This is a genomic window from Photobacterium rosenbergii (genome assembly GCF_033022775.1).
In the GTDB taxonomy this organism is placed as follows: domain Bacteria; phylum Pseudomonadota; class Gammaproteobacteria; order Enterobacterales; family Vibrionaceae; genus Photobacterium; species Photobacterium rosenbergii_A.
The window spans coordinates 285,508-343,178 of record NZ_JAWJZI010000003.1; the positions used below are offsets into that span (position 1 = coordinate 285,508).

A 57,671-nucleotide genomic window follows, 5' to 3' on the forward strand; every position below is an offset into this window, starting at 1 on the left:
AGAATGGAGGCGCGTCCCGGAGTCGAACCGAGGTCCACGGATTTGCAATCCGCTGCATAGCCACTCTGCCAACGCGCCAAATTGTCCAAACGTACCTATTTAGCTATTACTATTAGGTCGCTTGTTTGGTTGCTGCCGCCCAAAGACACCAGAACCGAAATAATGGAGGCGCGTCCCGGAGTCGAACCGAGGTCCACGGATTTGCAATCCGCTGCATAGCCACTCTGCCAACGCGCCATCAATTTTGTTGTTACCGCTGAATTTCGGCTAGTGCCGCTGCGGTACGGGGGTGTAATTTACTGATTTTCTGGGATGAGTCAAACAAAAATACAAGAACTTGCTTCAACTGGACAAATTACAACAAATCAAGCCAAAAAAGCGACCTTAATCGTATGGAATCCAATCAAATGCTGTTCTAGGCAAAATTCAACGCCTTTGTTGCTAAGCCCATTAAAAAGAAAAAGCCCACCAGTGGCAGGCTTCATCTATCGCATTTTGTACGTAGTAAATTGAGTTATTGATCGTTAACTAACTCAACCGCTTCACGTACCAAACGACCAATTTCTTCCCAGTCACCGTTTTCAATCAGTTTTGGTGCTACCATCCAAGTACCACCACAACAAATCACACGGTCAATCGCGAGGTAGTCACGTACATTTGCCTTACCGATACCACCGGTTGGCATAAAGGAAACATCAACGTAAGGTGCCAGCAGTGACTTGACCATATTGATACCGCCTGATGCTTCAGCCGGGAAGAACTTCAAGAAGGTCAACCCCATCTCCAGAGCCTGCTCAACCTGACTTGGGTTATTCACACCCGGTACCATAGGGATCCCCTGCTGCTGGCAGTAACGAACTGTATTGGGGTTCAGCCCCGGCGCGACCACAAACTCAGAGCCCGCTTCTTTGGCGCGATCGACTTGCTCAGCATTCAATACCGTACCCGCGCCGATACACATCTGTGGGTAAGCTTCACGCATCAAGCGGATGGCTTCTGCAGCAGCCTCAGTTCGGAAGGTGACCTCGGCAACCGGTAGGCCATTTTCTACAAGGGTTTTAGCCAGAGGCACAGCCTGTGACACATCGTTAATTTGAATAACAGGGATAACTTTGAAGGCTTTTAGTTTCTCGATGATCTGCTGAGACATGTTCCAATGTTCCTATTTACAATAAATCTATTTACATTAATTCTTTCATGGCATCGGCCGGGATAATCGCCCCGGGATGCTGGATAACAATAGAGGCTAACTGGTGACCCAATTCGGCAGCTGTGGCTTCAGTACCTCCACTTAAGCGCCCTGCTAAATAGCCTGCGGCAAACGAATCGCCCGCAGCACAGGTATCAATCACCTTATCTACTTTGTTTGCGGCAATGTAAGACTCATGTGGCTGGTCTGATTGCAGTTCGCTAACCACAAGACATGGCTCGCTGCCCCGTTTAATCACCACCTCTTGGCAGCCGAATGACTGACAGCGGTCCACAATGTTTGTCTCTCCCCAAACGAGGTGATCATCGTCTTCGGTGATCAAGGCAATATCGACAAAAGGCATCACTTGTGAATACCAATATTGGGCTTGCTTTGACGTCCAAAGCTGCGGTCGGAAATTATTATCAAATAACACTTTGCCACCCTTGGCCTTGTGTTTCTCCAGCAAGGTAATCAGGGTCGCTTTGGCATCTTCTGCCAAAATCGCCAAGCTGATCCCGCTGATATAGAGGGCATCAAAATCATGGCTTTCAATCGCTTGCTCAAGCGGAGTAAGCCCGCTGGCAAAATAAAATTTCGCCGCACTATCGTTGCGCCAATAATGGAAATGACGCTCGCCGTTCGGCTCTGTCTCCACCAGGTAAAGGCCCGGCAGTTTGTTTTCAAGCTTGCGTACCATGGAAGTATCGATATTTTCCTGCTGCCAGGCATTGAGCATGTCCTGGCTGATATTGTCGACACCCAATGCCGTAGCGTAACTGACATCAATATCACGGCTAGTGCCCAAACGAGACAGGTACAGCGCCGTATTTAACGTATCCCCACCAAATGTCCGTTGTAGCGGTTGGCCGCTAAGCTCGACCATGCACTCACCAAAAAAAGCAATTTTCACACTGCTACCTTTCTAATTATTCGAACTGTATTTAAAGCGTAACTGAAGATGCAGGCCTTACATCACAACAAAGGCCTGCATTTTGACGAGTTTTAGAAGATTATTTTGCGGTAACCGGTTGAGCGTCGATACCTTGCTCTTCAGGCTTTTCCATCGCGGCACGCTCGGCATCAAGGATGGCTTGCGCTTCTTCTTTGGTTACTGTGTTTGCAGGTGTTACCAAGCTAACTACCACACCGGCAACCAAGGCTGTTATGACAGATGGGATAACCGGATTGCCCCAGAATGCCGTCCAATCAGCATTGAACATGATAGAGAACGACGCTGCTGATGCACCAGCCAAGGTAGCCAATGCACCCTGCCAGTTGTAGCGGCCCCAGAAGCGACCCAGCATACCGCACACGAACATGCCTGACATTACTGTCGAAATCATCTTGGTGATGTAGCTGATAATGTCATTTGAAGTCAGGGCGAACAGCAGTGCCAAACCGATACAGATAACCAGAGCAATACGTGAATAGGTAACCATGTTGTCTTTCGATGGGACTTTACCCGTGAACATGATGTAGATATCACGTAGTAGGATAGAGACACCGGCAATCGCATCGGAACTTGCACTCGACATGGTTGCTGACAGGCCCGCAATCAGAACAATCATGCCGATACCCACTGGAAGCACGGTTGCTGCAACATATGGGAACGCAAAGTTGGCGTTGTTCAGTTCTGGGTTGATCGCATGGGCTGACATACCGATAACCGCTGGGATGATAGAGAAGAACAAGTACAGTACACCTGACATCACAAACGAGCGGCGGATAGTCGGTACGTCTTTACCCGAGTAGATACGCTGTCGGAAAGAAGGCGTTGCCAAGATACCCACACCAACCACCAGTGCCAGTGAGATACCCGGGATCATGCCAAGCTTTTCTAAGCCAAGGAAGCTGACAGACGCAGGCTCCATCGCAGCATACAGGTTATCAAGACCACCGATATGGTTGACCGACAGTACCGCCATCAAAATGAAACCGGCAAACAGGATCACGGCCTGAATCGTATCGGTCCAAACTACCGCGGTATAACCACCGATCACGACATAGATAGTAAAGGCTGCAGCGATGATCATCTTAGCCGTATTGAGCTCGATGTCTGCAATCCAAGCCAGGTACATACCACCACCAAGGATGTGCGCGCCCAACCAACCGATAGAGGCGGTAAAGATCAGGATACCCACGACATTTTTAACAATCTTGTTGGCACCGACATAATAAGCCAGCTCTTCACTCATGGTCATGAAGTTCAGCTTACGCACCGGGGCAAACCAGTAAGCGAGCAGCAAGATACCCAGAGCACCACCAATACCGTAAAGTGCACCAGCCCAACCGTTGGCATAACCAAAGCCAACCGCGCCCATGCTCGAACCCGTACCCACCATGGTGGCTACCGTGGTACCCAGTACCAAGAACAACGGAAGACCACGACCTCCAAGTAGAAAGTCTTCGCCAGATTTCTGGTTACGCGATACAAACCAACCTAACCAGATTAAAAAAACCACATACGCACCGAAACCGGTGAGAAAGAGTGTACTGTTCATCCCATACCTCTTATAATTTTGAATCCAGCCTATCCGGCTGGTATATGCTTTTATTTGCTTGGGGATAGTCTCATCACTTACTACCCCATGAGTTACTGAACCATTCAGTATTTTGCTTTTTTCAGGTTGGTACTTTGCCAACCTTTTTTCTTTGGCCTTTCGGCTCTAATTCTTTATATCTAGATGTAATAGCTCTAGATGTAATAGCCTGCCAACTTCTGTTGTGGCATCGCTTGTCAATTGGGCTTCAGCTGGCCCCGCGGCTTTATTGTTTTATGCGGGGCCCGAAGAGAATGCCTAAATTAACGGCGATCTTCGCGGTAGCACGTCACATCCACCTCAACTTTTACGTCGACAACCAGGTCACACACCATGCAGATACGCGCTGGTGGGTGCTCGCCGAAGAACTCTTTGAACACTTTGTTGAATGACTGGAAGTAACGAGAGTCAGTCAGTACCACTTTTACGTGTACTACGTCTTCTAGGCCGTAGCCCGCTTCTTCCATAATGTCGACACAGTTCTGAATCGCCAGGCGAGACTGATCAACAATGCCACCTTCAACCACTTCGCCGTCTGTCATGGGTGTTTGACCAGAGACATACAGGAAACCACCCGCCTGAGTTGCACGAGCAAAAGGTAGGTGCTGACCGCCAGTGCCTGTACCGCCTTCGATGCCATAGCGTGTGATAGTCATAATTTCTTTCTCCAACGTTGTGTTACTTAGTTCAATTTGCTGTCCCAGGGATTTAGTCCTGATGACGGTATAAGAAACGGCCATGGCGGTTAGTACTCACCTGCCCGTTTTGATAACTGATGCAGCCATTGACCATGACCACGTCAATCCCTTTCGCTGCTGCAATCGGATTTTCGAAACTTGCAACATCGATAATGGTGTTCGGGTCAAACATCACGATATCGGCATACGCCCCTTCGCGAATTTCTCCCCGGTCTTTAAGGCAGTAGCGCTTGGCAGACATGCCTGTCATTTTGTGAATCGCCTGTCCCAGTGAGAACAGCTGGCGTTCACGGCTGTAATAGCCCAGCACCCGTGGAAAGGAGCCCCATAAACGTGGGTGCGGATGTGGGTCATTCGGCAAGCCATCAGAGCCAACCATGGTTAATCGGTACTTCAGTACCCGCTCGACATCGGCTTCGTCCATGCAGTGGTACACCGCGCCTGCTGGCTGAAGTTGCTTGGCTGCGTCCATCAGAGACAGATTCATACCTTCAGCGATTTGCTTAAGCATTTTTCCTGCTTGTTGAGGGTGGGTATCTGACCAAGTAATGAAAATATCTATCTCGTCGGTAACCTGTTTAAGATCGAGCGTCGATGAACTCGCCGAGTACGGGTAGCAATCACAAGCTACATCTTGGTGCTTGGCGGTTTTCTCCATCAGGTTAAGGACCTCAACAGTACGTCCCCAGTTACCTGCACCTGCACATTTGAGGTGCGAAATTACCACTGGCACCTTGCCGTGCTTACCGGTAGCAAAGGCTTCTTCCATCGCCTCGAGGATCTGCTCGAATTCAGTGCGCATATGGGTGGTATAAATGCCGTCAAACTCTGCCAGTTCTTCGGCAAGGGCCATCACTTCTTCTGTCGGGGCATCTTTGGCTGATGCGTATGCCAAGCCAGAGCTAAGACCCAGAGCACCCTGCTCCATCGCATCGTGCAACCTGGCTCTCATCGCTGCGATTTCGTCACTGGACGCTGCACGGTACAAGTCATCCATCTCGTTATTGCGCAGTGTGGTATGGCCCACCAGCGCAGCAACATTGACAGCTGGCTCTGCTGCCGTGACGGCCTCGGCATAGGATGTGAATGTCGGGTATTTGAAATCTTGCTGTTTGCCGAGCAGGTTCATCGGGTCTGGTGGATCCCCGGCCAGTGTTGCTGGTGAGGCACTGATCCCGCAGTTACCAACGATGACGCTGGTGACACCTTGGCTGATCTTCGGCAAACAATCGGGATAACGGATCACATTGGTATCGTCATGGGTGTGCACATCGATAAAGCCTGGCGCTAACGCCTTACCGTGGCCGTCGATGATCTGCGTGGCTTCACACCCGGCTAAATCCCCTATGGCTGCAATACGATCCCCTGTAATAGCAACATCGGCGTTGTAAGGCTCACTACCCGAGCCATCAACAACTTGAACATTTCGGAAAACGGTATCGAACTGCATGAAACTTCCTTCTTTATGACGCTAATTCTGCACAACCGTTAATCCGAACTGTTCGGGCAGGTTGTGTTAATCGCCGAGAGGCTGTCTATCCTCTCCACCACGATGACTGTCTAGTGCCAACTTCAAGCGGCGCAGCTTATCGCGGGTCCGGCGTTTGTGGCTCAAGGCCAACTCCGTCGACAGCACATCTATCAACGCCATCATGGCGTAACGTGATGCCGACGGTTTGTAGATAAAATCGGTCTCTTTGGTGACAACCGGTAGAACCAAATCACTGACTTCTGCCAGCGGTGACTCTTTGGGTGTAATCGCTATCACCTTCAAGCCGTATTGCTTGGCAATCGATGCCGGCTCAACCACCTCTGGCGTATAACCGGTCGCGGAAATCACAACCATCACATCATTGGCATCGGCAGTTGAAGCCACCATTCTTGCCAACAGGCCATCGTTGTAGGCCGTTACCGGGTAGCCCAGTCGGAACAAGCGAAACTGCAGTTCCTGCGACAACATGGTTGAGCCACCGCCCATACCTATGGCCAAGATTTGTCGGGCGTTCTGCAGCATGTCTACCGCAGTAGCCACATCCTGCTCATTAACCACTTTGCGGTTTATGTTGATCACATTTTTGATCGACTCATAAACCCCTTGGATCCCCGACTGATCCGGCGACTCATGAATGAATCGCTGACCGATGGCAAGTGACTGGGCTAATTTCAGCTTCAGATCCCGCACATTCTTACAGCCAACCGCTTTGGCAAAACGGGTAATGGTTGCCTCACTCACTCCGGCTTCTTCTGCCATTTGAGTAATGCTGTAACCCGATGCTGCGGCCAAATCGTCAATCACCAGCATGGCGACTTTTTTCTCGGCATCCCGCAATTGCGAGAAGCGCTCGGTAATTCTTGAAACAATATCGACTTCGATTGTCACGGCTTTCACCTTTCTCTCGACAGGGCAAATAGTAATTTCAGGGCGTGTGCAAAACAGTGAGAAACAGCACAAATCGAATAGCAATGTTTGATACTTTCTAACACCGATAATATTATCAACCCGCCAAAAGACAGCAATAACAAGCCCTGAGAGCTATGTTAGGAGAATAATAAATGACCCAAGCAAATAAAAAGCATGTTAGTAAATACCAAGATATTCATCACAAAAAATTTCCCGTAGGTACCAAAGGGATATGGGTGGATGAAAAAACGGAGGGAAAATACAGCCTAATTAACGAAGAAATCAGCCTGCCTGCAGCCGTTATCAAGCAGCAGTCGATTAATAACAACCTAAACTGGATGCAACAGTTTGCCGAGCACCACAACGTCAAACTGTCACCGCACGGCAAGACAACCATGACACCGGCATTCTTTGAGCAGCAGCTTGAAGCTGGCGCTTGGGGTCTGACTGTCGCCACGGCCCCCCATGCCGAAGTGGCAGCGTCAGCCGGCGCCAAACAGATAATGATGGCCAACCAGTTGGTGGGTAAGGCCAACATGGCAATCATCAAACGCCTTCTGGCCCAGCATAACGTGACAGTCTATTGCTGTATCGATTCCAAAGAGAATGCCGACCAACTCTCTGCGTTTTTTGCTGGCACCGGCGTTACCGTACATGCGCTGATCGAATTTGGGGTCGAAGGTGGCCGTTGCGGTTGCCGTACTCCGCAGCAGGTTGTGTCACTGGCCCAACATATCGATAACCTAGACGGGATTTGCCTGGCCGGCATTGAAGTGTATGAAGGGGTGATCCACGGCGACAATGCTGAACAAGCCATCCGTGAATTCTTGGCAACCACTGTACAAACGGTAGAACAGCTGAAAGAAGAAGGTTTAATCAAGCTTGATAGCCCAATCGTAACGGGTGCAGGCTCGGCTTGGTATGACGTTGTGGCTGAGAGCCTCGCCCAGTGCCAACACCTATTGGCAATCATCCGCCCCGGCTGTTACCTCATCCACGATACCGGGATCTACCAGGATGCCCAAAATAATGTCATGGCAAGGGCGCAAGCTAACCAAGGCTATGCCTGTGATTTGGGTGGGGATCTCGAATCGGCGCTGGAAGTATGGGCGTATGTGATTTCCCGCCCGGAGCCCAACAAAGCGGTGATCGGTCTTGGCAAGCGTGATGTGGCGTTTGATGCCGGCCTGCCTATTCCTGAGCGGGGCTACCGCAATGGCGAGCAGATTGAAGTGAAAGGACTGGAAGCCACAGCGATCATGGATCAGCACACGTTTGTCACCGTTCCCGACGGCCACGACCTGCGTGTTGGCGATGTGATTGCATTTTCTACCTCTCACCCATGCCTAACGTTTGATAAGTGGAAGTACATCTGCATTGCCGATGAAGAGTTCCAAGTCTCGAAGCTCGTAGAGACATGCTTCTAACTGATGACAGATCTTACTAAATAACCATCAGGTTAATTAGTCGCCAGGCTGTTTTACCATCAGATCAGCGGTTATGAATCAGGCAGCAATATGTGCATTGCTGCCTATTCATTCACGCGCACAACATAACAAGCTAAAACCCTGTTTTTTATAAGGTTTACAAACAATAATTCTTTGCCATATGGCATGACATGTGTATTATCCCCATATCATTTCACGTGCCACAAAGGATTAGGCCTGTTTATGAATTTTACTTATCTCATTGAAGGTACGCTCTTTGGCTTGATCGTACTGCTTCTCGGATTGGCAGGCGGTTCCTTTTTTACCATGGCGACAGCCAAACCCACCAACGAAAATAGCCTGGTTGAATCCCGTATCGAGTTCGGGTTCTACGGTGTGGCCAGTTTGGTGTTTGCAGGTTTGCTAACCGGTATCCTCAGTTAGCATTCCCTCCCCCCCCTCAGTTTGGATGCGCTTCTTAAGCCAATCACTTTTAAGCTTGATACAGCTCCAACGGCAGCCCGTCCGGATCTTGGAAAAAGGTAAACGCTTTGCCTGTATATTCATCGATCCGGATCGGCTCCACTTCTACTCCCCTTGATTCAAGATAATCACTAACCTGTTCAACAGAGTCGACCACAAACGCCAAATGGCGTAACCCTCTCGCCTCAGGGAAACTTGGCCTTGCGGGTGGATTAGGAAAAGAGAACAATTCAACCTGGCTGCCATCGGGCAACTGCAAGTCCAACTTCCATGAATCCCGTGCTTCACGATAATTCTCAGCCAACACTTTCAAGCCCAAGACATCGACATAGAAGGCTCTCGACCTTGAGTAGTCTGAGCAGATAATCGCGGCATGGTGTATCGCCTTTAACATAAATAATCCTTAATAATCATCACGCTAATTCAATAGCGCTACTATCCCACCCTAACTTCCGAAACGCAACGGACAGAACACCCACATTCGAAACTCAAAACAGCCAGGAAATCTAACCACGCAGAAAAATGCATTATTTCTACCTGCAAAGTATTTACAACACAGTTTTTTATTTATATGTTGTAAATGACTTCGATACTTATGTTCAGGAAAACGCCGTGTTTCATTTCGCTAATCAGACAACTTGCCAACGCCCAGTTTGCAAACCTGTTATGACTACAGGCGGAACATTCGTATCGCGTAATATTATTGCTGCTATTCTAGTGATTATTAACTAGGCTGGCGGCTTTTCACCCGTCAGCCAGGCTGACGGGGGAGCAATGTCTTAACCCACCTGTTTTTCTTCAGCCTTTCTGACGGTCCATACCAAAAACTGATGAATATCAGAGGACTTGTCCGAATGACAAAACAAAACACCTTGGCGATTGGCCTAATGACTTTTGCGATGTTTCTTGGTGCCGGAAACATCATCTTCCCCCCTTTTCTTGGCCTTCAAGCCGGCACACACTATTTGCCCGCTATGCTTGGCTTTCTGGTTACCGCTGTCGGTCTACCTGCCCTGACGCTGATCGTCATGGGCCGCCTGAGCCACAGCCAACAGCTTACCGCCGCATTACCAAAGCCGATGGCTACCGGCTTTTGGGTCTTGCTATTTACTGCCATCGGGCCAGCATTTGGTATGCCTCGCGCTGTTACTGTTGCCTATGAGATGGGGATTGCGCCGTTTACCTCAAATGACCTGCTAATGCCTTTTTCACTGGCATTCGTGGTCGCTACCCTACTGCTGACTTTCCAACGTGGTAAGTTGGTGGATTACATCGGTAAAGTAATGACACCACTACTGGTTTTGTTGCTGGCAGTGCTCGCCGTCACGGCTTTTGTCTCACCAGTTAGTCCAATGACCCTACCGAATGCCGACTATCAGCAACAAGCCGTCACCCAGGGGCTAATCCAAGGTTACATGACTATGGATGCTATCGCTGCCGTTGGCTTTGGCTGGGTGATCATCAAGACCATCCAGGACAGAGGAGCCTCTTCAACTAACGGTTTATTTGCCAGTACGGTAAAAGTCACGCTGATCTATGCTGCACTGATGTCGGCTTGCTACTTGGCTATGGCTTATGTCGGGGCAACCTCATCCGCTGTCGCCAGCGAAGCGACTAACGGTGGTGAGATCCTAACCCGCTATGTGGCAGAACTGTTTGGCATCTACGGTCAGTACTTGCTTGCCGTTATCATTGTAATGGCTTGCCTGACCACTACAGTTGGTCTGACTAATGCCTGTGCCGAATACTACCAGCAAACATTCAATGCCCCTTTTTCTGTCACTGCAGTTATCGTTTGTGCCCTGACAGGCTTGCTTGCCAACTTCGGTCTTGATCACATCCTAAAGATCAGCCTGCCTGTCATCTTGGTTCTTTGCCCAGTTGCGATTGCGTTAGTTATCACCGCACTAATGGTGAAAAAATCGCCATACCAGCGTTATATCTTTGTCGCTACCGTCTCGGTCACACTGGTTTTCGGCACCGTAGATACCCTGCATATTCTCGGTTTGATCCCTGCACAATGGGAGGCAATGCTGGTTGATTACATGCCGCTTTACACTGCCCATGCAAGCTGGTTCCTACCCTGTTTGACGACGCTACTTTTCAGTATTTTGGCGAATGCATCGCTTTCACAGCGTAGAAAAGCGGCAGTCTCAATATCTGCAAAATAGTAGCTATAATCCTTAAATAAGGCGCCAAAATACGACAAAACCGTCTCTTCAGTTACAAGGGGCGGTTTCTACAAGCAGGCCATTTCATCTTTGAGCCAGCTGGGCTCATGCCGTCGAAGAACAATCTTTAAATTAGATAAAATTTCGATGATGGAGATGTATTCAGAGATAATAGGAAGTGATAGATGAAAAGGTTAGATGAATATACAGCCATCAATCAGCATGATGACTTTTTTTACTTTTACTGTTTACAGCTCAAAAAAATGCTTATATGTTGTATACCAAAGTGACATCACGTTGCTAAGACATTATTATTGTTTCGCACTAGGAAAGCTCGATGCTAACGCTTATCTCTCAAACCGCTGCTAAAAACGTTCTGGTTAATGCCAAGCGTGCGGTTGTGCGTGCAACACAATCTGTCGTCTCTATCGTCGTCCTAGTCATCGTTATCTAGGCTGACGGCTGTTTCCGTCAGCCAGGCTGACGGAGAATCAACATATCTTTATATCTATCTTCCCCCAGCCCCTGACGGTCCCAAGAAATAAAAGCAAACACGGGGTTCGTCCAATGAAAACTAACGATACACTTGCCATCGGGCTGATGACCTTCGCCATGTTTCTCGGCGCTGGTAACATCATTTTTCCACCTTTTCTCGGCCTGGAAGCCGGCACACACCTTCTACCAGCGATGGCTGGCTTTCTGATCACCGCTGTCGGTTTACCCGCTCTTACACTGATTGTTTTCGGCCACCTTAGCGACAGCAAGCAGCTAACTAACCCATTGCCAACCTGGCTGGCTACCTTGATTTGGGTCGCCTTGCTGACTGCAGTAGGTCCAGCCTTCAGTATGCCGCGTGCCGTAACCGTTGCTTATGAAATGGGGATTAATCCATTTGTCGATAGCGATCAGCTACCACTTTTTTCTCTTATCTTTTGTAGCTTGACCCTGCTTTTGGCTTTTCATCCAGGTAAACTGGTTGATTATATTGGCAAAGTCATGACGCCTCTGCTAATCATCATGCTTTGTACACTGGCCGTTAACGCTGTGATCAACCCATTGTCCGCACCACTTGCTCCACAGAGTGAATACATTGATTTCGCCTTCACCCAAGGCCTAGTTCAAGGCTACATGACCATGGATGCCATCGCTGCAGTGGGCTTTGGCTGGGTGATCATCAAAGCGATTAACAGCAAAGGCGTAACCGACAAAAAAGCGGTAGGCAAGTCGACCTTCAAAGTGGCTATGATTTATATCGTTTTGATGGGGGCGTGCTATTTAGCAATGGGTTATGTCGGCGCAACATCCAGCCCTATCGCCCATGAGGCAACCAACGGCGGTGAACTACTCAGCCTTTATGTCGCCCACCATTTTGGCGAGTATGGTCAACTACTACTGGCTTCAATTATTATCATGGCCTGCCTGACTACCACCGTCGGTTTGACCAACGCCTGCACCGAATATTACCAGCAAACCTTCGGTGTTCCCTTTCGCCGCACAGCCACAATTGTTGTACTGCTAACCGGGTTTATTGCCAATGTTGGCCTTGACCAAATTTTGGCCCTGAGCCTGCCGGCAATCTTGGTGCTATGCCCCGTTGCAATCGCCTTGATCCTTTGCGCCCTGTTCTACCCAGGCCAAGAGAAGTACCGCAACACCTACATTGCAGCCATTACTGTCGCTTTCATTTTCGGTAGCATAGATGCCGCAAGTATTCTTGATGCCGTACCTGCGGCACTCGATAACAGCTTCAAAGCATGGCTGCCGCTGTACTCGGCCAATGCTAGTTGGTTGCTGCCTTGTGCGCTGGTTCTGCTTGCCCGTAGTTTGAAATTACCGTGTAAAAGGCAACAAGTTGTAGAAAGCCAAAACACCTAAACACTGACAAAAAAGGGAAAATACAGAGGCTCGCTCCCGTATTTTCCCTTTCTTTACCAAGAGCCCAAAATTACCGCCCTATTCGCTCGCTTTCTGTTGACGGCGAATTGTTAGCCATATAATCGAGCCAAATATTGCCAACAGCAAGAAGGGTCCCCCCCACAGCAAATAGGTTTGCGTGTTCAAACGTGGTTTGTATAACACGAAGTCACCAAACCGCGAGGTCATATACTCAATGATGGCTTCATCACTCTGACCAGCATTGACCATCTGGTACACCTTGAGGCGAAGGTCTTTCGCGACGGGCGAGTTCGATTCAATCAAATTCTGGTTTTGGCACTGAGGACAACGTAACTTGCGTGACAGCTGTATAGCCCGGCGCTGCTCGGCAGAAGAACGAAACTGGAATGTCTCAACAGATTCGACTAATTCCGAGTCAGCCGCCACGAAGATCTGATCACTTTGAGCCATCACGGGCACGCTGGTAACGAGCAAGCTCATAACGAAAGCCAACATGAAATGTTTAAGCCGATTTAATACATTCCTATCCATTCGTTTGTTCTTCCTGTTGCAGCATTTCGATGACAGGGACAAATTCTTGCTGCCATATTTTTTCGTCCAACGCCCCTAAGTAGCGGTAACGGATAGTGCCTGTGCTGTCGACTAAGTAGCTTTCCGGCGTTCCATACACACCGAGATCCAATGCAAACGCACCTTTAGGATCATACAAAACAGCCTTGTAAGGATTGCCACTTTGGTTCAACTCACGTATAGCTGCCTGTCGGTTATCACGGTAATTGAGCCCAATAATCGACATGTCTTGTTGCTGGGCAAGCTGCAACAAGAATGCATGCTCGCTTTTACATACAGCGCACCATGAGGCCCACACGTTCAGTAGCTGCAGCTTACCGGTAAATAACGACTCATCTGCAGTGCCTACGTTATCTAATCGCTGCAAGCTAAAGGCCGGCAGTGGTTTACTCTCAAGTTTTGGGGCATGACCTTCTTGAGTGAACATCATCGACAAACTGATGATCACCAGAATCACGACCACCGCGCCTAACGGAAGATAACGGCTAGTTTTTCTCATCTCTTTACACCATCACTCTATTACTTCCAAAGCACGATAGTTTCTATCTTCTTGGGTTGCTGCAGCTTATGCGACACCCGTTTGCTCGCCAAGCTAACCACTGCCATGGCCCCACCAATCATCATCAAGATACTGCCCAGCCATAACCATCGAACATACGGCTTGTATTGGATCCGAACTGCATAATCCGTACGGTTAAGCTTCTCTCCCAAGGTGATATAGATATCACCATGCCAGAACCATTTAATACCCGGCTCACTCATATTCATGGTGCGCACTGTGTAATGACGTCGCTCGGGGCGGACGGTAGCTATCAAAGCATCATCTTTAGTGACGGTGATCTGGGCTTGTTCAGCGGTATAGTTTGGCCCAACTAACAGGTCCGTCTGCTGATAGGTAAAGTGATATTCACCCAGGGAAACCGCATCACCCGGCCCCATTTTGCTGCTGATCTCTTCGTCATAAAAGCTCACCAGCGTCGCACCAATGATGGTTGCCGAGACGCCAATGTGAGCAATAACCATCGCCGCTTGCTTCCATACAATGCCACTCATCCCTTTCGCCCTGCGGGCTCGGATACGCATGTACATCGCCTGCAAAGCACACAGCGCTACCCAGATAGCGGTGATAAAGGCCAAACATACGGTGATGTTTACCCCACGCTCAAACATCACCGACAATGCCACCCCCAACACAATGGAAATTGACATTGGAGCCAGTGAGCGGGTAATGACATCTTCCAATCCAACCTTGTGCCAGCGGATCACTACGCCCAGCCCCATAAACAGGAATAGCACAAAGCTCATCGGTACAAACATCGCATTGAAATAAGGCGCACCAACAGAGATATTACCCAAGCCCAGCGCTTGAAACACCAATGGGTAGAAAGTGCCTAGCAGTACCGTTAGCATGGAAACCACAAATAAGCTGTTCCCCACCATGAACATGGCTTCTTTTGATAAGAAACCAAACTTGGCTGCTACAAAGTAACGACCAGAACGAGCCGCAAACAACGACAAGGCAACAATGAGGAGCAAGGCTAACATTGCCAGCAGCGTCACCCCACGGGTCGGGTCAACCGCAAAAGCGTGAACCGATGTCAGCACTCCTGAGCGAACAATGAAGGTGCCCAGCAAGCTTAATGAGAAAGTGAAGATAGCCAGCAACAGGCTCCAGCCAGATAGCGCCTTGCGGTATTCGGTGATCATCAAAGAGTGGATCAACGCGGTTCCCGTCAGCCATGGCATCAGCGATGCATTTTCTACAGGATCCCAGAACCACCAGCCTCCCCAGCCAAGTTCGTAGTATGCCCACCACGACCCCAGTGCGATACCACCGGTGAGGAAGACCCAAGCAGCGAGCGTCCAAGGGCGGCTCCATTTCGCCCACTCAACTTTTCCATAAGCTTTGCCATGATCTTTGCCATGTTCACCCGTTAAGGCTGCGATAGCAAAAGCGAAACTGACAGCAAAACCAACATAGCCCAAATACAGCATCGGTGGGTGGAAGATCAGCCCGACATCCTGCAGCATCGGGTTCAAATCACGGCCTTCAAGCGGTGTCGGGAACAGTCGCTCGAACGGATTCGACGTCAGCAAAACAAATAAGCTGAACAACAAAACCAACCCAGATAGAGTAATAAGTACCCTTGCGATAAATACCTCATCGAGTTTGCGGCACACCCTGGCAACAAGCGCAGTCCAGAGAGTTAACGAGAACAGCCAAAATAGAAATGAACCTTCATGCCCACCCCACACTGCGGCGAGCTTGAAGAATATGGGTAATTGGGTATTGGAGTGGTGGGCAACATAGGCAACCGAAAAATCATCCAGCGCGAAACACACGCCAAGCAAGATAATCGAGAGGCCGATAAAACCAAAGGCGCCATAACTTAATGGCCAGGCATAGCGAGTAAGGTATGAATCCTTTTTGAATAATCCGACAACCGGGACAGTTGCACCGAGCAAGGCGAATACCATTCCGAGGATTAACGAGAAATGTCCAACTTCAGGGAGCATCTATATTCCTTGTTACTAAATCGCCACAGCGCTAACTGTGGCGATTCCATCTTTGTTACATCAACCTATAAGGTCGTCATTTGTCCAGCGTACAGCACAAACGTACGCAGCATCAGTACACCGATCAAACTTAGCGTCGTCACCAGCATAATGAAGGCTTTGTTGTGTTTAATTCCGGAAGGGCTCACAGCATTAAGGCCTAATGGCACCAACATCCCCATGCCAATCACGCCGTACCAAAACCAACTGGCCCAAAAACCGCCGCCAATAGCAGCCATGGCTGCTGCTTGGCTTTGGCCGCCACCGAAATACAAGCCGGTGAACAGCGCAAAAATGACAAACAGCTCGAACATCACCACCGGACGCTCGAACTTATGCACCCAGCTGACACTGGCACTTTTCGCCGATTCCTTGAAGAACACCACGCCAAACAACAAGCACGCTGCCGCGCCGGATGACAGGCTGGAGAACAGGAACAAGATTGGCAGAACCGGGTTGTTCAGCATTGGGTAGGTTTGCAAAGCCGAAAGCAGGAAGCCGGTGTAAGCCGCCAGTACCAAAGCCAAGAAGCCAAGGAACAGTTCGATGCTGTTTTCGAAGCGCTCTATTACCTTCATGACCTTGCCAACAATTGGCAACTTTTCACCCAGCAATTCCAGCAGCTCGTTCTTGTAGATAATAGCAAGCCAAGCAAACAGAACTACCAAGTAAACCTGGAACAACACCACACCCATCGACATCACCGAAGTCGGGTTGTAGAAAATCATGATTTTCCAGAATGACCATGGCTTGGTCAGGTGGAAGATCAGAATCAACAAGCCCACAATGATCCCAAACGGGGCCAGAATCGCTGTCGCTTTGATAATACCGTTACTGGCCGGGTAACCTTCGATCACCTTACGTTTAAGGTAGATAGCAATCATTACCGCACCGGCTGACATCCCTGCCAAGAACAGGTAGACCGCAATGATCCAGTCCCAGACCAACGAGTCAAAATAAAAGGCATCTGCAAATGTCGTACTCATCCTTTTATCTCCCCTTTTCCATGTGGCACCTTGTACATCTTAGGCGCGGTACCGAGCTCGACTTTTTGGCGATAAACCGGCTTCTGAGTGATCAATTGACTGATTTCGCTATTTGGATCATTCAAATCACCAAATGTCAGTGCCTTAGTCGGGCATGACTCAACACAAGCAGGTTGTTTGCCTTCCTTGAGATTGGTTTCACGGCAGAAGTCGCACTTATCCGCAGATTTAGTTTCAGGATGGAAGAAACGCACCTGATAAGGACAAGCCGCTAAGCAATAGCCACAACCGACACACTTAAAGTTGTCGACAGCTACAATGCCGGTTTCATCGTCCTTGAAGGCCGCGCCTGTCGGGCAGACATGGACACACGGTGCGTTATCGCAATGCTGACAAGAGATACGGGTAAATTGATAGTCAACATCTGGATACTCGCCCTGTGGTTCACTACGGATGATTTCCAGTCGTGATACCCCTTCAGGCACATTATTGACTTCACGGCAGGCATCGGTACAGGCGGTACAACCGATACAAAGCGTCTCGTCATGGACCATACCATAGCGCTTCACGCCATCTTCCATGGTTGCGGCCAATGTCTTGCGACCGCCAACGAGGTTTGAGGCTGCCACCCCTGTAGTGAAGATAACTGCGCCGGCACCGGCCAGGAAGTTACGTCTTGAACACGTCATAAACTCTCCCCTACTTTTTTGCTTTTGTCTGATCGGAATGGCAATCGACGCAAAGCTTGATTTTCGGCTTTCTCTCGATATCTTTCATCGGATCAGATGTTGGGTGGATATTATGGCAAGAAGCACATGAGAGATCCAAAGCGTGGACATCGTGGGTCCAGTTCGCTTCACGTAAATTCTCAGGCTCATGACAGTTCACACACGTTTCGTTCTGCTTAGTGATCCAGGCTACATCGGCTGCAGGCTTTTCAGTGCCGGCAACTGACTGAGCAGGAGCAAACTTGGTCACCTCTTTTGCGCCGTTGCGGTGGTCTTTACCCACATTGCTATGGCAATCCACGCAGGTCACATCACGGTTGGTATGCGGGTTAATGGCGGCACTATGTGCGCCCTTGAGAACGTCTCCTTCATCCTTGTGACACTGGGTACAGGCGTAATCCCGGTCACGGATGAATTCAACGACATGTCTGCCGGACTCCGAAGTGGTTACAGAAGGATTGGCTGCTGTGGCTTCTGTGCTTTGGGAGTCTGCGGCAACATTGATTGAGAAACCCCAAATACACATAGCGACAAACAGTGTCAGCATGCTATTCAGGGCTACTTTATGATTGCCCATTTTTCACCTTTTCATCTTCCACAATTACTTTTTTATTTAAATCAAAAAGTAACCGGTGCTGATAATACAAATCAGGCACAAACGTGCCCCTTGACTTTTGCAATTAATAATCCATTGCACTTGAAATCAATTCTTATTTGCATCATTTTTAAGCCACAACGCTCGACAAGCTTATTAAACTATATTTCAAGATGTGAAAATATGCGACAAATAACAAATAGCGTAAAAGTGGTATTGAACATGAACTTTTACTGATTTAGATCAACCCCAAAAACCATGCTAACGTGTTGTTTTAAAATGATATTACACCGCAAAACCCACACCAACCCAAAGGGTTATGTAAATACCCAAAAAGAGGTATAGAGGTAAATTATTAATCTACCTCGCGTTATTCACTTTTCCCTTTTGATCCAAAGCAAAAAAGAAATCGCTTTTATCTCGGTTTTTCTCCTTTCTGATATTCTTATTTAGAACTCTAATTCTGTTTGCATCGAAAAGCCGCATTCACAACGCTTGGCTCTATTTACAACAAGAATTATGGAGTGCACATCGTGAGTAATAAATGGACGAGAAATACTGCCGCTGTTGCAGCATTACTGTCTGCAATATTTCTTTCTGGCAACGCGTTGGCAAACGAAGAACAACCTGCTGAAAAAGAAAGAATTGAGGCGCGCAACGAAACCTTTGCCACTGCCCATGCCGATCAGTACAAATCATGGGAAGCAACCAAAGAAAGCGATCATATCGAAGATGCCCTAGAAGGCGACCCGAACATGGTTATCCTTTGGGCTGGCTACGGCTTTGCCAAAGACTACAACAAAGCCCGTGGTCACTACTACGCCCTAACCGATGTACGTGAAACCCTACGTACTGGTGGCCCTCAAGATGCTAACTCGGGCCCAATGCCAATGGCATGTTGGAGCTGTAAGAGCCCCGATGTTGCCCGTGTGATTGACGAGCGCGGTGAAGATGGCTATTTCGAAGGCAAGTGGGCACGCCTGGGTTCTGAAATCAGCAACACCATCGGCTGTGCCGACTGCCACAACACCAACAGTGAAGACTTCAAGCAGGGCAAACCAGCCTTGGCTTTGTCACGTCCATACGCAGCTCGCGCAATGGAAGCCATTGGCAAGAAATTTGAAGACGGTTCACGCCTAGATCAGCAAGCTCAGGTTTGTGGTCAGTGCCATGTGGAATACTACTTCCAGAAGCAAAGCCACAACTCAGTCAAGTTCCCATGGGATATGGGTACAGGTGTTGATGAGATGGAAGTGTACTTCGACAACATCGGCTTCAGTGATTGGACCCACGGCCTGTCTAAAGCACCAATGATCAAAGCCCAGCACCCAGAGTACGAAACATGGCGCGATGGTATCCACGGTAAGAACAACGTGACCTGTATTGACTGTCACATGCCGAAAGTACAGAACGAAGACGGTGTAGTGTTCACTGATCACAAGATCGGTAACCCATTCGACCGTTTCGAAGATACCTGTGCCAACTGTCACACCCAAGACAAAGAAACCCTACAAGGCATCGTTTCTACCCGTAAGGCTCAGGTGCTAGAGATGAAACTTCGCGCTGAGAAGCAAATCGTTGCCGCTCACTTCGAAGCGAAAGCGGCTTGGGATGCAGGTGCAACTGAAGAAGAAATGAAACCAATCCTAACCGACATCCGCCACGCACAATGGCGCTGGGACTACGCGATTGCCTCTCACGGTGTTCACATGCACGCACCAGAAGTTGCCCTACGCGTTCTGGGTACGGCACTGGATAAAGCCGCTGATGCCCGTGCCAAAGTGGTTCGCCTACTGGCTACCAAAGGCATTACCGATCCGGTTGAAATCCCTGATATCTCTACCAAGCTGAAAGCCCAGCAAGCACTTGGCATGGATATGGATGCGATGAACCAGGAGAAAGAAGACTTCCTGAATACCGTTGTGCCTAAGTGGGAAGAAGAAGCGAAAGTTCGTGAAGCGAGCTACGACAAGAAATAACTGATCGGCTTTAGCTATTAACTCAAGAGCTATTAGCTTAAAAAATATAACGCCCCGATTGATATCGGGGCGTTTTTTACTTGTCAGCTAACAGCTCAAACCGCTCTATCAGGAAATCTAAGAACAAGCGGATCCGCTTTGGCTGATATTGCCTGCTCATATAAATGACATTCAAGTCTGCACCAGCAGAGGATGTGGATGCATTGAAATTCTTCATATAACCATTCAATAGCGTAACAAGACGGCGCTGGTTAATATCTTCCTGTACATCCAAGATAGATTTAAGCGCAATACCTGCCCCCTCCAGTGCCCACTGACGGATAACCTCACCATCATCTGAACAACGCTTGGGCAGCACAGTAATCACATTATGCTTCCCGCTATCCTGGAAATGCCACGTTTTCAGCTCTTCGTTGCTGCGCACCAAGGCTAGACAATCATGATTAGCCAAATCTTGCGGGCTGATGGGGGTTCCCCTTCTAGCCAAGTACTCAGGAGATGCGCACAACACCCGCCGACTGGCAGCCAATTTGCGCGAGATCAGGCTACTATCAGCAAGCTCGCCGTAGCGGATCACAATATCCAGCCCGGACTCAGCCAGATTCGACAAGTTATCGTTCAAATATAGATATGGCGTGACATCGGGGTATTGCTCAGCAAATGCTGACACAATTGGTGAAATATACTGTTTGCCAATGTCACGTGGTGCGGAAATTTTCAATGTACCACGCACTTCCTTCAAGCCAGTTTGTAGCAGGTTTTCCGTTTCTTTCACACTATCTAGGATCTCAAGACAGGCCTGATGGTACATCGCACCTGAGTCAGTCAGAGATAGGTGGCGAGTGCTTCGGTTCAATAGCTTGACGCCATAGCGCTCCTCTAGGGTTTGCAACCTTGCAGTCACTGTTGCCGGTGACAAACCCAACTCCCTGCCCGCAGCTGCCAGCCCTTGGTTTTTGACGATACTGACAAACAGCATCATGTCGGAAAATTTATCCACGCTTTCTTTCCTAACCCTTATCCAACCACATTATTCATCTAATCCGAATAATGAATTCGAATTATATCCAATTATCAATTGTTACCAAATCAATATACTTGCTCCATCAAAACAATATTGGGACAGCCACTATGAAAACAGACAAAACCGTTTACGTGATTATCGGCGGCACATCGGGCATCGGTGCGGAGCTCGCCAAACAGCTCAAACAAGAAAACGCTACCATCCATGTCGCTAGCCGAAACACAGGTCTTGATATCAGTGATGAACAATCCGTTTATCGTTATTTCGAATCTATCGGTGCTATTGACCACCTGATTGTCACCGCCGGCTCCTTTGCCCCTGCCGGTAAAGTTGTGGATGTCGAAACAGTCTTAGCCAAAGCGGCCTTCGATACTAAGTTTTGGGGAAGCATTTTCGCGGCTAAACACGCTGCACGCTACCTCAAACAAGGTGGCTCCATTACTCTGACTTCGGGGATGTTGTCGCGCAAAGTCGTTGCTAATACCTATGTCAAAACCGCTATTAATGCCGCATTGGAGGCCGTCACTAAGGTGCTAGCCAAAGAGCTCGCGCCGATCCGAGTCAATACCGTCAGTCCAGGCTTAACACAAACCCAAGCCTATAAAGGAATGCGCGATGAAGACCGAAGTGCCATGTATCAACACAGTCAAAATACCTTGCCTGTGGGAAAAGTTGGGCAAGCTTCTGATATTGCGATGGCTTACCTCCTAGTCATGCAAAACACCTACATGACAGGCACTGTGATCGATGTAGATGGTGGAGCCTTGCTTGGCTAAACGCTAAGGAAAACCTCATTTTTATAACGACTTAGTCATCACGACAGTTTTATCACAGCTTTTTCATAACAGTTATAAGTGCCAATTCCTTCAAAGCGATTGGCATCTTGGATTCATTTAGATTCACGAAATATAAGAGCACCCCCTCATGAACAAAGAAAGAATGCCGCTGCAGGTATGGATTTTGACGCTTGCAGCATTCGCTATCGGAACCGCTGAATTTGTTATCGCAGGCATACTTCCACAGGTCGCTAATTCACTGTCGATCAGTGAAGGTCAAGCCGGTTACCTGATCAGCGCCTATGCCCTGGCTATTGTCTTCGGGGGGCCGGTTCTGACTATTTACCTCGCTCGTTTTAACAAGAAGACCGTACTGGCTGGTTTAATGGTACTGTTCATAGCCGGTAACCTGCTATCTGCGTTCGCACCGAATTACCTAGTACTGATGGTCAGCCGAGTCATCACTGGTTTGGTTCAAGGCCCCTTCTACGGTATCGGCGCCGTTGTCGCGACTAACTTGGTCTCAGAGAAAATGGCTGGAAGAGCGGTCGGGCAAATGTTCGCAGGCCTGACACTTGCCAACGTGCTCGGTGTCCCCGGCGGCACTTGGATCGGACTTCAATTTGGCTGGCACACCACTTTCTTGACCGTTTCGGCCTTTGGTTTAGTGGCGCTGTTTTTCATCACAACCGTCATTAAATCTTCTGGCCATGGTGAAGCAAAAGACGTGAAAGCCCAATTAATGGCCTTCAAGAACCCGATGCTGCTCATCAGTCTAGCCATCACGGTCTTTGCTTGGTCTGGCTTTATGACGCTTTACGGCTATTTAGCCCCTATCGCCATGCACATTACAGGCTTTGCTGAGGATTCTGTCACATGGATTCTGGTCATCGTCGGTGTGGGCTTAATTATTGGCAATACCCTAGGCGGGCGTTCATCAGATAAAAACTTACAAAAAGCCTCCATGTTCTGGGCAATTGCGATGATTGCTTCCCTTATCCTGGTTGGTCTAGCTATTGAGAACAAGGTGATGTTCATTGCTGCTGCTTTTGTCTTTGGTATAGCGTCTTTTGCCAACGTACCAGCAATGCAGTTACGAGTGATGAACCATGGTGGTGAAGGCCAGGAACTTGCCGCAACTGCAAATATCTCAGCATTCAACTTGGCTAATGCCTTTGGTGGTTTCTTAGGCGGGATGGTAATCGATAGCCAAATGGGCGCTGGCATGATCCCCTACGCAGCTATCGTTATCCCGCTAATCGGCTTGCTATTAATTGCCAAAGCCAACCGCCGGGAAAGCCGACTGGCCGCTTTGAAACCGAACTTGGGACGCTAACAAAGCCCATTCATCAATTTTTTAAAAAACAACACTCCTGAATACATCCAATGATACGCAGCCAGGCTCTAGCTCGAAGCTATCTGGCTGCAATTATGAGGACACCACAATGAAACTATATATCTATGAACATTGTCCTTTTAACGCCCGAGTTCGCTACGTTGCGGGCATGCTACTGAAATAAGGGGACTGTAATGAGCAAGCTATTCGAACAAGCACAACTGAAACAACTGGCCCTTCAAAACCTTGTTTTCATGGCACCAATAACATTTGTTATATGAAAAAGAAAAGGAGGTTTGATGCCTCCCTTAACTTATTCAGAATAAAACACCATTTAAATCTACAGAAAATTCTTGGCCCGATTGATAGCATTGATCACTTCGACCCGGTCCAAATCAGTGCGTTCGGTATCAAGTACTCGCTGCCAGGTATCAATGGCTTTTTGATAACGGGCACTCAAGAAATAGTCCGACGCAAGCAGCATCAGCGCTGAGACATTGTTTTCGTCCAACTCCAACGCCCGGTCAAGCCAAGCCTTGCTTTGCGCGGTGAAATGCTGCTTTTCCTGGTAGTAGCTGGCTGTCGCCATTGCCGAGTAAATATTAGATTGCGGCTCTGGAGCCAGTCTCTGTGCGTAAAGGAATGCGGTACCTGCATTTTCAAACTCGCTGCTGTACATGTATGCATTACCCAGCGCGTACCACAGTTCGCCGTTTTGGGTGTCTTCACGCAGTTTGCCTTGGATCTCCTCGATACGCTTTTGGTTCAGCTCCGAAGCGCTCATCAACATATCTTCAGGCAGTGGTTGCGGGGCTTCTGGACGCTTAACGGTATTCTTCGGCTCATGCCCCAAGAAGGCGTAGCTGGTGACTGAAACTACGGCGAGTACGCCAATAATTATCAGCGAGAAAGGCGTTACCTTGCGATTGTAGCGGTAAGAATGGGCAATAATCAGTACGGATGCCATGACTAACAACAGCAGGAAGAACAATCCTTGGTAATTCAGCATTCCAGAAATCCATATAACGTAGTTGAAATACCAGTTTACCAGAGCCTGTTATTGGCGCCTGAAAAGAATGCAGGATATTTAGCCTAGATCAAACCAAAAAAGGCAACGCCAATGCGCTGCCCTTTCAAGCCACTCTTTAGCGAGCGAAGGTGGCTAGATTATTGAACTTAAAGCTCAAAATCACCAAATGCGTCTTTCTCTACCTGACGAGCAAGGAAAGCAACCAAATCATCGTGGCCACCGATGTATTGGCCATCCAAAATGATTTGCGGAACAGTACGGACAACATTACCAGTCTGCTGCTCGATAAAATCAACCATTGTGGTTTTAGGCAGATCCGTACCCAGCACCAAGGTGGTGTACTCTGTGCCGCGCTCATCCAAAATCGCTTTCGCTTTTACGCAAAACGGACAGTTCGGCTGGGTGATCACTAGGTTCTGGTAGCTAGCAAGTTGCTCCATCGTCATATCAGACATGATTACTTTCTCATTCAGGTGTTTTAATAAAGGGTAAGATATCGAATTGCCTGTACCGATGACAAGCCTAGATCCAATCTAATACGCCCATCGTCTTTCATCCGCTGGCAATTTGCACAGGGATCCGCCGGCGACCAAAGGTTTTCTCAATCAACTTAAACCGGCCAGCCAATTGATACCCGCAGTAATGGCACTGCCCTTGGCTGGTTAGGTGGCAATCACCCAGTTGATACCAGTTACGTGAAAGGACGTTTTTACCACATCCAGGGCAATAGGTACTGTCACCCTTCTCATCGAAGATATTGCCGACATAGGCATAATGCAGGCCACTGGCAATCGCGATGTCCCGCGCTCGCTTCACCGTCTCGGGCGGAGTCGGTGGCGTGTCCAGCATTTTAAAGTCGGGATGGAACGCACTGAAATGGATAGGGACATCCGGCCCCAGATTATCATGCACCCAGCGGGTGAGCGCCTCTATTTCTTGCGTGCTGTCATTTTCGTCGGGGATTAACAAGGTGGTAATTTCAAACCATACATCCGTTTCATGCTTAAGATAAAGCAAGGTATCGAGCACTGGCGCGAGATGACCGCTGCATATTTTGTGGTAGAAGCGCTCGGTAAATGCTTTGAGATCTATATTGGCTGCGTCCATATGGCGATAAAACTCAACCCTAGGTTTATCGCAAATGTACCCAGCACTTACAGCCACACTGTTAATACCCAACTCACGGCATGCCTGCGCGGCATCGACCGCATATTCCATAAAGATCACCGGATCGTTGTAGGTAAAGGCAATACTGTCACAGCCATAACGTTTCGCGGCCTGTGCGAGTTGCTCCGGCATCGCCGAAGATCCAAGAGTATCTATCTGGCGGGACTTACTGATATTCCAGTTCTGGCAAAATTTACACCCTAAGTTACAACCTGCGGTTCCGAAAGACAGTACCGAGCTACCAGGGTAAAAATGGTTGAGAGGCTTTTTCTCGATAGGATCAATACAAAACCCACTGGAGCGACCATAACTGGTTAAAACTATCTCTCCCTCATGGGCCTGCCTAACAAAGCATGCTCCGCGCTTCCCCTCCCGAAGCCGGCATTGGCGCGGGCAAAGATCACACACGACCCTGCCATCATCGAGTCGATGCCAATATATTGTGGGATAAAATTCAGGAGGCTGGCGCATGATAGTCACCCAGGCGAGTATTTGTTCCTATACTTAAGATTAGTCCAGATTTTAAGACTTTATCGGTAGGTACCCTATGAATACGCGTCCACCAGCCGTGGCTGGCCGATTCTATTCTCACTCAGCGCAATACCTGAAGAACCAGATGGATGAATGGCTTAAGCCCACTCAACACCACACGCCTATCCGTGCCTTAATCGTTCCTCATGCAGGGTACGTTTTTTCAGGCAGTGTTGCCGCCGATGCCTACCAATACCTACTTCCAGAGGCCGATCGCATCCGCCGGGTGATCCTTATCGGCCCCAGCCACCGCTACTATTTCCAAGGCTGTGCCATCCCCGCTGCAGACTATTTCGAAACCCCGCTGGGTAAAATCAAAATTGACACACAATTTGTTGATAAGCTGAAGGAAATAGATGATATTGAAGTATCGGATCAGGTTCATGCCCTCGAGCATTGCCTCGAAGTGCAATTGCCTTTCCTGCAGTCATGTTTACATGACTTCACCCTGTTACCGCTCTTGACCAGTAATGTAAATCCGGCACATGTCGCCAAGCTCATTGATGCCCTATGGCAAGGTGACGACTGCCTGCTTGTTATCAGTAGCGATCTGAGCCATTTCCACACCTATTCGGAAGCCCAGCGTATTGATAGCCAAACCTGCAACATGATTGAACACTACGAGCCGACCCTCGTTCCAGAGCAAGCTTGTGGCTCAACCGGTATTAATACATTGCTACTGCTAGCCAAACAAAGGGGATACACACTTACACGTAGAACATTAATAAATTCCGGTGACACTGACGCCGGAGATAAGGAGAGAGTCGTAGGATATGTCAGCTATCTCGTTTCAGAACCTCAATAAAGGTGAGCTAACCCAACTATTGGATGTCGCTCGCGATGCAATTCGCGGTCATTTCTCTGATGATCTTCCCCAGCCTCCCCGACTTGATTTATATGGCAAGAAATTGCTCCAACCAGGCGCTTGCTTTGTTACCCTTACTGTTAATGGCGAACTTCAGGGCTGCCTGGGTACAACCGTGGCCCACTCACCACTGGTCATGGAAGTCCACAACAAGGCCCGCGCAAGCGCTTACCAAGATCGCCGTTTCATGCCGCTAGTCGAAGAGCAACTCGACGGTTTAGTGGTCGAAGTTTCGGTTCTGACCCAGCCGCAAGATCTGGATGTCGACTCCGAGCAAGCCCTCATCGATTACCTAGAAAACAACAAAGTAGGCGTGATCCTCTCGGATAACCACCAGCAAGCACTATTCCTGCCGCAAGTCTGGGAAAAGCTGCCCAAACCCGAAGATTTTATCCGCCAGCTGAAACTCAAAGCCGGCTGGAACAGCGTGTACTGGTCACCATCAATGAAAGTACAAACCTTTGATGTAAATAGTATCAGCGGTAAGTATCACTACTAGGCTATGGGCTATTCAAGGTTTTAGTATAAGGTCCAAATACAAACGCCCCTACAGATGAAGGGGCGCTAATATTGGAGCCGTTTTCTCTGCCTTTCGTGATTACTTAGTAATGAGGCCATAAGGCTTGCCGGTGAATATCTCCGGCTGTTTCTGGATAGTCGGAACAGCATTGGCGCCTTGCCAATCAAGTAGCATGATGGCAAGGACATTGCGGTGCTCACCATCAAGCAAGTCGGTACTGCCGTTCACCGCAGGCACTATACCCAAATGGCGGTTGAGCGAACGCTGTATCGCCTTGCGGGTCTTTTCAACCACCGGATCACTCTCCAAGCCAGCTAGCAAGAAGTTAATACCGACTTCCGCAATCACATCTTCTTTCGAGCGGGCAATAATAGTATCAATATTGTCGCGGTAATAGTCGTAAATCCACTGATATTCAGACTCTTTGACCGGATGCTGGTAATACTCGGTTGCGGCAAAAATGATGTGCGTCAGGCCATACACCTTGTTCATGAACTGTTGATCCGTCAGCTGATCGTCTTGGCTGTCAGGGTATGTTTCTTTAAACGCAGCGGTAAACTCTTCAACCACATCCTGCTCGCCTAACTGACGCAACCAATACACCTGATTAGCCAATTGTGCCGCCCATGCCCTGATCATTTCAGGATCGGTCGCATAGTCTTTAAAATCATAACGGCGGATCACTTCGCGCAGTTTGGCATCTTCACGGTGCTTCAAGCCATACTCATTCGCCCGCGCCATCGATCCGAGCAGATCAACACCAAGGTAAAAATACTCCGGCTTATCTTTGGTCGCTTCGTAACGTAAATCGCTGCGAACATCATCTTTATGATCATAGCGTGCGAGACGCTTTGCCGAATACGCTTCAATTTGCCCTGGGGTATGGACTTCGGCTGCAAAGTAATTCAAGCGGCTGGCAACACGGGCCATATCGGACCAAATCGCCGATTGGTATTTTGAGTCTTGGGTTTGGCGGTACATTCTTAGGCCATAGTGCCCTATCTTGAAAGCCGGGAAGGTGAAGAGTTGGCTTTCATAAGTTTTACGGATCCGCTCCGCATCTTGCTGGAAGCTAGCACGTTCAGTACTGATTGAGGCATTCGTGCCTCCTGCATTGAGGGTCAGCCCCTGCTCTGCCGCTGACTGGACATCGGCCCAAACCATCGATGAGGCAAACATTGCCCCGGCTACCAGCGAAGGCAAGATTCTCCGATGAAATACCTTCTGTAATTTACTGCTTCCCCGTCCCATTGAAGACTCCCTGCTCATTCCACTAAACATTTAGCCAGAACGCTAGCAAAGCCTTGAATTTATTACGTCAGAAAACTGTGAAATTATACTTGTAGATGTGATCGAGATAACAATAGCGATAAAGAGCGGACTAACAGCATAATCCGCAGGAATATATTCTCGTCACTCTATAATTTCACGAAAAGTTAAGTTGATACGGGGGGTGTCGACCCGCTGTGTTTTCGGTACCGCATGTTGCCAGTAAGTTTGCAGGTCTCCGGCCATCACCAAGAGCGAGCCATGATTAAGCTGATATTCTTGCTTGTCCCTGCTTTGCTTGTGCCGCAACACAAAGCGCCGCGTTGCGCCAAGACTGACCGAGGCAATCACTGGCTGCTCGCCAAGTTCAGGCTCGTTGTCTTGATGCCATCCCATAGAATCTTTGCCATTGCGATACAGATTGGCTAAAACGGAATTAAAGTTAACCCCCAGAAGGTCATTGAGCTGCTGGCGAATGACCTGCAGGGTCGGTGTCCACGGGTCGGGCTGCATAGTCAAACCAGAGTAGGTATAGACCGCCTCGCCGCACCAAGCCTGCAACCTGGGTTGCCATACTTCCTTGCCGAACATCACAATTTTTTTCTGCTGCCAATTGAGTTCATCTTCAAGTTTTTCAAAACATTTATCAGCAACAGAAGGCTCGAGAAAATGCGGGTGCCAAAACACCCGCCCCTGCGGCAAGTCCTGCCAATAACCATTATGGGTAGAGCTTGTGCTAATGACGCTCATCGATAGGTATCCATTCTTGGTGATCTGGGCCAATATAGTCTGCGCTAGGTCGAATGATCCGGTTGTGATCGCGCTGTTCAAACACATGGGCGGCCCAACCGGTAACGCGGCTCATGACAAAAATCGGTGTGAATAGTTTGGTCGGTATGCCCATAAAGTGATAGGCCGAAGCATGGAAGAAATCGGCATTGCAGAACAGGTTCTTTTCGCGCTTCATCACTTCTTCTACCCTAACGGAAATATCATAGAGCACCGGATCACTGGCACCTTTCGCCAGCTTTTCAGACCAAACTTTGATAAGGGCATTTCGAGGATCCGATTCACGGTAGATGGCATGGCCGAAGCCCATGATTTTTTCTTTTTTCTCCAACATTTCCAGAATACCAGCCTCGGCCTCGTCAGCTGTCTGCCATCGCTCAATCATCTCCATGGCTGCTTCGTTAGCACCGCCATGCAGTGGCCCCCTCAAGGTACCAATCGCGGCACAAACGCAGGAATAGATATCAGACAAGGTCGAAGCACACACCCTTGCAGCAAACGTCGAGGCATTGAATTCATGCTCGGCATACAGGGTAAGCGAACAATGCATAACTTGTTTGTGCAAGTCCGGTGGCGTTTCACCTGTGAGCATTTTCAGAAAATAGCCTGCAATACTGTCTTGGTCGCAATAGGTTTCTATCTTTATCCCATGATGGCTATAGCGGTACCAGTAGCAGATAATGGCAGGCAGCAGAGCCAGTAGCCGGTCGGCTTTGTCGTACTCTTCGGTAAAACCGTGCTCCTGTTCGAGGTTGCCCAACATCGAGCAGCCTGTGCGCATCACATCCATCGGATGGGCATCAGCAGGGATCTGTTCCAACACTAATTTCAGCGCAAGGGGCAAGCCACGGTAGGAAATCAGCTTAGTTTTGTAAGCAGCAAGCTCAGCCCGGGTGGGTAATTTGTCTTTGAGCAGCAAGTAAGCGACCTCTTCAAACTCGGCATGCTGCGCCAGATCAGAAATGTCGTAGCCACGATAGGTCAAGCCGCTACCGGTTTTACCCACCGTACATAGTGCCGTGCTGCCAGCAGTTTGTCCGCGTAGACCTTCACCGCCGAGCGGTTTGAGCGAATCAGCCATGGTGCCCCTCCCTGTCGAATCAACATTGATACGAAAATACAGTCACTTTGTTATATTCAAAAGCCTAGGTCAGGAAACACCATAAAACCACTCGCACAGTACTAATAAAGCTCTTTATTTCAGCGCGATATCTACCCACACCAAACGGTGATCAGAGCCTGCCTGAGGCCGCTCCCGGCCGCGCTCATCGGTAATTAAATGGCGCAGCGGATCTTTTTTATCAGGCCAAAATACCCCGCTTTGGAGCACCTCCAGATTGGCCGATGGCAGAACATAGTCAAGGCGCAATCCCGAGATATGGGTCCATTCACTCGGCCGCCCACGGCGTTGTTGCCATGGCCTCAAAAAGCGCCCCCCCAAACTTTTTGGCGTCATCCGCCCGGAGGACACAGTACGATGAACCCTTGGGTGCAACAGCAGATCGCGGATTGCTTTTTTCATCCCGTCACCATCAGCCATGTCGGCATTGAGATCCCCCAGCAGCACAAAACGGCTATCTGGCAACAATCCGCCCGTATTACCGTCATCATCAACGAGATAGTCGGCATTCTCAATGATGTTTCTTAGCAAAACCAGCTCATCATGGTTGCGGCGGGCATTGCGCTTTTCATGTCCGTCAAACACTGGTGGTGTTGGGTGGCAACACACCAGATGAATAGCCTGGCCTTCTATATCAACTGGCACCACAACATGGTTCTTAGAAGACAATCGAAGCTCCTCACTTGCACCTTCAGAATAATAACCCTCCGGCATCTGGTGACCTGGCAAGTCTTTCCATACCAGTGTTTGCCAACTTCTGATGTCTTTATCGGCAATGGGGAAGCGCGACAGGATCACAAAACTAAAATGGCCATGGTGCTCGCCAAACCCTTGGGCATCATTGGGCAAGGTGATCTTCCCATCGCCATCAAGATCGTTGTTCATTGCCAACCCGGTGTTCGACGGTGGGCAATAGCGGTACGGGTAAGACACTGCCGGCTGATCATGCTGTGAAACGGCCAAATATTGCTGGCAGAATCGCTCAAGCGCGCCATCATCGCCCCCCTCGCCAGGATGGTCGAACTCACACAGCATCAGCACGTCGGGAGCAACATGCTGGATAATCGCGGCAAGTTTGGAAAAGCGTTCGTGACGGGGTTGCTCCAACTGGCTCAATATCGCGCCGGGAATTGGATCTGACATGGAAATATTGAAGACGGCAACACGAACATTTGGCGGCATTGTGTTCGATGAAGATTGGTGAAATGAAGAGGTATGCAAGGGGGGGCACTCACAGCTGAATAAGATAAATCAGTATACCCACTTCTGATAAATCACTCACCAGAAATGGGTCACTAACTTGATGAAATCACTACTCTGTAAGCTGTGTGATTGCCATCCTTATTTGCTTGGCATCTGATTCAGCACGGTGCTGCACCGGGCCAAGTTCAGCCATTATCTGCTGGAAATGCGCCCTATCAATGCCGTTTTCCTGTAACAACCACAACCCCACCTCTGTCAGGGTAAATGAAGGCCGCATATGGGCTGCATGATACAAACGCCCGAGCCAAAATAGATCCCACTGACTATCACAGAAAACAAGCTCGTATTTTCCTAAAACTGCATTGAGATGCTGGCACACATCCACAACTTGAAGCCCTTCATTGTGAAGCTTCTGACGTGAAATTTGGTGGATCTCTTGCTCTGCGTAGTCATCCCAGTGTTGCCATGGATCACCAGCAGTTAACGGATTAATAAGTAGACTGTTCGCAGAACCGTCTGGTAGCGAGTATCCTACCTCAATCGGGTAAGACTGCCCGGAAAGACCGGATGCTTCAAAATCCAATGTTGCCCACATTGCACTCTCCCTGATGCGATTATGAGTACTTACCACCAATACCACGACTTCCTGTCAAAAAACTGTATGGCAAGCGATTAAGGCATTTGAATACCTTACTTAAAGGTAATAGCAGATGCCTACGTTGTACTCAATAAATGTAGTAGGAAACATGATGTTGTTGGAGAAAAAACTCAATATCCTCAATTTTGATACAGTGTTTGAAACACCGACCTCACCAAATAAGCATGTTTTAACCAAATGGTTTCAAAGAGTAATCCTGTTTGTTCGTAGTAACTCGTTGAATTACACTCAGGATATTATTTTTAAGCATTTCAAAAATCAAAATGGCACCAATTCTTGGCTTTGCGGGGTATAGTGGCTCAGGCAAAACGACCCTGCTTGAAAATCTCATCCCTCTCTTGAAATTAGAGGGGTTACGTATCGGCTTGGTCAAACACAGCCACCACAGCATTGATCCAGACAAACCCGGGAAGGACAGCTACCGGCTTCGCCATGCCGGTTGTAGCCAAACATTGCTAGCAACCAAAGCTAGGCACATACTGTATTTCGAATACCCAGAGCCAGAACGGGAAGAGCCGCAACTTAATGAGTGCCTTGCACAACTCGACCACAACAAATTAGATCTAGTATTGGTTGAAGGATTCCGAGATGAGCCCATCGCCAAGATTGAAGTACACCGACCAAGCTACGGCAAGCCGCTTTTTTACCCCAAAGATAAACACATCATTGCTTTTGCCAGCGATGAACCTGCGCCAGAAGGGTGCCCAATTCCCTATTTGGATTTGAACACCCCTCAAAACGTGGCTGATTTTATTATGCAGTGGCTACACGACGATTCAACGCAGGGGTATGTTTAAAGACATTTACAGCTTAGCCGCTCGATTGGAAACAATATCAAACCAAGACTTGCGGCGATCTTCACTGGCATTCAACACCGGCCCCAAATAGGTCGATGACTGATTCTTGATCCCAGAGAAACTCAAGATCGTATGTTTGAGCTGTTTATAGATAGGATTGCCCTGCACTAACTTATACCAAAATGGCGGGGTGTCTAAGGTGATGATCAGTTCTGAAGTACGACCACTCAACAATTTGTCTGGGACCGCTTTACCTTCATTATATTTAAAGGCAAAGCCCGGCAGGAAAGTTCTGTCAATAACCCCTTTGAATTTGGCTGGCACCGTTCCCCACCAGACAGGGCTGACAATCACAATATGCTCAGCCCAAGAAACCAACTCTTGAAAGCCTTTCAGATCGTCTTCCAACGGCATTTCATCATCATAGCCTTGCTGCAGATCCATCTCGAATGACATATCAGCAATATTCAATTGCTTGATCTCATGCTTCTCACCCGCAATGCTAGCATAGTGCTCAGCCAGTGACTGACATAGGCTCGATTTCTTCGGGTTCGCATTGATAACCAAGACCTTTTTCATTCTGTACCTCCTTTTACATACTGGAGGCATGGTAAACCCTGCCCCTAGGGGCAGAGTCAATAACTAGCCATTGTCTTTCAGCTTTTTTGTTGGGACATGGCTCTCACACTGCTGAATTATCTGACGATATTCCCCTACTCGGATGTACTGAGCTTCAAGCGCCTTAATCTGGCCTGCAATCTCTTTTTGCTTTCCCTCCAAGATTTGCAATACCTTTATCCAATTGAACCCCTGCTGATCATCTATCAAAGGAAGCAACTCTGATAACTGAATACCAAGCGACTGCGCTTCCTTAATCATTTGGATTAACTTGATATCAGCATCTGAAAAGACACGATAGCTTCCAACTCTTGAAACACTTAACAGCCCCATCGACTCATACAACCGTATTGCCCGTACTGAGGCTCCCGACCTTTTTGCAGCTTCACCTATGTACATGGCTTACTTCCCTGCTCATTAATACCTCCCTTTGCCATATTTGCTATATAAAGCCCGCATAGCTATCTTCATATACGAGAAATCACACTTCCATACACCAGAAAATCGCGCCTCAGAAACTGTCTGTCAATAAAGGGGGAGATTAATGATAATCAAACGCTTGGCTATTATCTTTTTCATTTTTGTTCACTTGCCCGTATCAGCAGACAGTGGGTTAGTTCAAATCCAAAGTCCCCATTCTGTTCCAGATACTGTTGAAAAACTAAAACAGGTGCTTGACGAAAAAGGCATGACGCTCTTTGCCCATGTCCCGCACAGCCAGTCAGCAAATGAAGTTGGTATCAGCCTTCGCCCTACTGAACTGCTCATTTTCGGCAACCCCAAAGTCGGCTCTATCCTGATGGAATGCCAACAGACAACGGCAATCGACCTGCCACAAAAAGCCTTGGTCATGCAGAACAGCGACAATGAGGTTTGGGTGATCTACAACGACCCGGCCTATATCGCCGACCGCCATCACATTGAGGGAAAGGTCGCTAAATGCGACGCTACACTCGAGAAAGTGAGCAAGGCACTGAATGCCATTGTTACAAGCGCTGTGAATAGAAAATAAAACATGTAAAACAAGCTGAAAAGTTTCATTTATTACAATTACTTATAGCATTGAAATTGATTAACCAAGTTGCGAGTCACATAACAAAAACGCCTCCCATTTTTTAATGAGAGGCGTATAAGCTTATCAATCAAATTTTGATGTTACATCTAGCGGAGAAGGGGTTAAATCGCCCAGCCACCTGCGTAGAAGGCCACCAGCACAATGGCGATGATCACGGTACCAACATTCAGGCGCTTCGCTTCACCAGAAATCACTCGGCCAATCACCAAAGAGCCAAAGCCCAGCATAATACCGGTAACGATGTTACCTGTTAGTACGATAAATACCGCACACACTAGGCCAGATAGCGCATCAACAGAGTCAGCCATATCCAGCTTGCTAACATTGCTCATCATTAGCAGACCAACATACATCAGCGCTGGCGCGGTAGCGTAAGCGGGTACCAAGTAACTGATAGGCGATAGGAACAGTAGCAACAAGAACAAGCCACCGACGACTGTTGCAGTCAGGCCAGTTTTACCGCCCGCTGCTGTACCGGCTGCTGATTCAATATATACCGCCGCTGGAGCGCCACCGACGAAGCCAGCAAAGATACTACTGACTGAGTCAGAAGTCAGTGCTTTACCGCCATCGATGATTTGGCCGTCTTTATCAAGCAGGTTTGCCTGACCGGCTACCGCGCGGATAGTACCGGTTGCATCGAAAATCGCGGTCATTACCAACGCCAATACACTTGGGATCACGATTGGGTTTAGTGCTCCCATGATATCCATGGTGCCCAGTAGAGACTCACCTTCAGCGCCGAACGATGGCATCGCAAACAAGCCCTGGTAAGTCACATTCGGGTCGAAGATCAGACCGAAGATAGAAATAGCAACGATAACCAGCAAAATACCGCCCGGCACACGGCGCTTTTCAAGGCCGAAGATAGCCGCCAAACCAACAATAGACATGATCACAGGCAGTGATGTGAACTCACCCAGCGCAACAGGTAGGCCTTCGTGCGGGTTCTGTACCACCAGGCCAACACCGTTAGCTGCGATCAACAGCAAGAACAGACCGATACCGATACCCGTACCATGGGCAATACCAAATGGCAGGTTGGTGAGTATCCACTGACGAACACCGGTCACGGTAATAGCGGTAAACACCACACCCATCAGGAATACCGCACCCAGTGCAACCGGAATGCTGATCCCCTGCCCCAATACCAAGCTAAATGCAGTAAAGGCAGTGAGTGAAATTGCGCAGCCAATGGCCATCGGCAGGTTGGCCCACAGGCCCATCAATAGTGAACCGAACGCGGCAACCAAACAGGTCGCGATAAACACTGCACCTTGGTTGAAGCCTGCGGCACCCAGCATGCTAGGTACAACGATAACGGAGTAAACCATTGCCAGGAAAGTCGTCAGACCGGCGACGACTTCCTGTTTGACACTACTGCCACGCTGGGAGATTTTAAAATACCCATCCAACCCACTCTTACGGGGTGTGTCTTCTGCTACAACTGTAGATTCATGATGAATCGAACTATTTTCAGACATGATGTGATTCCTTGTAAAATTTAGCGTCAGGCTCACGGCCTGATCACCTTGAAAAACGTTGAGCTTCCTCTCAACCCGCCCCGTCGCAATCGATTGCTTTTTTGGGGCTGTGACTTGTCCGTCACGTTAAAAATGTTGCTGACTTTTATCGACGCAACCCCAGTTAACAGAACCCATCAATTTCCCTAAATGGAATATCCCTAGAGTGAATAACCGGGGCTGGCAAGGTAAATTGGCGGCGATTATACGCTTTGCTCACCCTGCATTGTCAAAAACTTATTTTCCGGCGAAACCGTTTGCGTAAAATTTAACCTCGCTCGTACACTAATCGGCCATCTACGTAGGTTCGGTAGATGCTTCGGTCGTCTCCCAAGGTCATTAGCATGAACAATTTCTCTGACAGATCTTTCGAGCTGTCGTAGCGAAGTTGCTGAAGCGGTGTCGAGCACGGGTCAATAACAACAAAGTCAGCCTCTTTGCCTACCTCGAAGTTACCGATCAAGTGATCCAGTGACAGAGATTTCGCGCCGCCCAAGGTGGCGAGGTAAAACGCCTCAAAGGCCGACAAACGGTGCTGTTGCAACTGCATGATCTTATAAGCTTCATTCAGCGTCTGGAGCATATTGAAGGTTGTCCCCGCACCGATATCGGTACCCATGCCAACTTTCACCTTGCGCTTCCAAGCTTCCTGCAGCTTGAACAAACCGCTGCCCAGGTAGAGGTTCGAGGTTGGGCAGAACGCGATGGCAGAATCGGTTTCATGCAGGCAGTCCCACTCTTCATCTTCAAGGTGGATACAGTGGGCAAAAACACTCTTCGGCCCGGTCAACCCATGGTGGTGGTACACATCAAGGTAGCCATCCTGTTCAGGGTAAAGCTCTTTCACCCAAGCGATTTCATTCTTGTTCTCACATAGGTGGGTGTGTACATAGGTATCTGGGTATTCTTCTTTAAGTTTTCCTGCCATTGCGAGTTGCTCAGGCGTCGAGGTCGGAGCAAAACGCGGGGTGATCGCGTAAAGCAAACGGCCACGCTTATGCCAACGCTCTATCAACTCTTTGGTTTGGTTGTAACCAATTTCCGGCGTATCCAGCAGGTATTCTGGCGCATTGCGATCCATCATCACCTTACCGGCAATCATCCGCATGTTGATTTTCTCGGCTTCCTCGAACAAGGCATCTACCGATTCAGGGTGAACCGTACCGAACACCAATGCAGTCGTGGTGCCGTTGCGCAGTAACTGCTTGATAAAGAAAGTCGACATTTCGCGGGAATAGTCTTTGTCTTTATACCTCGCCTCGGTCGGGAAGGTGTAGTTGTTCAACCATTCCAGCAGCTGCTCACCATAGGCACCGACCATTTCGGCCTGCGGGTAGTGAATATGGGTATCGATAAACCCAGGCATCACAATCTTGCCCGGATAGCTGCGAACCCTTACTGTCGGCGGAATTTGATCTTTGCCCTCTTCCCACTTGCCGACCCATTCAATACGGCCGTTGTCGACCAACATCAAGCCATCTTCGATAAAACGGATGTTCTGCTCTATATCTTCTGGCTTGTCGACAACCTTGGCAATATCCAATATCGACGCTCTAATTGCTTTCACTGATTGGGTATATTCCATGATTACCTCTTATCTTTTCTGGCTGGACAGTGGTAGGGATCACCGTTCATTCCAGCGCTGTCATTTTTCAAATTCTTTCTGTTATGGTTTTAAACCTGTTGCTCGCGTGATTGCATCGCCTCTTCCTCGGCCAATGCTTTTTCACACGCTTCACATTCTTTAATTTGTTCTTTCAGCGCTTCACGTTTTTCTTTTGCGCTTTCCGCTTCATCGGCACGGTTGATACCCAGGACGATGTTCAGCCCCAGAGCGACCAGTGAGCCAGTTGTAATACCCGAACCTAGGATGACGCGCATTGAATCTGGCATATACGTCAAGATCTCCGGACGGACAGTCACTGCCATACCGGAAGCAACACCGACAGCGATGATTAGCATATTGCGTTTGGTAAAATTAATTCGTGACAGGATGCCAATCCCTGCAGAGATGATCATTGCAAACATCACAAGTCCTGCACCGCCAAGTACCGGAGAAGGAATAGTGACCACGATGCCACCCAGTTTCGGGAACATACCGGCAATGAGCATGATCACACCGGTAACAGCGACGACATGACGGCTGGCAACACCGGTTATCGACACAATACCGACGTTCTGGCTGAATGATGAGAATGGAGTTGCGCCAAATACCGACGCCAGCGCACTGCCGACACCGTCACACAAAATCCCTTTCGACAGTTTTTTCCCTGTTAATTTGGTATGAGTCGCATCACTAAGAGCAAGGAAATCTCCGGTAGATTCCATGATGGTCACCAAATAGGCTATGGACATGCCAATGACACCACTGACAGTAAAACTCAAGCCGAAAGGCAGTAACTCAGGTAAGGCGAAGAACTTGGCATTTTGTACAGGACTAAAGTCAACTACCCCCATAAATATAGCCACGATATACCCGACCATCATCCCTATCACGATGGCTGCAGCGGAGATCAATCCTTTACCGAGCTGTGACAGAACAATAACGACCACCAGCACCAATAAGCCAAGCATCAGGTTATTGATTTGGCCATAGTGCTCTTGGCCGACAAAGCCACCCGCGAACCAGTCAACGGAAACAGGTAAAATGGTCAGGCCAATTAGCACCACCACAGTACCGGATACCACTGGCGGGAACAGCTTGCGGATTTGCGGCATGAAACGGCTACCGATGATCATCACCAAAGAGCCAATCAAAGACGCGCCGAACACGCCGGAGATCCCTGAGTCCAAGCCGATAGAGATGGAAATAGCAACGAAGGTAAAGCTGGTGCCCATTACCACAGGAAGCCGGATCCCAACCGGGCCAACGCCTTTACACTGGACGATAGTAACCACACCCGAGACCATCAGGGCAGCGTTGACCAAAATCACCATTTGGTCGGTGGGCAGTCCGATTGCACTACCAACTACCAAAGGCACGGCAATAATCGCCCCCATTGCGGCAAGCATGTGTTGAAGTGCTAACAGAATCGAGGCGCCCACAGGGGGCTTGTCTTCCACGTTGTACAGTAGTTTCATTTCTGTTCCATCCGAAATCTTTAAATCGATAACCTAGCCAGAAACTCCAGGGCCCTTTACACCAAGCTCAACAGAGCCTGTGCCTGCCTACCCGCTTACTATCATGGCTGCTCAGTGTTAGATTCAGTTACTGAGACAGTCGATACCAGCCAAGTCATGACGGCGTAATTGCCAAAACACCAGCCCGGTTAAACCGGAGCCGAAAAACAAAACGGCCATTTCCCATCCCCTGGAAATGACCGCTTGCACATTAGTTACAGCTTATTGAGACCTTGCAAAATCTTCTCTGGGGTGAAGTGCCAATCACGTAACCAGACACCACATGCATCGTGAATTGCACTGGCGATGGCAGGTGCTGCACCGTTAACCCCAATTTCAGATATCGATTTCGCACCATAAGGGCCAACCGGATCATCACTTGGCACCAATACTGCTTTGAAGTCGCGAGGAATATCACCGATCTTCGGTGCGCCATAGCTCTTCAGATCGCGGGTAACAGGCACGCCGTTGTCATCGTAAATCAGCTCTTCATACAAGCTGTGGCCGATAGCACGCATGCTGGCACCGTATATCTGGCCAAGTGCCAAATCAGGGTTAACCGGCGTACCACAGTCAAGCAAGGCATGGAACTTATCTAGGCGGATTTCACCAGTACGGGTATTGACCGCCACCTCAGCGAAGTTAGCGCCGTAAGGGAAGGCAAACTCTGGCGTAATGAAGCAACCTGAAGCCAGTAACTGCCCCCACCCTGTGCCGCTTTCTGCTTTGTGGGCGATATCGAAGTAGCTCACTTCACCTTTCTTACCTTTCACCAAACCTGGAGCGACAATTTCGACATCTTCCACTGGCTCTTCGAGCATTTCAGCACCGCATTTAAGGATCTTTTCGCGCATCGCCTCGGCGGCACGCTTGGCGGCATTGCCTGAGAAGCAGGTACCGGATGAGGCGTAAGCCCCTTTATCGAATGGTGCATGGTCGGTGTCACCGGAATGAACCGTAATTTCGTCCATCGGGCAGCAAAGTACTTCTGCGGTCAGCTTGCTGATCACGGTATCCAAGCCAGTACCGATATCGGCACCACCGGAGTGAACAATAAAGGTACCGTCGGACGCCATCTTGATACGGCAGTTGGCCTGATCGATATCTGGAATACCGGATTTCTGCTGGATAATCGCCACACCACGACCGACTTTCCATTCGCCGTCAGCATTTTTAGGGCTATCCCACTCAATCAACTTGCGGCCTTCGCGCAGGATTGGCCCCAATGCACAGCTGTGTACTTTCGGAGCACTGGTTGGCATCTTGCCTTCACCGATAGCGGCTAAGATCTTCAGCTCTTGGCCTTCAACTACACGGTTCTTCTCAACCATATCCAAATGGTCGATACCCAACTCTTGTGCCATTTCAGCCATTGCCATGGTCAGGGCAAAGTTCCCCTTCGGCGCGCCGTAACCTTGATAAGCCCCGGTAGGACAAATGTTCGAGTAGTAAGTGGTTACCCGGAAATCGACGTTGTCACATGGGTACAATGGCAGTGACAGAGCAGGACCATTAGAAGGCACTGTCAGTGCGTGGTTACCGTAAGGGCCGGTATTGGCACGGAAGTCCATATCAATCGCAGTCAGTGTACCGTCTTTCTTGGCACCGAGTTTAACAGTGACTTTGGCGACGTGGCGGGTCGAGTTGCAGATGAACTCTTCCTCACGGGTATGATGGAAGTACACCGGACGACCTGTGGTCCAGGTTGCCCATGCACACACATCTTCCAGCAAGATATCTTGTTTTGAGCCATATCCACCGCCCACACGCTCTTTGACGATATGGACTTTGTTCTGTTTCACACCCAAGATCTTGGCAACCTGACGGCGAACGTGCCAAGGTACCTGAGTCGAATCGTGCATGACGATACGATCGCCATCCATGTAGCTGTAGCAAATATGGGTTTCAACCGGCAGCTGCTGTACCTGCTTGGACTCGTAGGTACGCTCGATAATCACATCCGCTTCAGCAAAGCCTTTGTCCAAATCACCGATATGGCCACGGACACTGGCGGCAATGTTCTTACGAGGGAAGCAGCCAATCGGGAAGTTAACAATCAGCTTGCCTTCACGCGGGTCGGCATTGCGGTTCTGCTCTTCCAAGTCATCCGGCGCACCAACACCATACTCGATAGGCTCGTTGTGAATAATTGGCGCATTGGCAGCCATCGCCTCGTCAATGCTCATCACAGGCTCAAGCACATCGTACTCAACGTCGATCAGTTTCAATGCCTGCTCGGCAATCTCTACCGACTCGGCAACAACAGCAGCAACACGGTCGCCGACATGACGCATTTTCTGGCCGAACATACGACGGTCTAGCGGTGATGGCTCTGGGGCACTCTGACCACCCGGAGTGTAAGGAATATCTGGGCAGTTTTCGTGGGTGATCACCGATACTACACCTGGTAGCGCTTCGGCTTTGGACACATCAAGTTGTTTGATCCATGCATGGGCATGCGGGCTACGTAGCACCTTAATGACACAGGCATTGGCTGGAATACGGTCTTCGACATAGCACGGCTTGGCCTGAACCATTTTGGCCGAATCAATCTTCGGACAGTTCTTGCCGACAACCGCCAGATCATCACGGAATTCCGGCGCGAACTGCTGGGTATATTCAGGATCGTTAAGGCGTTTGACCGCCAGTTCAACCACTTCGTAGAACTGCTGGTAACCCGCATCTCGGCTGAACAAGCCTGATAGCGCATCATCGATTTCATCGCGGTTTGGCTGAGGAATACGCTCAAGCAACTCGGTTAAGATCAACGCCAAGGCCGGATCGTTGTAGCCCGACTGCACCACACCAACATCGATCATCGCCTGCTGAACCAAACTCAGCTGATTCCACTCACCGAGCGCTTCGGCGGTTTTCACTTCCGCCCCTTCAAGCTGGGCAGCAATCAGCAAAGAGGCATTGATCAGTTCACCATTGAACAGGATCACATCCGATCCGGCGTATCCCCAACCGTCATCACTGTTGCGAACCGAGTGGTAACCCATAGAATGAAGCAATGTCTGAACATTTTCACCAAGGCGGCAGTCCAAAGTCTGAGGGCGGCCATTTAAGGTAAATTGAATCGTCATGATTATGCTTCCTCTACCAAGTGCTGACATTCAGCCATCAAATCCGTGATCACCACACCGGCGATATATCGCTTGTACTCCACACTGCCGCGAATATCGGCTTCCGGATAGATCGCATCAGCCACCGCTTGCTCCAGCAGCTCCCCTTTCAGATCTTGTGCTTCCACATCTCGCAGGCGAACCGGGCGGGCTGCGCCGTCATGCAAAGGAGACACACCATCAAGGGCAATCACCTTGTTGCCTTGCTTATCGATAGATACCGCCGCAGTCACAATGGCTAACCCTGCTGCCGAGCGGGCAATGTTGTAACCGATACAAGTTAGGTTTCTGTCTGGAATAATGATGGTTGCAATGAGCTCGCGCTCTTCGCTATTGATGTAATCTTCTACATCCACTTCCAAGCCATTTGCCAGCTTCAGTTTCGCCCTGAGTGCAATCAAGCTAGGAACAAGCAGAGCTTCTGGTTGGCGTGCCGCAATCTCACCACCCAAGGTGGCCTGGTTACGGACGTGACGGGAATAGATAAAGGCCGCAGACTGTTTCAACGCCACTGGCACCAGCTCGTGGTCAATCAATTGCTGGATACGGCACATCGCACCAATGTGTAGGCTGTCGCCTTGCTGCTCAACCTTGGAAAGGTTCAGCTTACCCAGAGAGATAGCAACCGTTTTATCCGTTTTAGTTGGCGCTGCATTGATTTTGGATCCGCCTGCAAACCAGATGGCATCACTGCCATGCTGCTGCTTGAATTCAAGTGCCTGAGCAGGGGTATCAGGCGTTAGATATTGTTCAATCATGTTAATTGCCTTTTCGCATTCTCATTGTTATTCCTGCATCATGCGTTCGGCCGAGAGGCTTTTACGGAACGTTATTGATGTCTTGAATATCTAAAAGGCAACAAACACGCCAAACTGCTGAAACAGGTCAGCTGAGACAAGGATTCGTGAGCACAGTCCGAAATTTCAGTAAAAATGCGATCAGCGTCGGGACACATGTCACTTTTTTCAAACCGGATAAATATCTAGGTTATCAAATAGATAATAACGGTTATCACTAAGTAGAAAGGAGATATCAAAATAATATCAGGGGGCTATCAATATGATATTGGCAAGCGAGAGAGATACTTTGAATCAATACACTGGATTAACACAGGGAGAGACCTCAACCTCTCCCCGTGAATCATCAGAATATAATGTTATTCAGAAATAACTCGTGGATGATTTAAGAGTGTTTCGTTGTATGCTGACTCACTTTCTCCGAATCAATGGCTAACTCATCCTCTTGCTCAACCCGATAGTCTGCAATAGGCTGAGTGTTTGGATACAGATAGCTAAACAAGAAATACCCAACCGCACTGAGTAGCAAGCCAAGGAAGATACCATCTAATCCAAAGAAATTTACCCACTCATATTTCACGGCCAGAATACCCAGAGTACCAAGCAGTAGTGATACCCATGTCCCCTGTTTACTGCCTTTCTGATAGTAATGACCCAACAAGTAAGGGACTAATGTCCCCCCAGCGCGAAGACTGAACGAGAACATCAATATTGAAATAATGGCACCGGTATTGAGCACTGCTACGGCAATAGAGAAAATCCCAATCGCCAATATGGTTAATCGAGCCACTTTCAGCAGCGTCGCCTGATCAGCATCAGGATTGACGTAGACCTTGTAAATATCATTGGCAAAGATAGAACCTGCCCCCAGCAAGTCAGACGAAGCTGACGACATGGTTGCAGATGAAATACCTGCAAATAACAATCCAACCAAAACCGGCGGCATCACTTGTACAGCCAATGTCGGAAGCGCGTAACGGGCACCATTCTCAACAATGGCCGATCCGTCAATCATCCCCAGATCGACCATAGTACGCGCGATGATCCCAAGCGCAGCAGGGATCATCGCGAAGGCAAAAAACACCAATGCTGTGAGCAAGCTGCCCACCAATGCCGTCCGGCCATTTTTCGCTGCATACAAACGTTGGGTGACTTCCTGGCCACAAATAAAAGATGCGGCGTAGATTAATATGAGACTAACAATGGTGGGCACACCAATCCCTTGGGTAAAGGACAACCTCTCGGAACTGGTATTCGCAACGACGACATCCCAACCGCCTACGAGATCCAAAGAGAAAGGCACGACAGCCAGCATACCGAATACAATCATCAGCATCTGGGTAAAATCGGTTAACGACACCGACCACAACCCGCCGAGCATGGAATAGATGATCACAACGCAAGAGATAACGATAACAGATGTTGTGTAATCCCAATCCATGATGACCGACAGGATAACCCCCGACGCAATAAACTGCACTGCAGTTAAGCCAATCAAGGGGAGTATCATTATTACCGAAGTAAAAAGGGCCGACGGCTTGTCATACCGCTTTCGGAAAAACTCTGGAATGGTTTTGACCATCGCCCGCCTGAGCATTGGTGCCACCAGCGCGATGATAGTAAAGGTGACCCCCATCGTCGCGACATACCACAACGCAGAGAAGCCCCAGTCACCATAGGCCTTTTCGACCACCCCTAATGACGAGCCACCGCCGATCTCAGTCGCAGCCAGTGTGCCTGCAATGAGAAAAGGTCCGAGCCTTCTGCCTGCGACGAGAAAGTCCTCCGAGTCGCCAATCTTCTTCGATGAATAAATGCCTATTCCAATAAGAAAAAACAAATAGCCCACAACAATCATTAACACTACTGTATTACCTGCCATAAAAGTACTCCTTACTTTATGAAGCAACAGAACGATTAATTACTACCTGTAAAGCGTTTCAGTACACCCTCTCATAGCAAGTTCTATTCCGATAAAATAAAGATGGCAACGATTACATTTTTATAAATATTCTCGGCATATTACTGGCGCTAAATGCCGAAAAGTCATTTGTAGTCAAGAGAAAATTCTTTCAGAAAAGTGCTTGTACTGTTCTCGTTAATCGCGTAATTGACAGCACTATCATATTGATAACTGGGGGCATAGCCAGGCTGCAAACTGTTGTTAAAGCATTTTTATGGACACGAAGTCCGATTAAGGCACATGATTCAACCTGGTAACCCGTCAGTAATCAACTTTACAATTAGTGCTAATACATTTGTGGGAAAGGAAAGCCAGAAATTAAGTTCATCCAACACGCATAAATATTCAAAAAATAGCAAGTCATGCCTGATAATAAGTTTTGCTAACTGTTTAAAATTAGCAATAACCTTATTAACAATAATATTTTCCCAATTCTGTTTATAAAGCGATCTTTATACCAAACACAGCCATTCCCAAAACAAAACAATTGATACAAAACCATTCACTGGCAAAATACCGCTTTTAGCACCAACCAACAATTACCCTATTAATCATATACTTAATAGGGTTTATTTCATTAACCAGAAGAAAAATACAATGAATAAATTACTACTTAGTCTGTTATTGCCTTTAGCAACATACGTTTCAGATACCGCCGCTACAGAAACAGCTTATTCTCAGACAGCTGCTTCAGAAGCCGTTACCCCCGAGGCCATTACTTCATTTCAGGTCAGCAGTGTTCAGTCTAACCAAACTTATACCTATGTCCGCTGCTGGTACCGCCCTCACTATAATCATGACGACCCGGCAACTACCTGGGAGTGGGCACTGGACGAAAACGGTGACTACTTCACTCTAGACGGGTATTGGTGGTCATCGGTGTCATATAAAAATATGTTCTACACCGATGCTAACCAAGAGAAAATTATCGAGCGCTGTAAGGCAACACTTGGCGTTGAGCATGAAACCGCAGATATCAGCTACTATGCTGCTGATAACCGGCTGTCTTTTAACCATTCCATTTGGTTCAATGATCCTGTCTTCCAGCCGGGTACCATCAACAAAATGGTTGCCTTTGGTGACAGCCTGTCTGATACCGGCAATATATTTAACGCTTCACAATGGCTATTCCCCAACCCTAATTCTTGGTTTTTGGGTCGTTTTTCCAATGGGTTAGTTTGGACAGAATACCTAGCCCGAGACAAAAACATTCCGATTTATAACTGGGCTGTCGGTGGCGCAGCGGGTACCAATCAGTATATAGCCCTGACCGGTGTTTACGATCAGGTCACCTCTTACCTGACCTATATGAAAATGGCGCAGAACTATCAGCCTGAGCGTACCCTATTTACGTTAGAGTTCGGCCTGAACGACTTCATGAACTACAACCGTGAAGTATCAGAAGTCAAAGCAGACTTCAGTAGCGCGCTTATTCGCCTGACAGACGCTGGTGCACACAATATCATGTTGTTTACCCTACCGGATGCCACAAAGGCTCCGCAGTTTAAATACTCGACTCAAGATGAAATTGAGAAAGTCCGGACTAAAATTCAACTATTCAATGTCTATATCCGCGAACAGGCTCAGTTCTATCAAGATAAAGGAATCAACGTCGCGCTGGTCGATGCCGCACAGATGTTTGACGATATAACCACAGCGCCAAAAGCCCATGGTTTTGAGAATGCCAAAGATGCATGCCTTAATATCAATCGCAGCAGTGCGATGGATTACCTTTACAGCCACAGCCTAACCAATGATTGTGCCTATCATGGCTCTGACAAGTATGTGTTCTGGGGCGTCACCCATCCAACCACGGCAACGCACAAATACATCGCTGACAAGATCCTGGCTGGGATTATCAATCAGTACGATTTTTAACTTCGGTTTTCAATACGAATGTAAACTAGAAGTTAGCTATCTAAATGACAAGTCAAAAGCCACCTTCTAAATAAGAAGGTGGCTTTGCATAAGCCTTAACTTTTTCTGCTAACCCTGTATGACTACTTGGCAGCGAGAAACTCTTTTGCCTGCTGCAACCGCAGCCTATCGGCATCCCCTTCTCCGGCGACATCAACCAGCATTTGATAATATTGCTCAGCCTTGTCTTTATCTCCAGCCATCTCCGCTGAACGGGCTGCGCCATAGAGGCTGTTAAAGCGATTCTTGCTTCGGATCAAGGCTATGGCATATTCATCCAATGCTTGTTGATACATTTCCATTTCCCAAAGCATGTCGGCCAGCAACTCTCTAGCCGGTATGATTTCGCCCGGCGTCACAGGATGTTTTTCAGTAGTCGCCTCTAGGTCAGCAGCACTTTGCATGGTCTGCAATGCTTGTTCACGATCGCCTTGTTGGAATTGATGCCAGGCCAACGCAGACAGGCGCTGAATTTCAACCTGCTTGCCCCAATAGGCCGAGTTTTGTTCGGCTTGAGCCTTTAGTTCTCCCAGCCTTTTCAACGCATCCTCTGCGCCTTGCTTATCACCCGTTCGGGCAGCACCAAGCGCATTGGCAAAGTGAGTAATCGCCTCCATTGCTGGATAGTTATCCCATGGATAACTGCTGGGAGTTTTAGGCACTAGCTCTGCTGCTGTAGACCATTGCTGTCTTTCTAGTGCATATCGAGCCGGCACAGCGGCCAACGTATAGGCCGAAGCAACATGCGGCTGAATCGGCGAGTCGAGCCCTTGAATAGTTTCGACTACTTCCAGTGCTTTCGCGTCCTGTGCCTGTTGCAGGTATGAATACGCCAAGTAATCAAATGCATGGAGGTAATGAAGGGAGAGCTTGTCACCAGCAGGATGTTTCTTGGCAGCTTCGGCCGAGCGGATATTCATGGTGATTGACTCTGGCCATAAGCCAAGCCGGGTCGCTTTTGATAACATCTTCGAACGTTGCCTGAGCACCGACATAGGTCATGTGATGCAGCAAAGCCAACCCTTTTTCCAGCTGAGGCTGGCTGTCCGAATTACAAGAGGTAGGAAACTGAACGGTGCCTAGTTTTTCCTTGTCATCGGAGTGGTTTGCCGCGTGAGCACTCTGGCCAAGGAATGCTGAGCTGATAAATATGGCCGCCATCAATCGCAGGCCATGCCGACTATTCATACTCATATTCTTACTCCAGAACATAGGTAATGGTTTATACCTAAGCTTGATTGAAGAAAGTATAGGTAAAAAACCTACTCGGTGAGGATCCAAAGTACGGGGTAATGTCTTTGCCTGCATCATGGTGTTTTGCATCCCGGCAAACTTCAAGCTTGTTTGGATAGACACATAGGCTACCCATCTTCACTAACACGCTTTTGTCGGATAGGCGGCACCTGTTGCCAGGTGCCTCCCTCCTCAGAACCGTACGTGCAACTTTCACTGCATACGGCTCAAGCCTCCACAAAGGCACCGTTAAGCACCCAGTAATTAAATTACCTTTGCGATACACACTTAAAGCTTTAAAACTGCCCCAATGGTGACTCAGTGAATAAGAAACCACGGTTCGTTGTCAGAAGACGCACTAATTTCATTCGAAATCATCATTTGCTTTTCTCCTTTAATAAAGTTCTTCAAGCTATCTCGCAACGGGAGACCAGTTAGAAGTCAGCTCGCTTTCGCGTCAGGTATAAACCTGTATCCCCTTCATTACAAACGGGCATTCGCTTTCTCTAACCTCCTTTACCTGCATACCTATCGGCAACCCTCACAGGCTGCTTTCCCATAGGGAGGTATACAGGCTTACCCTGTTCCGTATGTTGCGTAAAATGTCAACTTAGATGCCCACTATAGTGCAAAGAGTACGCTGATCACGCAAGAGTAATGTCCAATCTCTTTCCGACTCTCGTTGCCATTTTGGCTACAGCGTATTAACCACTTCCGCTGCTTCATCGTATAACGCACCTTACATGGATTCACATTACATTCATCATATTGACTCCCTAGCACTCACCCGAGTTGTGGTTCTCAGGAGGAACATCTTCTCACGATTCCGTTCCCACTCAGCTTACCGCCTGAGTTTCGTTACATTGTCGGTTCCGCTGCTTTATTCAGGAACCTAGGGTCATCTGGTGATACAGATGGTTCACTCTCATCGTGGTGAACAACGCTTCATACGACTTCAGGTCGCACGGACATAATCGTGTTAGATCTTTTGCTCTAAATCGAGCATGATGGATAAGGAATAGTATTGCAAACTGGGATATTCTCCTTTTTGTACCAACACGATAAGGCTCGCTTCACGCACTTGACTCTTTGCGTTACCAGTCGATAGTATCCGACTTTTAGTATTTAAATTTATTAAGTATTCGTATGACTAATAAGAAAGTTCATTGGGGTATTGCAGGGTTAGGTAAAATCGCCCATCGTTTTGTGACAGATCTTACGCAGCATGTTGAAAATGGAGAGCTATATGCTGTCGCAGCAAGAGACCAGCAGCGAGCCGATATGTTTTCCAATGAATACCACTGTCAACGAAGTTATGGTTCATATCAGGCACTAGCAGAAGATCCAAACGTTGATGTTGTCTACATCGCTACAATTCATCCTTTTCATAAAAGCATGGTTGAGCTGTTTTTAACACACGGTAAACACGTCTTGGTTGAAAAGCCTGCTTTTACCAACATAGAAGACTGGGATGAAATGTCCTCGCTCGCTGAAGAAAAGGGATTACTTTTAGTTGAGGCAATGAAGTCAGTAGCCTTTCCAGCTTATCAAGCATTGCGACAGTTTATTCAAGATAACAATGTGAAAATCGACTCAGTTGAGGCTGCCTTTGGCAACTGGCATGAATTCGATACGAATCAGCAAATATTCAACCCTGATTTATGTGGTGGAGCAACTTTAGATGTTGGCGTGTATGCTTTATGGTTGTACGCCGATTTATGTCAACTCACGAAAACCTCAGTATTAAAACCCTCTGTGAAACATAGCAAAGACAACGCTGAATCTGAAGTGGACGAAAATGTTGAGTTAATTTTTGATGGAGAGATCAAAGGCAAAATTTGCGCCTCTATCACCCGTAACCTAAAGCGTGAAGCCATAATTAAAGGCCCTGAACTTGAAATAACTATCCATGAAAAGTGGTGGAATCCAAAAACCATCGACATTTTATATCAGGGTAGGAAGCAGCAAATTACCACACCAGTGAGAGGTGGGGGATTTGAATACGAGATTGAGCATATTTCTTCACTAATTCTTAATGAGAAATATCAATCTGATGTCATACGTACCGAGACCAGCCGACAAGTCATTTCAATCATGGAAGCTAGTTTAGTGGAAAATGGCTTTCAGCATTTAGTTCGTTCAATGGGTTGAGGTAAGACGACCTCAAGCCCATCATTGATGGCTTATCTCATAGCGAATGGCTATTCATCCCCGTAAGCTCAGTTCAAGGAGACGATTTTGTGCGCTACGGGGAGTAACCAACTAATAAGAGCGACAGTCAAATCTCAGATTAGAGTGATTTGGCATACCTCACCAACATTACCAAATCTAACCCAAATCACTGTTAACACGATATGAATGAGCAAGCACTCTAAATTGGAAAGGGGCATAAATGAGTTGGCTATAGAGATAGTTGAGTCGGCGATGAACAGGAACGTGTTTACAACATTGCGAAACTTTCAAAAGGTAAATTAATTCAAATATAGACAGCTCCGCCAGACAAAAATGTAGATCCGACCATAGTCAAACTGACTATGGCCGCTTACTAGTTACTCAACATTGCCCTTGTAATCTTCGTTATTTAGATTGTTGATATATGTCCAGATCTCAAACTCATCTTGAGACAATTCACTTGGGTCTGGCAGATTATTTCTTTCCTTGTTGATTAGGGTTCATCTGTTTACCGCGATTACCCTGGTTCTGATCGTACTGACGGTTTGTTCCCTTGGTGCCTTTATTTGCGTTTGGGATATTTGACGAATTGTCAGATGGTGTTATTTTTTTAGCCATTTTCTGATTTCCTTAATTAAAACTAGACTTTTGAATTTTCTTGATTGTTCGCTCAAATCCTTGCCTAGTTGTTATCACTTTAGGGTGTAGTCCATCAGAGTTATCCTGCCAAACAAATCGAAGCCCTCTTCCTAATCTGAACCTAATAAAGGTTGGCGAAGAGCGAATCTTCTTCCTGCCTAGACTAAGATAAGAGGCTCCCGAATTAAGTGACCTTTCAATTTCGAAAGCACGCTTAACCTGGCACTGTGGAATGTGAGATTGGAATGTATCAATAAGCTGTTGTGTCGATGTCATTCTTGCACTCCTTGATGAACTGAACACAGAATGATTGAGTGCACTGCACTCACAACAACTAATTTAATAAATCGTCCAAAAATTTATCGAACTCTTTTGCCTCAAGGTATTGCTGAGTTATCAGTGACTGATATTTGGAAAGAATAGGATTTTCAGTTTGAAGTGAAGATGCTGCTTCATAAGCCTTTTCAAGATCGCTATTTAAGTAATATAGCATCATAGTTTCACCATCAGTTAATACAGCACTTTGAGCTAACAGAGCTTGCATAGCACTCGTGACATTACCAATCGATAATTGTGGTAGTTCATAAAATGGATTTGGTAGGCGAGTTTCGGACAACGAAATACTCGACTTCATTGCGTTAATAAGTTGCTCTAGAGCTTCAGATTGGATACTTATACCAATAATGGATTGTCGACCAGCTAAAGTAACGTTTAAAAACTCGGCAGCCTCCATCCGTTTACTTCTATCGGTAAAGATAGCTTTAACGCGTTTACTATCAGCAAAAAAGCCTTGCAGCAACACAGCATTGTGGAACTTGTTTAGGCTCTCGTGTGCTATGAGCAAATGGTTTTTCTTCGAACCAATCCCCATCTGTTCTTTGTTAACGATAAGAAAACCTTTACTTCTTACAAGAGGGTAAACAAGGTCTTTAAATGACTTGTGCTCGGACAGTTCAACAGAAAACAACGCTCTTATCGCGTCAGGAGGCGACAATCCATCATATTTCACAAGACAACCTCAATAACTTACTTTCAGATGGGGGGTTTTCCTCAAGAACGTATTTCGCAATAAATTCCGCTCGCTTAAACCAATCAGATCGACAGTGATATTCACTTTTTGCGTACTGCTCTATCACCCCCAAGCAGTAACCAGCCCTTAAGCTTTCGGATAACGAAGTAGTTTGAGCAGCTAACAGATGCTTTTCATTCTTGGATGAATATATGTTGATTAACTCAGCACAGCCATCTACTAATGAAAGAGGTTTAGCTGAAGTGATTGCTGGTAATAGCAAAAGGCCAAGAGCAAAGATATAGGTATTTTTACGTAGCATTCTAGATATCCGATGTTGTTTGTTTTTGGGGCTCCTGCGAAGTAGCGTTGATCTTGTCGCTACAGTCATCTCCATCTAGAGCTTGAGATTCAAGAACCTTTGTCCTTTTCTTCTTGCTGGGCACAGCTATGTATAGGCTTAAGAGAATACAAGCAAATGCAAACATCTGGCTATAATTTTCGCCGTGAAGAAGTGCCCAGTTTAGATACTCAGTCCCCTCAAGAAAATCAGAGAAAGCAACAACACTGGCAGTCAACCAAGCGAATAATACAAATCTGCCATACCAGATTAACGGCATCGATAGAATATTCCACCAACGCTCACTAGTTTGACGTGTGTAGAAGCGATATCGCCTTAAAAGCACTATAGCTAAGGCTAGAAACACAGCCTCGAGATTTGATATGTCGGACAGGCTCTCTTGATATTCAAAAATATTTATAAGCTCCAACCATAATGATGTCAGAGCCATCCCGACTAGAGTTATGAACAAGCATAAGTTGAGTAGTGTTGCCACAACTCTCCCTACAGCCCAATCCAATTCAAATAACATATGGAAAAGGCCTACCGATTTTTCGGGCTCATTGATTCCCACTTCCCGTTTCTGTTCTACGTTTGATCTATCCATGATTCAGAGAGAAAGAAGTAAATTTGATATTCCATCAGTTTAACAAGCACACATAATGAATGTAACGGGTTTTCTATTACTTTCAGTAAGTTTCGACAGCTTTTAGGCCGGTGCAACTATTAGGTACTCTACCGGCACAACAATGAACAGAAATGATTTAACAATTGAGTACCTTGTTAAATCGAGTATAGATAATTTCATGTGATGAATGGAGGTATCACATCTTATCGTAAGTCATGCTGATTATTTGTTCACTTCTTTCGCGTCTAGATACTCTTGGTATTTCTTAGAAAACCACTGATGTAAGTGCAGACCTGTGTTTTTCCTTATCAAGTACGCGATGAATGCCAAGACCAACATACCAATAACTGTTCCCATGATACCCACCTACTTAAACATAAAAAACCAATTAAACAGCATCTTAAGCAGTAAATATGAATCGTGATATTTACTGCAGTTATAGTTTCATCTTAACTAAAGTCAGAGATTTTGATAAAGATTTGCTTACTCTGTGATGTTTGTAATCAATCAACATAGCAAACTTTGGGGCAATAATGAGTTTGGAACTCAACCAAAAAAAGGGGCCTAGCGGCCCCAACCAAAAGGTAACAAAAGTAAATACAAGTAAGGGAATAACTTTGTTAGCTTCTTGATAGTTGCTCAAGCCAACGGGTGAGTAGATTAAGCGAGGCTTGCTGGCGGTAGGCGGCAGTTGAGCGCTGATCATCTATCGGGCGGATAATTTCGCGGTAGCAGTCGACGACCTGAGCAACAAAGCCCGGCTTGGCTAGCGTTTCCAAAGATTGCCCGATAACCAAGGATTCCAGCTCGCGGCTACGGACCACCGTTGGGCCAACGGCACCAAAGGCGACCCGCCAGTCATCGAGCACAGGGACTTTCTTTGGGTAGCGTTTGATACGGGCGAGACCCGCCACTGACAGCTTGCTCAAGGCATTGGCCGCCCGGGTACCAACCTTATGGTAGAACTCTTCAGGCAGGTCATACTGCGGGATCACAATATGGCTGAGCATTTCATCAGGCTTAAGAGCGGTCACCCTAGGCGCCAAGATGAAATCTTCCAATGGCATTTCTCTCTGCCCGCGTATTGATGACAGCACCACACGGGCATCGAGCACATACAAGGCAGGCAAAGAATCAGCGGCTGGCGAGGCATTGCAAATATTGCCAGCTAGCGTGGCACGGTTACGCAGCGCTGGCGCGGCAATTTTGGCAACGCTGTGGCGAAGTACCGAAGGCACCAAAGGGTGCTGTTCGATATCAGCCAACACCACCCCAGCCCCAATGTATAAAGCTTGTTCCTGCTCAGTTGACGCAATGTATTGCAACTCCTCGATAGCGTCGACGAACAACACATCTTGAGCAAACCTTGGGGACATCCCTGCCCTAACGCCATGCTGTACCATCAAGTCCGTGCCACCGGAAAATACTGTCAGCTTACCCATCGACAGGGTATCCAATGCCTGCGCCAACGTATCAGGCCGATAGACATTTACCATAAGCCTTCTCCTTTCTGGGCAGCAATCTTAGCCGCTTCGACTATCATGCCGTAACCCGTACAGCGACATAAGTTGCCGGAAATCGCGGTGCGGATAACCTGCTCGGTTGGGTTAGCGTCGACCTCTAGCAAGGCATAGAGTGCCAGCACCATACCTGGTGTGCAGAACCCGCACTGTACCCCTTTGGCCTCGAGCAACGCGTTGATCACACACTGGCCTTTTTCGGTCTGGCGCAATCCTTCCAAGGTCATCACATCACCGCCCTGTACCTGGCCGATAGGCATCATACAGGCGTTGACCAAACGGTTGTTAAACAGCACAGAGCAAGCTCCGCACTCCCCTTCGCCGCAGCCTTCTTTGGTTGCGTTGTGATTCATGGTTCCGCGCAGGGTATGGAGCAAAGACTGCATCGGATCAACGTCGACAACGACAAGGTGACTGTTGAGATAAAATTCAATCTTCATACTTCGGTGCTCCATTGCCAGGGCCCGATCCATCTAGGCCAGAGCCTTTCAGCTCAGTTGTGCGGCTGGCTAAAGCCTCACATATCTTCTCCGGGGTTGCCGGAATGGATGACAAAGGCACACCAATGGCATTTTCAACCGCTGCGACAAAAGCTGCTGCCCCGCCGTTGTGGGTTAATTCACCACCACCTTTAGCGCCGTTCGGACCATAAGGATAAGGGTTGTCGACAAGATCGCTACCGATCGCCGGTACATCAAGCGCTGTTGGGATCACATAATCTGCCATCGAACGCTGGGCAAACACGCCATCCTGAGTCATTTCCAGCTTCTCGCAGCTACCATACCCTAGCGCCTGTACCAAGCCGCCCTCAATTTGGCCCCGGAATATAGTGCTATCGATGGCCTTGCCGATGTCATACACCGCCCAGGCGCCAGTTATTTCCGCCTCACCTGTAGCCATATCGACTTCAACTTCGACCACGTTAACGCCATAACTGGTCGCCTGATAGGCATTGCCCTGGTAGGTATTTTGATCCCATTGGTGATAGTCAGGTTTGCAGTAAACCTCTTCCAACACCTGTTTTTCACCGGCAATCCATGATTTTTTCAGCTTTTTCGCTGCCTTTTCGAGGATATAACCAACGATCAAAATCGAACGAGAAGCAACTGTAGGGCCAGAGTCTGGCACAATCCCGGTATCTGGCACGGCTATCTGGATATCATCCAGCGGCTTTTCAAGGGTATCTGCCACAATCTTGCGGAACGTCAGGCTCAAACCTTGGCCAATATCGGTGTTGGAGGCCAAGATCTGGACCTTATCTTCAGCATCCTTGAGCAGTTTTACCTTGGCCCTGACAAGGGTATCTTCCAAGTCTCCGGCAAAGCCACAGCCATGCTGGAATACCGCAAAGCCGATACCTTTTTGTTTGCCCAAACCCTCAGATTGGCTTTGATTTTGATTAAAGCCTTGTTTTTGGTCAGGCTGGTTAAATTCAGCGAATTTACGTTGATAGTCCGACATATCCAGCACTTTTTGCAGCATCTCGTCGAGAACCAAATCACCGAAAATTTCCGCTCCGGTCAAAGAGTGGGAATCAGAGGTCAAGAAGTGCTGCTGCTTGAACGCAACCGGATCGACACCCAATTTCTTGGCCACATGGTGGATATGGGTCTCCATACAGAAACAGTTCTGCGGCGAGCCAAAGCCACGGAATGCGCCAGTCGGCACCGTATTGGTCGCCCACGCATGGCCTTCCACCCTGACGTTAGGAATGTCGTACACATTGGTGGCAGTGGTGATAGAGCGCTGCAGCACAATACCGGATAGACTCAGGTAGGCACCAGCGTTGACATCGAACTTGATATCCATGGCAACTATCTTGCCATCGGCATCGACACCGGTTTTATAGTGAAAAGTGACAGGGTGACGCTTTGAGGTAGTCGCGATATCTTCCCCGCGCTCGAAAATGATCCTGATTGGCTGTTGTAGCTTCTCAACAGCAACTGCCAAAGGTGCTGCCAGCACATCAGGAAAGTCTTCCTTACCGCCGAATCCGCCGCCGGTAGGACACTGAATCGCCCTAACATTGTCGTGGCCTAGCACAACAGCCATGGTGTGGTGGACATACCATGGGCATTGCATCGAGCCTTCCAGCACTATTTTCCCATCTAGTGGGTAGCAAACTGCACCTTGGGTCTCGAGGTAGATATGCTCTTGATAGCCGGTTGAGCAAGTCTCTTCGATAATGGTGACTGCCGTGGCAAAACCTGCGTCGATATCCCCTTTGTGCAGCATATGGGTATCAAGCACGTTGTCATCGGCATGGATCGCGCCGTCTTTCAGCGCTTTGGATTGTTCAATCGTATAGGCAGGTTCCAGTGGCGTGTATTCGATGGCGATCTCGCCTAGCAGTTCGTCAACGACATCAGGATCAGGCCCGACAACCAAGAAGATCACCTGACCAACAAACCGTACTTCTTGCTCGGCGAAGGCTGGCCAGTCGATCTCAACGATAGGCAAAACATTTTGTCCGGGGACGTCATCTGCGCCGAAAATATGGTAGCCGTCAGGCAAGGTTGGAAGTGTTACCGATTTGATCCGCCCGCGAGGGCAAGAAGAGCGGTAAAACCGCCCTTCCAATAGTCCCTCGTAATGGCGATCGGCAATATATTTCGCAGCTCCTGTGGCTTCCTCCCACTTAAAGTGCGTATTTACCGTATCCATAACGGGATCTCACATTAGTCC

53 protein-coding genes, 2 tRNA genes and 1 pseudogene (1 of these 56 running past the window's edge) are annotated in these 57,671 nt (G+C 48.2%); 14 read left to right on the plus strand and 42 right to left on the minus strand.

All coding sequences use genetic code 11. The annotated features are described in order from the left end of the window. Window positions 1-4: 4 nt before the first annotated feature. From R2X38_RS09230 to R2X38_RS09265, 8 genes are all read right to left on the minus strand, one after another. Window positions 5-78 (minus strand) — tRNA-Cys (locus R2X38_RS09230). A gap of 85 nt (window positions 79-163) precedes the next feature. Beyond that, window positions 164-237 (minus strand) — tRNA-Cys (locus R2X38_RS09235). A 277-nt stretch (window positions 238-514) separates the two neighbouring features. Then, window positions 515-1,150 carry a bifunctional 4-hydroxy-2-oxoglutarate aldolase/2-dehydro-3-deoxy-phosphogluconate aldolase gene (locus tag R2X38_RS09240; protein WP_317521942.1) on the minus strand — a complete coding sequence of 212 codons (636 nt, stop codon included), beginning with the start codon at window positions 1,148-1,150 and terminating at the stop codon, window positions 515-517. Window positions 1,151-1,181: 31 nt separating this feature from the next. Then, entirely contained in the window at window positions 1,182-2,075 is an 894-nt protein-coding gene (locus R2X38_RS09245; RefSeq protein ID WP_411185017.1) for a sugar kinase, read from the minus strand. Window positions 2,076-2,202: 127 nt separating this feature from the next. Then, window positions 2,203-3,693 carry a sodium:solute symporter family protein gene (locus R2X38_RS09250; RefSeq protein ID WP_317521944.1) on the minus strand — a complete coding sequence of 497 codons (1,491 nt, stop codon included), beginning with the start codon at window positions 3,691-3,693 and terminating at the stop codon, window positions 2,203-2,205. A 302-nt stretch (window positions 3,694-3,995) separates the two neighbouring features. Further along, a complete protein-coding gene (locus R2X38_RS09255) occupies window positions 3,996-4,388 on the minus strand; it encodes a RidA family protein (protein WP_107299851.1) in 393 nt (130 codons plus the stop codon). 52 nt (window positions 4,389-4,440) lie between these two features. Beyond that, window positions 4,441-5,880 (minus strand): D-aminoacylase, encoded by a 1,440-nt coding sequence (locus R2X38_RS09260; protein WP_317521945.1) that lies wholly within the window; start codon window positions 5,878-5,880, stop codon window positions 4,441-4,443. A gap of 66 nt (window positions 5,881-5,946) precedes the next feature. Next, on the minus strand, window positions 5,947-6,810 hold the full coding sequence (locus R2X38_RS09265) for a MurR/RpiR family transcriptional regulator (protein ID WP_317521946.1): 864 nt from the start codon (window positions 6,808-6,810) through the stop codon (window positions 5,947-5,949). A 173-nt stretch (window positions 6,811-6,983) separates the two neighbouring features. On the opposite strand from R2X38_RS09265, the gene R2X38_RS09270 reads away from it, so the two are divergent. Both R2X38_RS09270 and R2X38_RS09275 read left to right on the plus strand, forming a co-directional pair. Further along, the gene (locus R2X38_RS09270; RefSeq protein WP_317521947.1) at window positions 6,984-8,258 is read left to right on the plus strand and encodes an amino acid deaminase; all 1,275 of its coding nucleotides are present in this window, start codon (window positions 6,984-6,986) and stop codon (window positions 8,256-8,258) included. Window positions 8,259-8,501: 243 nt separating this feature from the next. Continuing rightward, window positions 8,502-8,702: a hypothetical protein gene (locus tag R2X38_RS09275; protein WP_107299847.1), complete on the plus strand. Its 201-nt coding sequence runs from the start codon at window positions 8,502-8,504 to the stop codon at window positions 8,700-8,702. 49 nt (window positions 8,703-8,751) lie between these two features. On the opposite strand, the gene R2X38_RS09280 is transcribed toward R2X38_RS09275, so the two are convergent. Then, window positions 8,752-9,135, minus strand: a complete 384-nt coding sequence (locus tag R2X38_RS09280; RefSeq protein WP_317521948.1) for a VOC family protein — start codon at window positions 9,133-9,135, stop codon at window positions 8,752-8,754. A gap of 460 nt (window positions 9,136-9,595) precedes the next feature. Between R2X38_RS09280 and brnQ (R2X38_RS09285) the strand changes: the two genes are divergently transcribed. Then, window positions 9,596-10,912 carry a branched-chain amino acid transport system II carrier protein gene (gene brnQ / locus R2X38_RS09285; protein ID WP_317521949.1) on the plus strand — a complete coding sequence of 439 codons (1,317 nt, stop codon included), beginning with the start codon at window positions 9,596-9,598 and terminating at the stop codon, window positions 10,910-10,912. A gap of 567 nt (window positions 10,913-11,479) precedes the next feature. Further along, on the plus strand, window positions 11,480-12,787 hold the full coding sequence (brnQ, locus tag R2X38_RS09290; protein ID WP_317521950.1) for a branched-chain amino acid transport system II carrier protein: 1,308 nt from the start codon (window positions 11,480-11,482) through the stop codon (window positions 12,785-12,787). A 78-nt stretch (window positions 12,788-12,865) separates the two neighbouring features. Here brnQ (R2X38_RS09290) and nrfF read toward each other — a convergent pair whose 3' ends face one another. From nrfF to nrfB, 6 genes are all read right to left on the minus strand, one after another. Continuing rightward, window positions 12,866-13,339, minus strand: a complete 474-nt coding sequence (gene nrfF, locus R2X38_RS09295) for a heme lyase NrfEFG subunit NrfF (protein WP_317521951.1) — start codon at window positions 13,337-13,339, stop codon at window positions 12,866-12,868. After that, window positions 13,332-13,877: a DsbE family thiol:disulfide interchange protein gene (locus R2X38_RS09300; RefSeq protein WP_317521952.1), complete on the minus strand. Its 546-nt coding sequence runs from the start codon at window positions 13,875-13,877 to the stop codon at window positions 13,332-13,334. The genes nrfF and R2X38_RS09300 overlap by 8 nt, the downstream gene beginning before the upstream one ends. 20 nt (window positions 13,878-13,897) lie before the next feature. After that, window positions 13,898-15,895 carry a heme lyase CcmF/NrfE family subunit gene (locus tag R2X38_RS09305; RefSeq protein WP_317521953.1) on the minus strand — a complete coding sequence of 666 codons (1,998 nt, stop codon included), beginning with the start codon at window positions 15,893-15,895 and terminating at the stop codon, window positions 13,898-13,900. A gap of 65 nt (window positions 15,896-15,960) precedes the next feature. Then, the gene (gene nrfD / locus R2X38_RS09310) at window positions 15,961-16,920 is read right to left on the minus strand and encodes a cytochrome c nitrite reductase subunit NrfD (RefSeq protein ID WP_317521954.1); all 960 of its coding nucleotides are present in this window, start codon (window positions 16,918-16,920) and stop codon (window positions 15,961-15,963) included. Continuing rightward, window positions 16,917-17,609, minus strand: a complete 693-nt coding sequence (gene nrfC, locus R2X38_RS09315) for a cytochrome c nitrite reductase Fe-S protein (RefSeq protein ID WP_317521955.1) — start codon at window positions 17,607-17,609, stop codon at window positions 16,917-16,919. Before nrfC ends, nrfD begins: the two co-directional genes overlap by 4 nt. Window positions 17,610-17,619: 10 nt before the next feature. Next, the gene (gene nrfB / locus R2X38_RS09320; RefSeq protein WP_317521956.1) at window positions 17,620-18,225 is read right to left on the minus strand and encodes a cytochrome c nitrite reductase pentaheme subunit; all 606 of its coding nucleotides are present in this window, start codon (window positions 18,223-18,225) and stop codon (window positions 17,620-17,622) included. 551 nt (window positions 18,226-18,776) lie between these two features. On the opposite strand from nrfB, the gene nrfA reads away from it, so the two are divergent. Beyond that, window positions 18,777-20,222: an ammonia-forming nitrite reductase cytochrome c552 subunit gene (gene nrfA, locus R2X38_RS09325; RefSeq protein WP_317521957.1), complete on the plus strand. Its 1,446-nt coding sequence runs from the start codon at window positions 18,777-18,779 to the stop codon at window positions 20,220-20,222. 76 nt (window positions 20,223-20,298) lie between these two features. Here nrfA and R2X38_RS09330 read toward each other — a convergent pair whose 3' ends face one another. Then, window positions 20,299-21,222 carry a LysR family transcriptional regulator gene (locus tag R2X38_RS09330; protein WP_317521958.1) on the minus strand — a complete coding sequence of 308 codons (924 nt, stop codon included), beginning with the start codon at window positions 21,220-21,222 and terminating at the stop codon, window positions 20,299-20,301. Between the two features lie 131 nt (window positions 21,223-21,353). On the opposite strand from R2X38_RS09330, the gene R2X38_RS09335 reads away from it, so the two are divergent. The 3 genes and pseudogenes from R2X38_RS09335 to R2X38_RS09345 form a co-directional block, all read left to right on the plus strand. Next, the gene (locus R2X38_RS09335) at window positions 21,354-22,022 is read left to right on the plus strand and encodes an SDR family oxidoreductase (RefSeq protein ID WP_317521959.1); all 669 of its coding nucleotides are present in this window, start codon (window positions 21,354-21,356) and stop codon (window positions 22,020-22,022) included. A 148-nt stretch (window positions 22,023-22,170) separates the two neighbouring features. Further along, on the plus strand, window positions 22,171-23,358 hold the full coding sequence (locus R2X38_RS09340) for an MFS transporter (RefSeq protein ID WP_317521960.1): 1,188 nt from the start codon (window positions 22,171-22,173) through the stop codon (window positions 23,356-23,358). A 109-nt stretch (window positions 23,359-23,467) separates the two neighbouring features. Further along, window positions 23,468-23,533: pseudogene (locus R2X38_RS09345) on the plus strand (glutaredoxin); the annotation flags it as partial. A gap of 165 nt (window positions 23,534-23,698) precedes the next feature. Here the strand turns inward: R2X38_RS09345 and R2X38_RS09350 are convergent. The 3 genes from R2X38_RS09350 to amrS all read right to left on the minus strand — a co-directional run bounded on the left by R2X38_RS09350 (window position 23,699) and on the right by amrS (window position 26,026). Next, the gene (locus R2X38_RS09350) at window positions 23,699-24,367 is read right to left on the minus strand and encodes a nitrite reductase (RefSeq protein ID WP_317521961.1); all 669 of its coding nucleotides are present in this window, start codon (window positions 24,365-24,367) and stop codon (window positions 23,699-23,701) included. A 167-nt stretch (window positions 24,368-24,534) separates the two neighbouring features. Then, window positions 24,535-24,843, minus strand: a complete 309-nt coding sequence (locus tag R2X38_RS09355) for a glutaredoxin domain-containing protein (RefSeq protein ID WP_317521962.1) — start codon at window positions 24,841-24,843, stop codon at window positions 24,535-24,537. Between the two features lie 97 nt (window positions 24,844-24,940). Next, a complete protein-coding gene (gene amrS / locus R2X38_RS09360; RefSeq protein WP_317521963.1) occupies window positions 24,941-26,026 on the minus strand; it encodes an AmmeMemoRadiSam system radical SAM enzyme in 1,086 nt (361 codons plus the stop codon). A gap of 76 nt (window positions 26,027-26,102) precedes the next feature. On the opposite strand from amrS, the gene amrB reads away from it, so the two are divergent. Then, window positions 26,103-26,891, plus strand: coding sequence for an AmmeMemoRadiSam system protein B (gene amrB, locus R2X38_RS09365; RefSeq protein ID WP_317521964.1), 789 nt, complete (start codon window positions 26,103-26,105; stop codon window positions 26,889-26,891). Continuing rightward, window positions 26,860-27,450, plus strand: a complete 591-nt coding sequence (amrA, locus tag R2X38_RS09370) for an AmmeMemoRadiSam system protein A (RefSeq protein ID WP_317521965.1) — start codon at window positions 26,860-26,862, stop codon at window positions 27,448-27,450. The genes amrB and amrA overlap by 32 nt, the downstream gene beginning before the upstream one ends. A 99-nt stretch (window positions 27,451-27,549) precedes the next feature. On the opposite strand, the gene R2X38_RS09375 is transcribed toward amrA, so the two are convergent. From R2X38_RS09375 to R2X38_RS09395, 5 genes are all read right to left on the minus strand, one after another. After that, window positions 27,550-28,635 (minus strand): DUF3541 domain-containing protein, encoded by a 1,086-nt coding sequence (locus tag R2X38_RS09375; RefSeq protein WP_317522253.1) that lies wholly within the window; start codon window positions 28,633-28,635, stop codon window positions 27,550-27,552. 249 nt (window positions 28,636-28,884) lie between these two features. Then, window positions 28,885-29,490, minus strand: a complete 606-nt coding sequence (locus R2X38_RS09380) for an alpha-ketoglutarate-dependent dioxygenase AlkB (protein WP_317521966.1) — start codon at window positions 29,488-29,490, stop codon at window positions 28,885-28,887. Then, on the minus strand, window positions 29,477-30,610 hold the full coding sequence (gene prpC / locus R2X38_RS09385) for a 2-methylcitrate synthase (protein WP_317521967.1): 1,134 nt from the start codon (window positions 30,608-30,610) through the stop codon (window positions 29,477-29,479). Before prpC ends, R2X38_RS09380 begins: the two co-directional genes overlap by 14 nt. 114 nt (window positions 30,611-30,724) lie before the next feature. Beyond that, a complete protein-coding gene (locus R2X38_RS09390) occupies window positions 30,725-31,831 on the minus strand; it encodes an endonuclease/exonuclease/phosphatase family protein (protein ID WP_317521968.1) in 1,107 nt (368 codons plus the stop codon). 130 nt (window positions 31,832-31,961) lie between these two features. Continuing rightward, the gene (locus tag R2X38_RS09395) at window positions 31,962-32,447 is read right to left on the minus strand and encodes a hypothetical protein (protein ID WP_317521969.1); all 486 of its coding nucleotides are present in this window, start codon (window positions 32,445-32,447) and stop codon (window positions 31,962-31,964) included. A gap of 326 nt (window positions 32,448-32,773) precedes the next feature. On the opposite strand from R2X38_RS09395, the gene mobB reads away from it, so the two are divergent. Further along, complete coding sequence (mobB, locus tag R2X38_RS09400) at window positions 32,774-33,307, plus strand: molybdopterin-guanine dinucleotide biosynthesis protein B (RefSeq protein ID WP_317521970.1); 534 nt, start codon at window positions 32,774-32,776, stop codon at window positions 33,305-33,307. 6 nt (window positions 33,308-33,313) lie between these two features. Here mobB and R2X38_RS09405 read toward each other — a convergent pair whose 3' ends face one another. Beyond that, the gene (locus R2X38_RS09405; RefSeq protein WP_317521971.1) at window positions 33,314-33,886 is read right to left on the minus strand and encodes an NAD(P)H-dependent oxidoreductase; all 573 of its coding nucleotides are present in this window, start codon (window positions 33,884-33,886) and stop codon (window positions 33,314-33,316) included. A 63-nt stretch (window positions 33,887-33,949) separates the two neighbouring features. Then, complete coding sequence (locus R2X38_RS09410; protein WP_317521972.1) at window positions 33,950-34,324, minus strand: MerR family transcriptional regulator; 375 nt, start codon at window positions 34,322-34,324, stop codon at window positions 33,950-33,952. 145 nt (window positions 34,325-34,469) lie between these two features. Between R2X38_RS09410 and R2X38_RS09415 the strand changes: the two genes are divergently transcribed. Next, window positions 34,470-34,937, plus strand: a complete 468-nt coding sequence (locus R2X38_RS09415; protein ID WP_317521973.1) for a DUF302 domain-containing protein — start codon at window positions 34,470-34,472, stop codon at window positions 34,935-34,937. A 164-nt stretch (window positions 34,938-35,101) separates the two neighbouring features. On the opposite strand, the gene R2X38_RS09420 is transcribed toward R2X38_RS09415, so the two are convergent. The 6 genes from R2X38_RS09420 to R2X38_RS09445 form a co-directional block, all read right to left on the minus strand. Beyond that, window positions 35,102-36,484, minus strand: a complete 1,383-nt coding sequence (locus R2X38_RS09420; RefSeq protein ID WP_317521974.1) for an NCS2 family permease — start codon at window positions 36,482-36,484, stop codon at window positions 35,102-35,104. Between the two features lie 307 nt (window positions 36,485-36,791). Further along, window positions 36,792-38,108 carry a guanine deaminase gene (guaD, locus tag R2X38_RS09425; RefSeq protein WP_317521975.1) on the minus strand — a complete coding sequence of 439 codons (1,317 nt, stop codon included), beginning with the start codon at window positions 38,106-38,108 and terminating at the stop codon, window positions 36,792-36,794. An 89-nt stretch (window positions 38,109-38,197) separates the two neighbouring features. After that, the gene (locus R2X38_RS09430) at window positions 38,198-39,604 is read right to left on the minus strand and encodes a nucleobase:cation symporter-2 family protein (protein WP_317521976.1); all 1,407 of its coding nucleotides are present in this window, start codon (window positions 39,602-39,604) and stop codon (window positions 38,198-38,200) included. 254 nt (window positions 39,605-39,858) lie between these two features. Further along, window positions 39,859-42,729 (minus strand): molybdopterin-dependent oxidoreductase Mo/Fe-S-binding subunit, encoded by a 2,871-nt coding sequence (locus R2X38_RS09435; protein WP_317521977.1) that lies wholly within the window; start codon window positions 42,727-42,729, stop codon window positions 39,859-39,861. Between the two features lie 2 nt (window positions 42,730-42,731). Continuing rightward, window positions 42,732-43,526, minus strand: coding sequence for a molybdopterin-dependent oxidoreductase FAD-binding subunit (gene ygfM, locus R2X38_RS09440; protein WP_317521978.1), 795 nt, complete (start codon window positions 43,524-43,526; stop codon window positions 42,732-42,734). 424 nt (window positions 43,527-43,950) lie between these two features. After that, window positions 43,951-45,447, minus strand: a complete 1,497-nt coding sequence (locus R2X38_RS09445) for a sodium:solute symporter family protein (RefSeq protein WP_317521979.1) — start codon at window positions 45,445-45,447, stop codon at window positions 43,951-43,953. Window positions 45,448-46,125: 678 nt separating this feature from the next. On the opposite strand from R2X38_RS09445, the gene R2X38_RS09450 reads away from it, so the two are divergent. Further along, entirely contained in the window at window positions 46,126-47,406 is a 1,281-nt protein-coding gene (locus tag R2X38_RS09450) for an SGNH/GDSL hydrolase family protein (protein ID WP_317521980.1), read from the plus strand. Between the two features lie 122 nt (window positions 47,407-47,528). Here the strand turns inward: R2X38_RS09450 and R2X38_RS09455 are convergent, their stop codons facing one another. Both R2X38_RS09455 and R2X38_RS09460 read right to left on the minus strand, forming a co-directional pair. After that, complete coding sequence (locus R2X38_RS09455; RefSeq protein WP_317521981.1) at window positions 47,529-48,365, minus strand: hypothetical protein; 837 nt, start codon at window positions 48,363-48,365, stop codon at window positions 47,529-47,531. Next, entirely contained in the window at window positions 48,319-48,639 is a 321-nt protein-coding gene (locus R2X38_RS09460) for a hypothetical protein (protein WP_317521982.1), read from the minus strand. The genes R2X38_RS09455 and R2X38_RS09460 overlap by 47 nt, the downstream gene beginning before the upstream one ends. Window positions 48,640-49,824: 1,185 nt before the next feature. Between R2X38_RS09460 and R2X38_RS09465 the strand changes: the two genes are divergently transcribed. Next, window positions 49,825-50,829: a Gfo/Idh/MocA family oxidoreductase gene (locus R2X38_RS09465; RefSeq protein WP_317521983.1), complete on the plus strand. Its 1,005-nt coding sequence runs from the start codon at window positions 49,825-49,827 to the stop codon at window positions 50,827-50,829. Between the two features lie 495 nt (window positions 50,830-51,324). Here the strand turns inward: R2X38_RS09465 and R2X38_RS09470 are convergent, their stop codons facing one another. The 8 genes from R2X38_RS09470 to ssnA form a co-directional block, all read right to left on the minus strand. After that, complete coding sequence (locus R2X38_RS09470; protein ID WP_317521984.1) at window positions 51,325-51,468, minus strand: hypothetical protein; 144 nt, start codon at window positions 51,466-51,468, stop codon at window positions 51,325-51,327. Between the two features lie 355 nt (window positions 51,469-51,823). Continuing rightward, the gene (locus tag R2X38_RS09475; protein WP_317521985.1) at window positions 51,824-52,498 is read right to left on the minus strand and encodes a hypothetical protein; all 675 of its coding nucleotides are present in this window, start codon (window positions 52,496-52,498) and stop codon (window positions 51,824-51,826) included. Then, window positions 52,488-52,820 carry a hypothetical protein gene (locus tag R2X38_RS09480; protein ID WP_317521986.1) on the minus strand — a complete coding sequence of 111 codons (333 nt, stop codon included), beginning with the start codon at window positions 52,818-52,820 and terminating at the stop codon, window positions 52,488-52,490. Before R2X38_RS09480 ends, R2X38_RS09475 begins: the two co-directional genes overlap by 11 nt. 1 nt (window position 52,821) lies before the next feature. Continuing rightward, window positions 52,822-53,334, minus strand: coding sequence for a hypothetical protein (locus tag R2X38_RS09485; RefSeq protein WP_317521987.1), 513 nt, complete (start codon window positions 53,332-53,334; stop codon window positions 52,822-52,824). A gap of 752 nt (window positions 53,335-54,086) precedes the next feature. Then, complete coding sequence (locus R2X38_RS09490) at window positions 54,087-54,962, minus strand: FAD binding domain-containing protein (protein ID WP_317521988.1); 876 nt, start codon at window positions 54,960-54,962, stop codon at window positions 54,087-54,089. Next, window positions 54,956-55,426, minus strand: coding sequence for a (2Fe-2S)-binding protein (locus tag R2X38_RS09495; RefSeq protein ID WP_317521989.1), 471 nt, complete (start codon window positions 55,424-55,426; stop codon window positions 54,956-54,958). The genes R2X38_RS09490 and R2X38_RS09495 overlap by 7 nt, the downstream gene beginning before the upstream one ends. Next, on the minus strand, window positions 55,416-57,650 hold the full coding sequence (locus R2X38_RS09500; RefSeq protein ID WP_317521990.1) for a xanthine dehydrogenase family protein molybdopterin-binding subunit: 2,235 nt from the start codon (window positions 57,648-57,650) through the stop codon (window positions 55,416-55,418). Before R2X38_RS09500 ends, R2X38_RS09495 begins: the two co-directional genes overlap by 11 nt. Before the next feature lie 14 nt (window positions 57,651-57,664). Beyond that, window positions 57,665-57,671, minus strand: the 3' end of a protein-coding gene (ssnA, locus tag R2X38_RS09505; RefSeq protein WP_317521991.1) for a putative aminohydrolase SsnA. Its footprint extends 1,322 nt past the window's final position; only the last 7 of its 1,329 coding nucleotides appear in the window; its start codon lies off the right edge, out of view; it ends in the stop codon at window positions 57,665-57,667.

Excerpts from the sequence above, each read along its gene's own strand:
- R2X38_RS09240 (WP_317521942.1), bottom strand. The coding sequence starts at position 1,150 with ATGTCTCAGCAGATCATCGAGAAACTAAAAGCCTTCAAAGTTATCCCT.
- R2X38_RS09245 (WP_411185017.1), bottom strand. The coding sequence starts at position 2,075 with ATGGTCGAGCTTAGCGGCCAACCGCTACAACGGACATTTGGTGGGGAT.
- R2X38_RS09250 (WP_317521944.1), bottom strand. The coding sequence starts at position 3,693 with ATGAACAGTACACTCTTTCTCACCGGTTTCGGTGCGTATGTGGTTTTT.
- R2X38_RS09255 (WP_107299851.1), bottom strand. The coding sequence starts at position 4,388 with ATGACTATCACACGCTATGGCATCGAAGGCGGTACAGGCACTGGCGGT.
- R2X38_RS09260 (WP_317521945.1), bottom strand. The coding sequence starts at position 5,880 with ATGCAGTTCGATACCGTTTTCCGAAATGTTCAAGTTGTTGATGGCTCG.
- R2X38_RS09270 (WP_317521947.1), top strand. The coding sequence starts at position 6,984 with ATGACCCAAGCAAATAAAAAGCATGTTAGTAAATACCAAGATATTCAT.
- R2X38_RS09275 (WP_107299847.1), top strand. The coding sequence starts at position 8,502 with ATGAATTTTACTTATCTCATTGAAGGTACGCTCTTTGGCTTGATCGTA.
- R2X38_RS09280 (WP_317521948.1), bottom strand. The coding sequence starts at position 9,135 with ATGTTAAAGGCGATACACCATGCCGCGATTATCTGCTCAGACTACTCA.
- brnQ (WP_317521949.1), top strand. The coding sequence starts at position 9,596 with ATGACAAAACAAAACACCTTGGCGATTGGCCTAATGACTTTTGCGATG.
- brnQ (WP_317521950.1), top strand. The coding sequence starts at position 11,480 with ATGAAAACTAACGATACACTTGCCATCGGGCTGATGACCTTCGCCATG.
- nrfF (WP_317521951.1), bottom strand. The coding sequence starts at position 13,339 with ATGGATAGGAATGTATTAAATCGGCTTAAACATTTCATGTTGGCTTTC.
- R2X38_RS09300 (WP_317521952.1), bottom strand. The coding sequence starts at position 13,877 with ATGAGAAAAACTAGCCGTTATCTTCCGTTAGGCGCGGTGGTCGTGATT.
- R2X38_RS09305 (WP_317521953.1), bottom strand. The coding sequence starts at position 15,895 with ATGCTCCCTGAAGTTGGACATTTCTCGTTAATCCTCGGAATGGTATTC.
- nrfD (WP_317521954.1), bottom strand. The coding sequence starts at position 16,920 with ATGAGTACGACATTTGCAGATGCCTTTTATTTTGACTCGTTGGTCTGG.
- nrfC (WP_317521955.1), bottom strand. The coding sequence starts at position 17,609 with ATGACGTGTTCAAGACGTAACTTCCTGGCCGGTGCCGGCGCAGTTATC.
- nrfB (WP_317521956.1), bottom strand. The coding sequence starts at position 18,225 with ATGGGCAATCATAAAGTAGCCCTGAATAGCATGCTGACACTGTTTGTC.
- R2X38_RS09335 (WP_317521959.1), top strand. The coding sequence starts at position 21,354 with ATGAAAACAGACAAAACCGTTTACGTGATTATCGGCGGCACATCGGGC.
- R2X38_RS09340 (WP_317521960.1), top strand. The coding sequence starts at position 22,171 with ATGAACAAAGAAAGAATGCCGCTGCAGGTATGGATTTTGACGCTTGCA.
- R2X38_RS09350 (WP_317521961.1), bottom strand. The coding sequence starts at position 24,367 with ATGCTGAATTACCAAGGATTGTTCTTCCTGCTGTTGTTAGTCATGGCA.
- R2X38_RS09355 (WP_317521962.1), bottom strand. The coding sequence starts at position 24,843 with ATGTCTGATATGACGATGGAGCAACTTGCTAGCTACCAGAACCTAGTG.
- amrS (WP_317521963.1), bottom strand. The coding sequence starts at position 26,026 with ATGCGCCAGCCTCCTGAATTTTATCCCACAATATATTGGCATCGACTC.
- amrB (WP_317521964.1), top strand. The coding sequence starts at position 26,103 with ATGAATACGCGTCCACCAGCCGTGGCTGGCCGATTCTATTCTCACTCA.
- amrA (WP_317521965.1), top strand. The coding sequence starts at position 26,860 with ATGTCAGCTATCTCGTTTCAGAACCTCAATAAAGGTGAGCTAACCCAA.
- R2X38_RS09375 (WP_317522253.1), bottom strand. The coding sequence starts at position 28,635 with ATGGTTTGGGCCGATGTCCAGTCAGCGGCAGAGCAGGGGCTGACCCTC.
- R2X38_RS09380 (WP_317521966.1), bottom strand. The coding sequence starts at position 29,490 with ATGAGCGTCATTAGCACAAGCTCTACCCATAATGGTTATTGGCAGGAC.
- prpC (WP_317521967.1), bottom strand. The coding sequence starts at position 30,610 with ATGGCTGATTCGCTCAAACCGCTCGGCGGTGAAGGTCTACGCGGACAA.
- R2X38_RS09390 (WP_317521968.1), bottom strand. The coding sequence starts at position 31,831 with ATGCCGCCAAATGTTCGTGTTGCCGTCTTCAATATTTCCATGTCAGAT.
- R2X38_RS09395 (WP_317521969.1), bottom strand. The coding sequence starts at position 32,447 with ATGTGGGCAACATTGGATTTTGAAGCATCCGGTCTTTCCGGGCAGTCT.
- mobB (WP_317521970.1), top strand. The coding sequence starts at position 32,774 with ATGGCACCAATTCTTGGCTTTGCGGGGTATAGTGGCTCAGGCAAAACG.
- R2X38_RS09405 (WP_317521971.1), bottom strand. The coding sequence starts at position 33,886 with ATGAAAAAGGTCTTGGTTATCAATGCGAACCCGAAGAAATCGAGCCTA.
- R2X38_RS09410 (WP_317521972.1), bottom strand. The coding sequence starts at position 34,324 with ATGTACATAGGTGAAGCTGCAAAAAGGTCGGGAGCCTCAGTACGGGCA.
- R2X38_RS09415 (WP_317521973.1), top strand. The coding sequence starts at position 34,470 with ATGATAATCAAACGCTTGGCTATTATCTTTTTCATTTTTGTTCACTTG.
- R2X38_RS09420 (WP_317521974.1), bottom strand. The coding sequence starts at position 36,484 with ATGTCTGAAAATAGTTCGATTCATCATGAATCTACAGTTGTAGCAGAA.
- guaD (WP_317521975.1), bottom strand. The coding sequence starts at position 38,108 with ATGGAATATACCCAATCAGTGAAAGCAATTAGAGCGTCGATATTGGAT.
- R2X38_RS09430 (WP_317521976.1), bottom strand. The coding sequence starts at position 39,604 with ATGAAACTACTGTACAACGTGGAAGACAAGCCCCCTGTGGGCGCCTCG.
- R2X38_RS09435 (WP_317521977.1), bottom strand. The coding sequence starts at position 42,729 with ATGACGATTCAATTTACCTTAAATGGCCGCCCTCAGACTTTGGACTGC.
- ygfM (WP_317521978.1), bottom strand. The coding sequence starts at position 43,526 with ATGATTGAACAATATCTAACGCCTGATACCCCTGCTCAGGCACTTGAA.
- R2X38_RS09445 (WP_317521979.1), bottom strand. The coding sequence starts at position 45,447 with ATGGCAGGTAATACAGTAGTGTTAATGATTGTTGTGGGCTATTTGTTT.
- R2X38_RS09450 (WP_317521980.1), top strand. The coding sequence starts at position 46,126 with ATGAATAAATTACTACTTAGTCTGTTATTGCCTTTAGCAACATACGTT.
- R2X38_RS09455 (WP_317521981.1), bottom strand. The coding sequence starts at position 48,365 with ATGAATATCCGCTCGGCCGAAGCTGCCAAGAAACATCCTGCTGGTGAC.
- R2X38_RS09460 (WP_317521982.1), bottom strand. The coding sequence starts at position 48,639 with ATGAGTATGAATAGTCGGCATGGCCTGCGATTGATGGCGGCCATATTT.
- R2X38_RS09465 (WP_317521983.1), top strand. The coding sequence starts at position 49,825 with ATGACTAATAAGAAAGTTCATTGGGGTATTGCAGGGTTAGGTAAAATC.
- R2X38_RS09470 (WP_317521984.1), bottom strand. The coding sequence starts at position 51,468 with ATGGCTAAAAAAATAACACCATCTGACAATTCGTCAAATATCCCAAAC.
- R2X38_RS09480 (WP_317521986.1), bottom strand. The coding sequence starts at position 52,820 with ATGCTACGTAAAAATACCTATATCTTTGCTCTTGGCCTTTTGCTATTA.
- R2X38_RS09490 (WP_317521988.1), bottom strand. The coding sequence starts at position 54,962 with ATGGTAAATGTCTATCGGCCTGATACGTTGGCGCAGGCATTGGATACC.
- R2X38_RS09495 (WP_317521989.1), bottom strand. The coding sequence starts at position 55,426 with ATGAAGATTGAATTTTATCTCAACAGTCACCTTGTCGTTGTCGACGTT.
- R2X38_RS09500 (WP_317521990.1), bottom strand. The coding sequence starts at position 57,650 with ATGGATACGGTAAATACGCACTTTAAGTGGGAGGAAGCCACAGGAGCT.